Below are 57,671 nucleotides of genomic sequence, written 5' to 3' on the forward strand. Positions count from 1 at the left end.
TCTCTGGTGTTATCCATGATGCAATGACCGCCTGACCCTACCAGCCTGAAGGTGTCATAAACTTGCACAGTTTCACATCTGCAGCCCGTAACTTTTGGGGTTGTCAGTTTCGGTTCGCCTGTTGTGTTACTTAACCCGCATGTTCAACGTTGGACATGAAAAAGCTCCCCGCGCAGGGGAGCTTTTTTAATGGAGCTAGGACGCGGCGAAGGCGGGGCGCACAGTGGGCAGCGGGCGTTTCTCTTCCTTTAATGCCCAGGCCATCACGAACGCAGAGATTACGGTGATGATTGAGGCAAAGATCGGCACAGCCGGCCAGGGGGCGCCCGGTACGGAGTCGGTCACGTCCAGCAGATAGCTGAAGAGGAAGAGCGTGACCAGGGCCAGGCCAATGGTGATCGATCCTGCACGAGTGCCCTTCGCGCCGGCGACGGTGCCGACTGCGGTGCTCGCCACGGTAGCCATGAGGAAGCTCAAGAAGACGCACAGCGCGGTGAGCAGAACTGTGGTGTAGTTCTGCCCGGAATCCTCAATCATGTACAGCTCCCCGTTAGTGTCCGGAAACAGGGCCGGTCCGGAGGTGACAATGAAGCTATCGAATCCGCGGTAGTAACCGGACTTGTTCTGTTCGATGACCATCGCCGTGACGATGAAGGCGGTAGCCACCAACGATGTGCCCAAGATTGCGATGATTGCGGAGCGTACCCAGCGGGCGATGCTCACGCCGTAGTCACGCAGGGTGACCGAACGCCGGGCTGTGATGAGGAAGAGGATGCCCAGCGCGATAATGCCAAGCAAGGTGTTGCCGGTTCCGCTGCCTACGAGCATGCGCCCGAAGGCCGAGTACAGGATGGCCACGGCGGCAACACCGAGGAAGGTTTTCTTGTTGGTCGCGATGAAAGCTCCGGTGCTCATTTCTTGCTCCGTTCGATGTAGGAGGAGGTGCTTGCGAGGTCGATGAGGGCCGCGGGGTCGAGGTAGCTCACCTCAACGCCGAGGGCGCGGGCATGCGCAGCGGCAGACGAACTGAGCTCTGTAGACAGGATTGCCTCGCAGCGCTCGCCGAGGGTTTTCTTAGCGAGCACTGGGCCGGCCACCTGCGCCACGAGATCCGTAGGGCCGCGCAGCACCGGATGGCTAGCGCGCAGCTTATCGACGTCATAGGGCCCGTACGCATCCTGCTTGTGGATGACAATCAAGGTGTCGACTAGGCCGGCTAGATCCTGGGAGTGCTGCGAGGTGACCACAAGGTTGGCCGATTCGGCCGAGTCGATAAGCATGCCGCGCAATGTGGCGCGGTGCTCGACATCGAGGCCGTTGAAGGGCTCGTCGAAAAGCAATGCTTCCTTGCCCGATGCCAGGGTGGCAGCGGCGATAAGCAGCTGGCGCTGGCCCAGGCTGAGCTTTTTGATAGGGGTGTCAGCGGGGAAATCGAGGAGGGACTCCGCGTGGGGCACATCGAGCTGATCCCAGCCGGTGCGCAGGATCTGGAAATATTCGCGCGGGGTGGCACCGAAGACCTGGGTGTCGGGTGCAGCCTTCGCCAGGGCCGCCGTAGGCATCTGCGCGAGGGTACGCAGGTAGTAAGTCTTGCCGGCGCCGTTGGGGCCAATCACGCCGTAGATGCTCATTTCTCCTCCTCCAGCATGGCGATGATGTCGTGGAGCGTGAGGCCGAGAATGCCGGCCTCCACTTTTAATGGCTCGATGTAGGTGCGCTGGAACGCTTCACGACGCTCAGCGCGAATGCGCTCACGGGCGCCTGGGGTGACAAACATGCCGAGTCCTCTTTTCTTCTCCACGAGCCCCACCATCGACAGTTCCGTCATGGCCTTGGCAGCCGTGGTTGGGTTGACCTGATAGAACTCCGAGAGCTCCTTGGTTGAAGGGGCGCGATTTTCAGCCGCGAGCTCCCCGGACAGAATCATTGATTTCAGATCCTCGGCAATCTGGACGTAGATGGGCCGAGAATCCGCCTCCTTCGCCTGCATATCCACCTCCATGGTGTACGGGTATACCACCTATGTCATAAACCTAAAGCAGAAGAAAGGGGCCCGTCAAGGCCCCATCGAAGGAATCGGAAACGATTCCACCGGACTTTTCTCGATATGACATTATGTAAACCGTGAGTGATTCTCTGCAACGCAACGATCCGAACTCCCCTACTGCCAGTTCTCGGCACAACGGAGATGGCAGCACCAACCACCACGGATACATCAACCCGCTGCGCGACCCGCAGGATAAGCGCTTGCCGCGTATTGCGGGGCCGGGCGGCATGGTGATTTTCGGAGTGACGGGCGATCTGGCCCGAAAGAAGCTTCTGCCTGCCATTTACGATCTGGCCAACCGCGGTCTGCTGCCTGCCTCCTTCGCGTTAGTTGGCTACGGTCGTCGCGAATGGTCGAAACAGGACTTTGAGGATTATGTGCGCACCGCAGTGGAACAGGGCGCCCGCACAGACTTCCGTGAGAGTGTCTGGCAGCGCCTGGCTGAGGGCATTCACTTTGTCACCGGTACCTTCACCGATGACGAGGCCTTCGATCGCCTGGCCGCACAACTTGAGGAGCTCGATCGCTCCCGCGGCACCGCTGGCAACTGGGCCTACTACCTGTCCATTCCGCCAGCTAACTTCCCCGATGTCTGTCATCAGCTCGATCGTTCGGGGCTGGCGCAGTCGGGCGAGGATTATTGGCGTCGCGTGATTATTGAGAAGCCATTCGGACACGACCTAGCCTCCGCTCAGGAACTCAACCGGATTGTGAACTCGGTCTTCCCAGAAGACGCTGTGTTCCGCATCGACCACTACCTGGGCAAGGAAACCGTCCAGAACATTCTGGCCATGCGTTTTGCCAACCAGTTGTTCGATCCGATGTGGAATTCTCACTACATTGACCACGTCCAGATCACCATGGCCGAGGACATTGGTTTGGGCGGTCGCGCTGGCTACTACGACGGTATTGGTGCAGCTCGTGACGTGATTCAGAACCACCTACTCCAGCTCCTGGCGCTGGTGGCAATGGAAGAGCCCATCGCCTTTACCCCGGAAGAGCTGCAGGCGGAAAAGATTAAGGTTCTGCGTGCCGTCGAGCCAGTGCGTCCGTTTTCGAAATACACCGCTCGTGGCCAGTACACGGCGGATTGGCAGGGCAGCAACTTCGTGCCGGGATTGCGCGATGAGGAAGGCTTCGACCCCGAATCCACGACCGAGACCTACGCCGCCTGTACGCTGCAGATCAACTCCCGTCGCTGGGCCGGTGTCCCCTTCTACCTGCGCACCGGCAAGCGCCTCGGCCGCCGCGTCACTGAAATTGCGCTGGTCTTTAAGTCCGCACCTCACTTGCCTTTTGCGGAGACGATGACTGCCGCTCTCGGTCAGAACGCCATGGTGATTCGAGTCCAGCCAGACGAGGGCGTGCTCATGCGCTTCGGCTCGAAGGTTCCGGGCTCGGCCATGGAGGTGCGCGATGTCAACATGGACTTCTCCTACTCCGAGGTGTTTACCGAGCAGTCGCCAGAGGCCTACGAGCGCCTGATTCTGGATGCGCTTCTCGACGAGGCCAGCCTCTTCCCCACTAATGAGGAAGTCGAGCTGTCCTGGAAGATTCTTGACCCCATCATCGAGTACTGGGCCAAGCGCGGTCGTCCCGAGGGTTACCCCGCAGGTTCGTGGGGGCCGTCCTCCGCTGACCACATGCTTGAGCGCGACGGTCGCGCTTGGCGACGGCCATAGGTTGCCGACCTCTCAGTTCTTAAGAATTTTCTGACAGAAAGAACACTTTCATGATTGTCAATTTGCCAGACACTGACACCGCGAGCATTGCTCGTCAGTTGGTGCAGCTTCGAGAGCAGGGCGGCATCGTTACCACGGGCCGTGTCCTTACCCTGATCGTTTTGGCCAAAAGCGAAGACGACCTGGAAAACATTATTTCCACGGTCAACTCCGTTTCCCGCGAGCACCCATCCCGTGTGCTGGTATTGGTCTCTGATGATCCACGCCTGGACAATCGCCTCGACGCGGAACTCCGCGTCGGTGGAGATGCCGGTGCCGCTGAGATCGTCGTTATGCACATGTCCGGTGAGATTGGTCAGCACCACAGCTCTGTGGTGACTCCCCTGTTGCTGCCGGATACGCCGGTCGTGGCGTGGTGGCCGTCTGAGGCGCCTCAAGTCCCAGCGGCGACACCAATCGGCAGGATCGCCCAGCGCCGTATCACCGATTCGTTGTGTGACCCGAATAGTAACGCTATCTACACGCGCCGTACGGGCTACACGCCTGGCGATTCCGACCTGAGCTGGTCACGACTGACGAACTGGCGCGGTGTGTTGGCCTCGGCTTTCGACTTGCCGCCGCACTCGCCGGTGACCTCCGTGTCCATCTACGGTCCACAGGAGTCGCCATCGGTGGAGGTCGCCGCCGGCTGGTTGGCAGATCGCCTGGGGCTGCCGGTCAACCGTTACTCCACCGGGGAGAAGAAGATTCCGGTGGACGAAAAGGGCCGCGCCAAGCCACCGGTGACCTCCGTCGCGTTTGAGCGTGAAAATGGCCAGACCCTGCGCATCGATATTGAAAGCGCTACCACTGCATCGGTCACCAACGGAGAAAAGCCCCCGTTCAAGGTCGCATTGTCGCGTCCAACACGCTCCGAGTGCTTGGCAGAGGAACTGCGTCACCTCGATCACGACACTGCCTACGGACGTGCCCTGCGTGGTCTCAGCCAGATTCACACCGTAGGCATGCAGGCCCCAACGTCCACGATCACCAGCTTCGCGAACGAACCAGGAGTCTCTGACAAGTGACAACCGATAACGTCTCGAATACCGTCCCCGCCCCTCAGTTCCATCGCGCCGCAGACCAGGCCGGCATCGTCGAGGCTGCACGTCAACGCTTCATCGATGCGGTTGTCGCCGTCCAGAATGGCAACGTCTCTCCGGTCACCGATGACGGTTTTGTACGCGTCGTTCTCACCGGCGGCGGCGCGGGTACTGCCCTGCTCAGTGCGCTTGCCGACGATTCTGGAGACATCGACTGGAAGCGAGTCCTGGTGTTCTTCGGAGATGAACGCTTTGTCGCTGCCGACTCGGCAGACCGCAACGCGCTGGCGGCCCGTGAGCGTCTCTTGTCCCCCGTCGGCGTTCCTGAGCAGAACATCTTCGAGTTTGCTGCTGCCGATAGCGGCGTGACCACCACGGAGGCCGCCGAAAGCTACGAAGCTATCGTTCGTCAGAAGGCTCCAAACGGCTTTGACCTGCACCTTCTTGGTATGGGCGGAGAGGGACACATCAACTCGATTTTCCCACACACCGCAGCGCTCGCTGAGCAGGAACGCTTGGTTGTGGACGTGCATAACTGTCCGAAGCCACCACCGACCCGCATCACGCTGACTATGCCGGCCATCGCCAGCTCTCAGCGTGTGTGGCTACTAGTAGCCGGTGGTGAAAAGGCCGAGGCGATTGCGGCGATCGCTCAGCAGGGCGACCCGGCGCAGTGGCCGGCGGCCGGGGTCCGCGGTGCTCAAGAGACCGTTGTCTTTGTTGACGATGCTGCGGCTGCACAGCTGTAGGCTGTCCCTGTACTCCTAAGCTCAGAAACAGCAAAATTCCCGTCGATAAGCGAAATGCTATCGACGGGAATTTTTATTACTTAAAGGCCTTCGGTGGGGCGTGCTGCGTGCAGAACCTACCAGCCGAAAGTATTGAACAGCAGCAACAGGACAATGCAGAGCAACCAGATAATCACGGTCACAATAGTGACGCGGTCAAGGTTCTTCTCCACCACAGTCGAACCGGACAGATTCGACTGCATGCCGCCACCAAAGAGGCTGGACAGTCCGCCACCCTTACCCTTGTGGAGCAGGATGAACAGCGTCATCAGGATGGATGTGATGACCAGGACAATCTGAATGGCGAGGTACACGCGCACTTCCTTTTGAAACGTCGCTTCTTTAAGAACTCCAACTATACTAGCGCAATTGCTCCGCTGGCTAGGTATCCCTAGCCGGAGTTGCGCAGTGCAGTTGCCAGACCATTCATGGTCAGCTGAATGCCCCGACGCACCTTGTCGCGATTATCGCCGGCACGGTAACGACGCAGCATCTCCAGCTGGATGATGTTCAGCGGCATAAGGTACGGGAAGCGCATGTCCACCGAGCGCCTGAGCAGCGGGTTGTCCTCCAGCAGGTGCTTGTACCCGGTTACCTTCAGGAACATCTCCAAAGTCAGGTCGAACTCAGCCTTGATGATGCCGTAGATGCGCTCACCGTCGGCCTTATCTTGGCACAGGCTAGCGTAGGCGCGCGCCAGGTTCAGGTCAGCCTTGGACATGACCTGCGCCATGTTCGACAGCACCGAATTGAAGAACGGCCAAATCTCGTTGAGCTGACGGAGCTCAGCCAGGCGGGAACCGTCTTCGTCCTCGCCGATCCACTCCTGCAGTGCAGAGCCGACACCAAACCAGCCCGGCACCATAGAACGCTGCTGCGACCAGGACAGTACCCACGGAATTGCGCGCAGGTCAGAAATGGTCTGGGTCTGCTTGCGTGAGGTCGGACGCGAACCGATGTTCAGGCTGCCGATCTCATCGACCGGGGTCGACGACGTGAAGAAGTCAATAAAGCCCGGGTCCTCGTGCATGAGCTTCGAGTAGGCCTCGCGAGACAGGTCGGAAATCTCCGACATAATCTCGTGGGCGCGAGCTGGGTTCTTCAGGTCATCGACGTCGAGCAGAGTCGACTCAATCGTTGCCGAAACAAGTGCGGCGAGGTTCCTGCGTGCCGCTGCAGGGTGACCGTACTTGGCAGAGATAATCTCGCCCTGCTCGGTGATACGCACCGACCCCTGGACTGCACCCGACGGCTGCGCCAGAATTGCCTCGTAGGACGGACCGCCACCACGGCCAACGGTACCTCCGCGGCCGTGGAAGAGACGCAGGCGAATGTCGTTGTCCTTCGCAGCTGCCACGATGGCGACCTCCGCGTCGTAAAGCGCCCAGTTTGCAGCGAAGTACCCGCCATCCTTGTTGGAGTCAGAGTAGCCGAGCATGACTTCCTGCAGATCTCCGCGTGCGGACACGTATGCGCGGTAGACCGGAATGTCCCACGCAGCACGCAGCACGTCGGCACCAGCCTGCAGGTCTTCGATGGTTTCGAACAGCGGGATGACGTCAACAGAACCGGTCGGCTGGGAGCCATTCGGGCGAATCAGACCGACTTCCTTGAGCAGAATCATCGGCTCCAGCAGGTCGGAGACCGATGTACACATCGAAATGATGCAGTGCGGTACCGCGTCGTGACCGTACTTGCGCACCGCACGAGATGCCGCACGCATAATGCCTAGCTCGCGAGCCGTAGCTTCGGAAAGATCTGCGGAAGTCGAAACCAGCGGACGGGAGGACTGCAGTTCCTTGGTCAGCAGCTCGACCTTGTCAGCTTCCTTCAATCCCGCGTAGTTGTCCACCACACCGGCAGCGGAGAACAGCTCGGTGAGGATTTCCTCATGAGAGTCCGAATTCTGGCGGATATCAATCGAGTACAGGTGGAAACCAAATACTTCGACTGAATCAATCAGATCGCGCAGGCGGTGATCGGCGATGAGGTCATCGTGGCTGGACCGCAGTGAGTCGTCGATAATCGAGAGCTCTTCAAGTAGCTCCTCGGCGCTGTCATACGGAGTGAATTCCGACCAGTCGCCCTCGATGATGGACTCGTCGAAGAAGTTCACCGCTGTTGCCGCCACGCGACCGCGGATACCGTGAACCGCACGACGGTACGGCTCATCTTCGCGGTTAGGTACGTCATTGTGGCCGCGGCTGGCCAGAGCGACCAGATCCACGGTGACCTTGGTCAGGCGGTCGCTGAGACTGAGCTCGCGCTCCAGCAGGTGCAGCTGCGAGAAATAGTGACGCAGGATCGTACCCGCCGCCCTATCGGAGGCATAGCGCAGCGTTTCCTCTGTCACGTATGGGTTGCCGTCGTGGTCACCGCCAATCCACGAGCCCATGCGAATCGTTGGGTAAGCCGGCAACTTGTTTCCGCCGAGCTGACGCAAGTGCTTGACGACGTCTCGGTTAATCTGTGGCACAGCTTCCAGCAGAGAAAGCTGGTAGTAGCGAAGACCAACCTCGACCTCGTCGCGAATATCCGGGCGGTTCATGCGAATGAGGGCCGTTTGCCACAGCGTCAGGATACGGCGGCGGATATCGGCATCAATCTCAGCGAGTCGGTCCGCGGTGCGCGCATTCATCGGGGCCGCCTGAATCTCGTGGCGGCGCCGCATTGCGGCCGTGATGTGCTTCTGCACATCGAACACTGTGCGACGACGAGTTTCCGTTGGGTGTGCGGTCAGAACCGGGACGACCTCAATGTGGTCCATCATGTCCGCAATGGCGCTGCTGGAAACCTTGGCGTCGCGAAGCTTCTGCCATGTTGCCTCCAGAGTGGAGTCCTGCGGTGGATCGCCAGCATCGAGAGATGCCTCGATGCCCAGCTCCTCGTGCAAATCCTCAGCGAGGTTAGCCAAAAGTGCGAAGTGCGTGAAAGCACGGATGACAGGGCTTGCCTCGGCAGGGTCAATATCGCGGAAGAGGCCGGTGAGCTTCTCGATGTCGCCATCGCCACGATGGAGTTCGAAGGCTGCACGGCGAGCATTTTCGACCAGGTTAAAGACCTCGTCACCCTCTTGCTCGCGGATTACCTGCCCAAGAATTCGACCCAGGTGGCGAATATCCTCCCAGAGCAAGTCCTGCTGCTTCGCGGTAGCGGTCGATGAGGATTGCTCATTGCTTGCAGTGTGTCGGTCAGTGTCACCATGTACTTGTTCGTTCATTGAGCACGTCCTTTGAAAATTGCCGGGCATTCCAAGTGGAAAGCCTCGGGAAATGTATTGCGCTGAATTATTGCCAGTCGGTGTGCCTGGATTGAGTCCGCCTAAAGGCAATAACCCCGAATCGGTTTTATGAGAATCAATAAAACCAATCCGGGGTCGCGCATGGCGCCTATCTTATCAGTTGTTCTGAATTTATATGCACTTAGGCGTTCTGGGCGGCATCTGCAGCAAGTGCGCAGAGCTTCGCGAATGCTTCACCGTCGAGCGAAGCGCCACCGACGAGGCCGCCGTCGACGTCGGGCTTGCCGACGATCTCAGCGACGTTCTCGGCCTTGACGGAACCACCGTAGAGGATGCGCATTTCCTTTGCGATGTTCTCGTCCGCAATTTCAGCGATGGTCTCGCGGATAGCTGCACAGACTTCCTGAGCGTCTGCAGCCGATGCGACCTTACCGGTGCCGATAGCCCAGACCGGCTCGTAAGCGATGACAGTCTTGGCCAGCTCAGCGTTGGTCAGGTTAGCCAGGGAGCCCTTGACCTGAGAGACAACGTACTCGACGTGCTCTTCGACCTCTCGGACCTCCAGCGGCTCGCCGACACAGACGATTGGGTTCATGCCCTCGCGCAGTGCTGCCTTGGCCTTCTTTGCGACCAGCTCGTCGTCCTCTGCGTGCATATCGCGACGCTCGGAGTGACCAACGACGACCCAGGTGCAGCCGAGCTTTGCCAGCATCGATGCGGAAATCTCGCCGGTGTAAGCGCCGGACTCGTGGACTGAGACATCCTGCGCGCCGTAAGTGACGCCGAGCTTATCGCCCTCAACCAGAGTCTGGACCGAACGCAGGTCGGTAAACGGCGGGATGACAGCGACGTCAACCTTGTCGTAGTACTCCTTCGGCAGAGCGAACGCGAGTTTCTGCACCACACCGATAGCCTCGAGATGGTTCAGGTTCATCTTCCAGTTACCAGCAATAAATGGTGTACGTGCCATAGTGGTGGAATTCACTTCCCTATCAATTAGCGGATTTTTAAGCGATGAAAATCCGGTGGTGGAAAAATCTTAGTCTTCCAGGACGGAGACGCCCGGCAGAGTCTTACCCTCGAGGAACTCCAGCGAAGCGCCACCACCGGTGGAGATGTGGCTGAAGCCGTCCTCGTTCAACCCCAGAGTACGTACTGCCGCTGCGGAGTCGCCGCCACCGACGACGGAGAAGCAACCGTTGTTAGTGGTGGCATCGATGATGGCCTGTGCAACCTCGCGGGTGCCAGCTGCGAAAGCCTCCATCTCGAACACGCCCATCGGGCCGTTCCAGAACACAGTCTTGGACTCAGCGAGCACCTTGCCGAATGCCTCGGCGGAAGCCGGTCCGATGTCCAGGCCCATCCAGCCTTCCGGAATCTCGGTGGCGTCTACCACCTTGTTTTCAGCGTCTGCAGCGAACTTGTCAGCCACAACTACGTCGGTTGGCAGAACGATCTTATCGCCGTAGCGGTCCAGGAGATCCTTACAGGTGTCAATCATCTCTTCCTGCAGCAGGGATGCGCCAACGGCGTAGCCCTTGGCAGCCAGGAAGGTGAAGCACATGCCGCCGCCGATGACCAGGGAGTCAACCTTCGGCGCGAGAGCCTCAATAACGCCCAGCTTGTCGGAAACCTTGGAACCGCCGAGCACGACGGTGTACGGCTTCTCCGGGGTCTCTGCAACCTTGCGCAGAACCTCAAGCTCAGCCTGAACCAGATTGCCGGCGTAGTGCGGCAGCTTCTTAGCGATGTCGAAGACGGAAGCCTGGGCGCGGTGAACAACACCGAAACCGTCAGAAACAAATGCTCCGTCCGGAACAAGTGCAGCCAGCTCGGCTGCGAACTCGGCGCGCTCTGCCTCGTCCTTGGAGGTCTCGCGCGGATCGAAGCGGACGTTCTCCAACAAGAGTACATCGCCCTCGGTCAGGCCATTAGCGCGCTCGTGCGCGTCCTCACCGGAGACATCACCGGCGAGCGCGACGTACTGCTCCAGGCGCTCAGACAGCGCCTCAGCGACCGGGGCCAGGGAGAACTCGGACTTAACCTCGCCCTTCGGGCGACCCAGGTGAGCCATAACAACGACCTTGGCACCGGCCTCGACAAGCGCGGACAGGGTGGGCAGCGAAGCATCGATTCGACCCGGATCGGTGATAACGCCGTCCTTCAACGGAACGTTAAAGTCGGAGCGGACGAGGACGTAACGGCCTTCAATACCTTCGTTGATCAGGTCTTTGACAGTCTTAACAGTCATCTCAATGAAATCCTTGTGAAAGTGTGTAAAAAACGGGCCGTGGGTGGCGTGCCCTACTCAGGCACAACCACCCCGGCCCGTTCGGGGTCTGGGATTAACCAGGTGAGTTATTAGAGGCGCTCACCGACGTAGACAGCCAGGTCGACGAGGCGGTTGGAGTAGCCCCACTCGTTGTCGTACCAGGAGACAACCTTGACCTGATCGCCGATGACCTTGGTCAGCGGTGCGTCGAAGATAGAGGAACGCGGGTCGCCCTCGATGTCCTTGGAAACGATTGGGTCCTCGTTGTAGCCCAGAACACCCTTGAGCTCGCCCTCAGCAGCTTCCTTGATGGCAGCATTAACGGACTCGACGGTGACCTCGCTCTTCGCAGTGAAGGTCAGGTCGGTGACAGAGCCGGTCGGAGTCGGAACACGCAGTGCGTAGCCGTCCAGCAGACCCTTGAGCTGCGGCAGAACCAGAGCGACTGCCTTTGCAGCACCGGTGGAGGTCGGAACAATGTTCAGAGCAGCAGCGCGGGCGCGACGCAGGTCCTTGTGCGGAGCGTCGTGCAGACGCTGGTCACCGGTGTATGCGTGGATGGTGGTCATGAGACCGCGCTCGATGCCGAACTTGTCGTCCAGGACCTTAGCCATCGGAGCCAGGCAGTTGGTGGTGCAAGAAGCGTTCGAAATGATGTTGTGCTTCTCCGGGTCGTAGTCAGTGTGGTTGACACCGACAACGAAGGTTGCGTCTTCGTTCTTAGCCGGAGCGGAGATGATGACCTTCTTGGCGCCAGCCTCGATGTGAGCCTTGGCAGCGTTGGCATCGGTGAAGAAACCGGTGGACTCAATGACGATGTCGACCTCGTGCTTGCCCCACGGCAGGTCCTTCGGGTCACGCTCAGCGTATGCCGCGATGCGCTTGCCGTTGACGGTGAGGGACTCATCGTCGTAGGTGACCTCTGCGTCAAGCTTGCCCATGATGGAGTCGTACTTGAGCAGGTGAGCCAGGGTCTTGTTATCAGTGAGGTCGTTTACAGCAACGACTTCCAGGTCAGCGCCCGCAGCGAGCAGGGAGCGGAAGAAGTTGCGGCCAATGCGACCAAAACCGTTAATACCTACACGAACCGTCACAATAATCTCCTTAATGGATTGGCGAATCGATGCCACTTGTCAGGGCGCTGATTGCGCTCCAACAGGTTCACTACAGAAGTGTACGTTGGGTTTTTCATTCGCGCAGCGGTGGTTTGGTGCGAAAATCCCAAATAAACGGAGATTTATCAAAAATTACGCACCTGACTAGGCATAACAGGTGCTTTACTCGTCAACTTCTTTGTCAAAAAGTTCGTCTGTAACGACTGCAGTTGTGGGGGGAATTCCGAGTTCGTTTGCTCTTTTGTCTGCCATGGAGAGCAAACGGCGGATGCGTCCTGCGACGGCGTCCTTGGTCATTGGCGGATTGGCCAGCTGCCCAAGTTCTTCCAATGAAGCCTGCTTGTGCTCGATGCGCAGCTGTCCTGCAGACACCAAATGGTCTGGTACATCGTCACCGAGAATCTCTAAAGCACGCTCTACTCGCGCTGCTGCAATAACGGCCGCACGAGCCGAGCGCCGCAGGTTGGCATCGTCGAAGTTTGCCAAACGAGTGGCCGTCGCTCGCACTTCACGACGCATACGCTGTTCTTCCCACTGCAGGCGAGTAGTCTGGGCTCCCATTCGCGTCAGCAGCGCACCGATTGCATCGCCCTCCCGGATGATTACGCGATCGCCACCGCGGGATTTATTCTCCTTGCTCTTAGCCGTAATTCCGAGCCTACGAGCACATCCCACCAATGCGAGTGCCGCTTCAGCAGAAGGAGCAGTGACTTCCAAAGCTGAGGAACGCCCCGGCTCAGTCAGTGAACCATGTGCCAAAAAGGCACCCCGCCATGCAGCTTCTTGATCGATCTTCTGTCCCATGATCAGCTTGCGTGGTAGCCCACGTACGGGACGTCCTGCAGAGTCGATCAGGCCAGTTTGCCTAACGACGAGTTCCGCGCCATCGGTTACCCGCACGATGTACTTCGAGGTCTTTCGCAAGCCACCGGGAGACAAGACATTGAGGCTGGCTTTGACATCGTAGAGTTCGGCCAGCATGGAGCGCAGGCGGCGTGCGACAGCGCCGGAATCCAACTCAGCCTCCAGCACAATCGAACCTGCCACCAGGTGGAGTCCTCCTGCGAAGCGGAACAGGGTCGAAATCTCCGCTGCCTGAGCGCTTTCCTGCGAAACTGACACGCGGGCTAGTTCGTCTTTGACCTTCGCCGTCAATGCCACGATGCTGTCCATCCTCATTTCATGTGTGCGAGCTGGGTTTGGGCCTGGTTAATTTAGGTAAAATTAACCCCATTTGAGCTTTAGCAATAAACCTCAAGGATAGTATCCGGTACCAATCGAGTGGCAATTAGTTGATTGTCTATTGCATCCTCGCAGGAGAATGCATTAAAACCCTCGACTGGCCGGACGCTTTAGAGGAACTGACGAAGTGCGACAGCTAGTTTCTCCGGCGAATGCCGACCCGTCAGAGCTCCGTGGTCATCAACTTCTTGCACATCGGCGAAGACAACCTGCGCGTCTAGGCTATCCGCCGCTCGCTGCAGGTATTCTCGTTCGGTATCCGCGAGCGGCGTGTTGTCGTCGACAAGCACGTAATTGAGCTTCAAGTTAGGTGCATGCTGCGTGAGCATATGGATGTGCCGTTCGGAAGAAAAACCGGCGGTCTCCCCCGGCTCGGCGACAAGATTCAGCACCACGACGGTTGTGGCATTGGTTTCTTGCAGAGCATCCCGCAGCCCGGGCACCTGAAGATGTGGCAGAACCGAAGTAAACCACGAACCCGGACCCAGCGTCACCAAATCGGCATTGAGGATAGCTTCAATGGCCTCCTCGGATGCCGGCGGAGTCTCAGGAATCAGCCGGATTCGGCGCACCTGGCCAGGTGTCGTGGCCACTGCGACCTGGCCACGGACCTGGCGCACAACGCGAGCATCCTGCTCCAAGCCAACGACTTCGGCCTCAATCTCTAGCGGGATCGGCGACATGGGCACGACTCGACCCCGGATTTGCAGCAACCGGCCAATTTCGTCAAGCGCGTCGACTTCATTTCCCATCACACTGGTGAGGCCAGCGATAATCAGATTGCCAATCGCATGCCCTGCCAGTGCGCCAGTTCCGCCAAAGCGGTGCTGCAGTGTCTTTTCCCACAGATCGCCTTTTTCCGTATCTGCGGAAAGCGCGGCGAGTGCCATGCGAAGGTCTCCAGGGGGAATCTGCCCCAGCTCACGACGAAGGCGACCCGAGGATCCGCCGTCGTCGGCAACTGTGACCACCGCTGTGACATGGTCCGCAACCTGACGGTCAGCTCTCAGCGTGGCAAATAGACCATGACCGCCACCCAGACTGGTAATTGATGTCAATTTCTACACCTCCACTAAAACCGCTAGTTGCGGTCAATATCGCGGTGGACGACGTTGACGTTGATCCCGGAAACTCCCTCGAGCTTCTTAGCCAGCGCCTCCGACATGGCCACACTTCGGTGATGGCCTCCGGTGCATCCCACAGCGATAGTCATAAAACCCTTGCCCTCACGGCGGTACCCGGGCAAAACCAATTCAATCAAGTTTGTGACGTTGTCCAAAAACCCCTGAGACTCAGGTTGGGACAGCACGTAGTCGGCCACGGCTTTGTTGGTACCGCGGCCCGCACGCAGCTCAGGTACCCAATAGGGATTGGGGAGAAAACGGACGTCGAAAAGCATGTCGGCATCGCGCGGCGCACCGTGCTTAAACCCAAATGATTCGATGGTGATCTGCTGAATCTTGCTAGCGGTATCCGACAACTGATGCTCTAACTCACGGCGCAAATCGTGCACGCTCATGTCAGAGGTATCCACTACTAAATCCGACATGCCCTTTATTGGCAGCAACATCTGACGTTCAGCGGCAATACCCTGTGAAAGCGTGCCATTTTCCTGCAGCGGATGGGTGCGGCGGACAGAGTCGTAGCGGGCGATGAGGGTGTCGTCGTTGGCATCAAAGAAGATGACATAGGGCTGGCGCCCCTCATTGCGGAGTCCGTCGAGCACCTCCCCCAAACTGCCGGCGAACGCGCGCGAGCGCACGTCGGTGACGATAGCGAGGCGCTCTACTGGAGAGTCCGCTTCAAACGACAACTCGACCATGCGCATAATCAACTCCGGGGGCAGGTTGTCTGCGACATACCAGCCCATCTCCTCCAAGACGCTGGCGGCCGTATTGCGTCCGGAACCGGACATGCCGGTAATCAACACAAGTGACTTTTCAGCCTGAGGGGAATAACCCGAAGTAATCATGCCATCACTCTAATACAATTCCGCCCAACCGCTCTCGGTTTTACTAGCGGAAGTAAACCCCCTAGCACTGTTTCAAGTGCGGTTTTAGCCACTTGTTTACCTACTTCTACGCCTACTCTCCCGGACCGACATCCGAGTTTGGCTCTGACGACTTCTCGTCTGGATGGAGGTAATCGTAAACAGTTTTCGCGAGCATCGGCCCGAAACCAGCCACTTCTTCGATCTGCTCGACGCTGGCCTTCTTCAGCGCCGCAACGGAACCAAAGTGCTTGACCAACTCACTGCGGCGTGCTGGCCCCAGCCCCTTAATGCCATCAAGCACCGACGAGCGCATGCGTTTAGATCGCTGCTGACGGTGATAATTAATGGCAAAGCGGTGCGCCTCATCACGAATTCGCTGGATTAGGTACATCGCTTCCGAATTACGCGGCAGAATGAGCGGCTCATCATCGTCGGGAATCCACAGCTCTTCTAAGCGCTTGGCAATTCCCACCAACGTCACATCGGTGACCTCGAGTTCATCGAGGACCGCCTGTGCGGCTGCGACCTGCGGTGCACCACCGTCGACGATGAACAACTGTGGCGGGTAGGCAAACTTGCGGTTACTCCGCGACTGCTCATCGACGGCATCAGTCGTCTCTTCGACGAACATCTCGCTTGCATCATCGGGCATGGCGAGCTTGTCCTCGTTATGGCGCAGAAAACGACGGCGCACCACCTCAGCGATAGAACCGACGTCGTCCGAGCGACCGTCACCCGCTGCATCTTTGATTCGGTAGCGGCGGTAGTCGGACTTCTTGGGCAATCCATCCTCGAAGACCACCAACGAGGCCACCACATCGGTGCCCTGAATATGCGAGATGTCAGTGCACTCGATGCGCAGCGGCGCTTCATCCATAAATAGCGCGTCCTGGAGTTCGGAGAGAGCCTGCGATCGAGTAGTTAGATCTCCACTTCGCTTTAGCTTGTGCTGGCGTAGCGCTTCAGCTGCATTTTTCTGCACGGTCTCCATGAGCGTCCGCTTGTCACCGCGTTGTGGGACGCGAATATCTACATTGGTGCCACGAATATCGGCCAAAAATGCAGTAACCTCGTCAAGATCGTCGGGCGTGGCCTGAACGAGAATTTCGCGTGGCACAACCTGGGCGGCAGTGGTTGATTCATCGCCGTCGACATCCGCGTGCTTGGCGGCGTCGCCATAGAACTGTGTCAGGAACTGCGTTAGCAGCCCACCCAAGCTGGGGTCGGTCTCTCCCTCTCGAAACTCCGTAGTCGCGTATTCGCCGGACTTCTCCACTACCCAGCCGCGCTGACCGTAAATACGTCCCGCCCGAACATGGAAAATCTGCACGGCCGCTTCCAGTTCGTCGGTTGCTAGCGCAATAAAGTCGGCATCAGCGGCGTCGGAAAGCACGACTGACTGCCGCTCCATGACCTTGTCGATGGCAGCGAGGTTGTCGCGCAGACTAGCGGCGCGCTCGAAGTCTAACTCGCCGGCAGCTTCCTCCATTTCCTTCTTCAAGCGCCTGGTGACCGGGCCCGTATTTCCCGACATGAAGCTGGTAAAACCACGGACAATTTCGCGGTGTTCCTCGGCACTGACACGGCCGACACAAGGCGCCGAGCATTTGTCGATATAGCCGAGCAAACAGGGCCGCCCCAGGGCTTGCTGCCGGTTGAAGACTCCCTTTGAACAGGTGCGGGCTGGGAAAACTCGTGTAAGCAAGTCGAGCGTTTCTCGGATAGCCCACGCGTGTGAATAAGGCCCGAAATAACGCACGCCCTTCCGGCGCGGTCCTCGGTAGAGAAAGAGCCGCGGGTACAGCTCTCCAACGCTGACGGCCAACATCGGATACGACTTGTCATCGCGGTACATCACGTTGAACCGCGGATTAAAGCGCTTGATCCAGGTGTACTCCAACTGCAGCGCTTCGACTTCATTGTGGACGACAGTCCACGTCACCTTCGAAGCGGACTGCACCATCTGGCGGGTGCGGGGATGAAGCCGAGTTAAGTCCTGGAAATAGTTAGACAAACGCGCACGGAGATTCTTCGCCTTGCCGACGTAGAGAACGCGCCCGGTTGAATCGAGAAAACGGTACACCCCCGGCTCCGTGGGAATGGTGCCGGGGGCGGGACGGTACTGAGAAGGGTCAGTCACTTACGGTGTCCTTAAAACGTGTCCTTGGGTTAGTCCTCCGGCATGAACTTGTCTTCAAGTTCACGGAACCGGCGGATGTCTTCCACGACGCGGCTGCCGTCGGCCGACTGGATCGCGAGCATCGGCACAAACTCAAAGTCAGGCAGCTCCAAGCGAGCCCAGCGGGACTTCTTTGGAAAACTCAGGCCGTAAATATCGACCCACGGGTAAAACTTCGCATTGAGTAGATTGCGGACTTCCACACCCCTGGCATTTACGCGAACGCGAGCCCGAGTCAGCAGCAGGATTACCCCGGCGATGATCAAACCAATCATTGGGAAAGCCAGCTGGTCGATAGCGGTCACCGAAGCTCCGGTGTTACCAAAGTCCACCACGATACCCATGAAGATATGGATAGCGAAAACCACAACTGCAGCGATAATCGCCCACAGACGCAGCTTTTGCGAGGTGATTTCCAACAGCCATTTGTCTTCGCTACCGGTGTCGACGGCAGTCGAATTGCTGTGGCGTTCGGAGTTACCCATTCTTACTCAGCTCCACCTTCACGAAGGGACTTCAACACTGCGACGGTGTGCAGCGCTGCGGCCATGGCCTCGCGACCTTTATTCTCCGCGGCGCCCTTACCGCCGGCACGATCAATTGCCTGCTGTTCAGTGTTGCAGGTCAGCACACCATTGCCAACTGGCGTTTCACAGTCCAGTGCGATCCGCGTCAGGCCCTCAGTCACCGAGTCGCAGACATAGTCGAAGTGCGGCGTACCACCGCGGATAACGCACCCCAGCGCCACCACGGCGTCGTGAGTTCGGGCGAGCTGTTGCACCACAACCGGAATCTCCAGAGCACCGACGACAGTCACATCCGTAACTACAGCGCCGACCTCCTCGGCCTGGGCCAGCGCTTCACGACGAAGCTGTCCAGTAATCTCCTCGTTCCAGTGAGAGGTGACCAGACCGACGGTCACACCAGTGGAATCGGGAACGGAAATTTCAGGAAGACCTGCGCCACTCATCTACTGTGCTCCTTCTGTCGAAATGCCGTGGGTCTCCATGTACTCATCCAACCAAGGGAGCTCATGGCCCATGCGTTCGCGCTTTGTCAACAAGTATTTCAAGTTATCCTCGTTGACCTCAACTGGCACCGGTACCCGGCGGCTCATCTCCAGTCCATAACCACCTAGGCCGGCACGCTTGGTCGGATTGTTCGTCAGCAGCGCCATAGTGGTGACTCCAAGATCCTGCAGGATCTGTGCACCAGTGCCGTACTCACGGGCATCCGACGGCAAACCGAGCGCGAGATTGGCATCAACGGTGTCAGCGCCTTCATCTTGCAGATGGTAGGCCTGCAGCTTCGGCATCAAACCAATGCCTCGGCCTTCGTGACCGCGCATGTAGAGGATGACGCCACGCCCCGCTTCGTGAACCATGCGCATGGAGTTGTGCAGCTGCTGACCGCAGTCGCAGCGGCGAGATCCCAGTGCGTCGCCGGTGAGGCATTCGGAGTGCACACGCACGAGGACGTCCTGACCATCGTTGGAAGACACATCCCCCACAACGAGAGCGACATGCTCGACACCGTCGATAAGGCTCCGGTACCCAATGGCACGGAACTCGCCGTAGTCGGTCGGCAGCTTGGTTTCGACAACGCGTTCAATCAAGTGCTCGTTGTGGCGACGGTATTCGATCAGCTGCTCAATGGAGATCAGCGCTAAATCGTGCTTGTCGCAGAAGCGACGCAGTTCCTCCGCGCGCGCCATACCGGTCGGGTCTTCCTCGGAGACAACCTCACACAGCACGCCGGCAGGACGAAGCCCTGCCAGGCGGGCGAGATCGACCGCAGCCTCGGTGTGGCCGGCACGGACTAGGACGCCACCATCGCGAGCTCGCAACGGGACCACGTGTCCTGGTCGGGTGAAATCGTGCGGGCTCGACGTGGGGTCAGCGAGAGTACGAATGGTGTTCGCACGATCTGTGGCGGAAATACCGGTCGTACCGGTGTTGGCATCCACGGTCACTGTGTATGCGGTACCGCGGGCATCCTCATTCTCTGACACCATCGGTGGCAGATTCAGACGCTCGCAGTCCTCGGCGGTCAGCGGCGCGCAGATGTAACCAGAGGAATAGCGAACCATAAAGGCAACAAGTTCAGGCGTTGCCTTCTCGGCGGCGAAGATGATGTCGCCCTCGTTCTCACGATCTTCATCGTCGACGACGACCACGGCCTTACCGGCTGCGATGTCCGCAATGGCCCGCTCTACAGAATCGAACTTAATCACAGTCTTGTAGCTTATCTTTCCAACATTTTCTCGACGTACTTGGCTAGCACATCGACTTCCAAATTGACCTTGGCGCCTACCGCGGTCGAACCAATAACGGAGTCCGTCAGCGTCGTCGGTATCAGGCTGACCTCAAAGAACCCCTCGCCTACTGCAGAGACGGTCAACGAAGTACCATCCACGGCAATTGAGCCCTTTTCCACGACATACTTGGAGAGATGCTCCGGCAGCGAAATCCGCACTACTTCCCAGCGCTCCCCTGGCGTGCGCGAAATAACCTCGCCGGTGCCATCGACATGTCCCTGCACGATATGGCCGCCGAGGCGTTGACCGACTGCGGTTGCACGTTCGAGGTTGACCTTGGAGCCGACCTCAACCTGGCCGAGGCTCGACCTAACCAGAGTCTCTTGCATGAGATCAGCGGTAAAGAAATCATCGCCAAACTCCACGACGGTCAAACAAACGCCATTGACAGCAATGGAATCACCGTGGTGCACGTCGTCAAGCACGGTGGTCGCGCGAATGGTCAGAGTAATGGAATCGGCTTCGCGGTGGATTTCGCGAATTTCGCCGAGTTCCTCAACAATTCCCGTAAACATAGTGGTCAGGAAAATCCTTTACCGTTTGTTATAAATTGAAAGATTTTTACAAAATTAACTCTAGCCGGTCTACCCGCGATCTTTGCCACTGCGGAGAGCCGTAATCAAAATGTCATCTCCCAGAGTCTCGACCGCGACGGTACGAAAGCGCGAGATGTCAGTGATGGTGGTCTCATGGTTGGCCGATGTCACCGGCAGACCAGCTCCGAGAAACGCCGGGGCAATGTAAGACTCAATCGCGTCGACAGCATCGGCTTCTAAGAAAGCGCTGGCGAGCCGTGGGCCGCCTTCTACCAGCACGTCAATAAGTCCCATATCCGCCATTGTCTCCAGCGCCACTTCCACATCGTGAGTGCGAATGTGGCGGAAGTTATCGCCGCGGATATTCGCATCGGCGGCGACCTCCGAGGTGCCGATCGCGATGCGCAGGGGTTGCGTTGACAGCTCCTCGCCGTCTGGTGTGCGCGCGGTCAATCGCGGATTGTCAGCGAGCACTGTTCCCGTTCCGACGACAATCGCTTGCCGACGTGCACGATCGATATGTACCCGTGCCCGCGCCTGCTCCCCCGTAATCCACTGCGAGGTGCGGTCGGTAGCGGCGGCGAAACCATCCAGCGTGCCCGCCGTCTTCAGCGTGATGTGTGGGCGCCGAGTGCGCTGCCAGTGTAACCATGGACGCAGATAGCCATCCGCCACACGATTGCGTTGGAACTCCTCGACCACGTCGATTCCCTTGTATCGCAACCACTCGCTGCCGCCAGCGGCCACGGGATTAGGATCGGCGACCGCAAATATGACGCGGGAAACTCCGGCTGCCGCAAGTGCCTCGGTGCACGGTGGTGTACGGCCGATATGATTGCACGGCTCTAGTGTGACCACTGCAGTACCGCCCTGAGCTCGTGCCCCCGCCATTTCTAATGCTTGTGGCTCTGCGTGTCGGCCACCTACCGGCTCAGTTCCGGCCACTCCTACCGCAATCCCTGCGGTATCGAGGATGACGCAACCAATCGGTGGATTGGGATAGGTGGTGCCCCGAACTCGCTGGCCGGCTTCTATGGCCAATGCCATAGCTTGAGCGTCAGTCAGCGGCTGTGCGGAGACGAGATCCGGAAACTGTGCCACCGTGCTTCACCGCCGTCTACTTAGTTGCAGCAGTAGTGGCCAATGCGCGCAGCTCATCGACAGCCGCCGCACGATCATCAGCGCCGAAAACGGCCGACCCTGCAACGAAGGCGTCGCAACCGGCGGCGGCAGCGGATTCGATGGTCTTGGCGGAGATACCACCGTCAATCTCGATCAGAGTATCCAGACCTTCGGCATCAATGCGCTGACGCAGCTTCTCGACCTTGGTTAGCTGATCCGGCATAAAGGACTGGCCCCCGAAACCGGGTTCGACACTCATGACCAGCACCTCGTCGAATTCGGCGAGGTGATCCAGCCACGGCTCAATTGGGGTACCCGGGCGCAGCGAGAACCCGGCCTTCACGCCCTGGGAACGAATGTGGCGTGCCAGTGCGATGGCATCGTCGACGGCTTCCACATGGAAAATAACGGAGCTCGCCCCCGCCTTAATGTAGGTGTCGACCCACTTCTCCGGGTTCTCAATCATGAGATGGACATCCAAGTACTTGTCCGTCACCGCAGCTACGGCCTCCAGCACCGGAGCGCCGAAGGACAGGTTGGGAACGAAGTGGCCATCCATGACGTCGATATGCAGCCAATCTGCATTGGCTACAGCCTCAACCTCGCGGTCGAGGCGAGCGAAGTCAGCAGCGAGAATGGACGGGGCAATAATTGGTGCGCTCATAACCTCTGAGCCTAGTCGTTCTTGCGCAAAACTGAGAAGAACATCGCATCGGTACCGTGGCGGTGTGGCCACATCTGCACAGATGGATACGGTCCGACATCAGTCATCGGCGCTACCAACTCGTGTGCATTCAGCTCCGTCACCGGCAATTCCGTCACTGCCCTATCGACAATGCCCCTGGTTTCCCGCAGATGCGGAGAACACGTGGAATAGACGATGATGCCACCCGGCCGTGCCAGACGCACAGCTTCACTGAGCAGTTCAAACTGCAGCGCAGTCAAGGAGTTCAGATCGGACGGCGACTTCCGCCAGCGCGCTTCCGGGCGACGGCGAAGCGAGCCCAAACCAGAGCACGGCGCGTCTACCAAAATGCGGTCAAAGCCTGCCTCCAGCCCGGTATCGCGACCATCCGCAACGGTTACAGTCACTGGCAGCCCGGCCGTGGCCTTCTTCACCAGTTCTGCGCGAGTCGCAGATACCTCAACAGCGTCGAGCTTCGCGCCCTCAATAGCTGCGATGCCGCCGATGAAAGCTGACTTACCACCGGGGCCGGAACACAAATCTAACCAGCGGCCGCTGTCTTCACCGGCAACGGGTGCCATGGTGACGGCACGCGCAATGAGCTGAGAACCCTCGTCCTGCACCGCAGCCAAGCCCTGTCGGACCGGCTCCAATTCTCCTGGGGCACCGGAATCCAAGCGCACGCAGTACGGCGACCACGGTCCCTCTTCACCGCCGGTGATCAGTGCCAATTCCTCAGCAGTAATCTCGCCCGGACGAGCGACCAAGTGCACCAACGGGCGCGCATCGTCGGCAGCGAGTGCCTGCTGCAGCTCACCGGCTTGTGCACCGAGTGCGCGGGCAAACTCCATCGCAATCCAGCGCGGGTGGGCATGCTTCATCGCTACGTAGCTAATCGGATCGGTCGCAGGATCCGGCGCGACCTCAGCCACCCATTCGCCTTCGGTCTTCGAGGAAACTTTCCTCAAAATGGCATTGACAAAGCCGCGCGCACCAGGTCCCGCTACCTTCGCCACCGCCCGCACCGAGGTATCGACCGCCGCGTAGGCATCGACGCGCGTACGCAGCAGCTGGTACGTGCCCAGGCGCAACACATCCATCACCGGTCCAGCAATATCGTTTAACGGGCGTGACGACGATGCCTCAATCACGGCATCCAACAGGCCTTCCGCCCGCAGTGTGCCGTACGTCAGCTCAGTTGCAAAAGCAGCATCCCGACCCTTGAGCTTGTGTGCCTTCAGCAACCTGGGCAGCAGCAGGTTCGCGTAAGCATCATTCTCGCGAACGTCGGCTAGTACCTTCAGTGCGACCTTGCGCGGTTGGTCAATGCCACCGCGATTGTCCCCACCTCTGTTGTCACGGTTACGGTTGCGGTCATTGCGGTTCTGTCCGCTGCGGTTGCCGCGCTGCCGTCCGCCACCGGTGTGGCGGGGTTTGTCGTTGCCCATTTACTCGCAGACCTTTCCGCCGGGTTGGCTACCTCGCGCCCAGTCGGACGCATCCATCATCTTCTTACCCTGTGGCTGCACCTTCACCAGCTGCACATAGCCATCGGCACAACGCACAGATACTCGGTGCTTCTCCACTACCAACTCACCCGGTGTGGCGGCTGCCGCCTCCGGAGCAGCTGCCTTTCGCACCTCGTCGACCGCGGCGCTGTCCTCGTCGGAAAGCGGGGTGAGCTCTCCGACCTTCAAACGTGCGCCGTCGAGAGTTGTCCACGCACCTGGGGCAGGCGTGAATGCACGAGCGCGGCGGTCAAGAAGATGTCGCGGCTGAGTCCAAACGATTCGGGCATCCTCCGGCCCGAACTTAGCGGCGTAGCTGACATCCTGTTCTGGCTGAGCGGTCGGACGCAACGCACCGGCTTCGATGCCGTCCATGGTGGCGGCTAGAAGATCCGCGCCGGAGTATGCCAGGCGGGTCAAAAGGTCGTCGGCATTATCGGTCGGGCGAATCGCTTCGGTGACGGTACCGAAAACTGGTCCGGTATCCAGACCCTTTTCAATCCGGAAAGTACTGGCACCCGTGACTTCATCGCCGGCAGCGATAGCTGCCTGCACCGGCGCGGCACCTCGCCAAGCAGGAAGCAGTGAGAAATGCAGATTGACCCAGCCGTGCGTCGGTACATCGAGCAATTCCTCCGGCACGAGATTGCCGTAGGCGACCACCGGGATGCAGTCGGCGTTTAATTCGCGGATCTGCTGCTGGATCTCTTCATCGCGCAGGGTCGTCGGGGTGAGCACGGGAATGTCGTGTTCCAAGGCCAGAGCCTTCACCGGCGAGGGCGAAAGCGACTTACCGCGGCCACGGCGGGCATCGGGGCGAGTGAGAACAGCGACGATTTCATGACGGGAGTCTTCGAGCAACTTCTTCAGTGCAACGACAGCAGGTTCCGGGGTTCCGGCAAAAATCAGGCGCACAGTAAGTGGATTCCTTCCTGGTGGACCTAGTTGTTCTAGTTAATCTAGTGATGAAACTCGGGGCGCCACACCCAGGGGTCTAGGCGCAGGTGAGTTAACCGCGGTTGAGGAACCAGTCCTGCTCACGCAGAGAACGCATCGCGGTCTTGCGCTCGTCGCCCTCGAGACGCTTCAAAAACAGCACACCATCCAGGTGGTCGCTTTCATGCTGCACACAGCGAGCCAGCAAATCATCAGCTTCGAAGCTCACCGGTGTGCCGTGGCGATCCTGGCCAGTAACGCGCACACGTGCGTGTCGAGTCACGGGTCCATTAATACCCGGGATAGATAGGCATCCTTCGATTTCGTGGACAGTCTCGTCGCCGATGGCTTCCCATTCCGGATTGACGATGTGCCCGCGGGTGCCGTTGCAGTCGTAGACGAAAACGCGCTGCAGCACGCCGACCTGGTTTGCCGCGAGCCCGACGCCCTGTTGCTCGTCCATCGTGTCGAACATGTCATCAATCAGGTGCGACAGCGTCGCGTCGAAATCAGTGACGGTATCCGCCTTGGACAGCAACACCGGATCGCCGAAAAGACGTACCTCACGAACTGCCATGAACTTAGAGCCTCCAAGAAAACTGGTGTGAATCAAGCGATAACGCGCTCATTTTAGCAGCTAGCCGAAATTAATCGGATCGACGACAACGCGCACCGGCGTCGGGTCCTTCCTGGTCGCTCGAACGACCTGTGCTGCCTTCAACGCCGCTCCCACCGCCCGTGCTTGCCGACGGTCACAGCGCACCAACATCCGCTGAATAGGTGTACCCGGTTCCACGCCTGCTGGTGGTCTGGCGTTGCGGGGAAGGTCTACCGGCCCCAGGATTTCCGCGCCCGATGGAACCTCCAGGGACTCCATGAAGTTACGCAGGCCCTCTTCAGTCCCGTCCACCGCTGCCACGTGAAAGGCCGGAGGCAGAGCGGCGGCTGTACGGTCGGCCAATTCCCTGTTCGCAGCGCCTACCGCGTCCCATGCCAGAAGATCGGCCACAGTCGGGACTGCAGCATCCGCATCGATAACCACTGCCCCTCCTCGCTCCCGCGGGCGCGCAAGCGTGACAGCTCGAGACCAATGCGCATAGGCCTCTTCATGAGCGCGCAAGTCCTGCCGGCCGAGCATCGCCCAAGTGTCCAGCAGCATCACTGCTCCGTAGCCCTCCGGCGCATAAGGCTCGGCTCCCGGCGTGGCCACCACGACCCTCGGGCCTTCGGGAATGTCGTCAACAATCCGTTCGCCAGAGGAAGCGGCGACTGGGAATGGACTGAAAATACGACCAAACTCTTCCGCCGTACGTTCACTGCCGACCACGACTGGCCGAATCTTGGTGGAACCGCAGCTATGGCAACGGTGGTGGATGTCGATGCGGCCACACCACCGACAGGTCGGCGGCGCCGGATCGTCCGGGTTATCGGACGGTGGAATTCCCAGTGGACCGTTACACCAGCGACAGCGCGCAGGAGCACCACAGGAACGACACGACAATGTCGGTACATATCCCTTGCGGGGTACCTGGACCAGAATCGGAAGCTCTTCGCGCAGCGCGGCTTTTGCCCGTCGAAAAGCGATGGCAGGAAGGCGTCCCCTACTGACGTCATCCGGGTCTTCGGAAGTGTCCGTGGAGGCAATCATCTCCGGCATGGATTCAGCCAGGGCGTCGGCGCCTGCAACCAGATTGTGCGCCCAACCTGAGGAGACCAGCAGCTGCACCTCTGCTGTACGGCTATACGATGCAAAAATAAGAGCGCATCCCTCCTGCGCACTTCGCGTGACCAGCACCTCGCGAGAGTGGACGTAGGGTGCGCGGGGGTCTACGAGGTTGTCATCGCCATCATCGACAATCACTGCTAAACGCAGATTCTGCACTGGGGCGTACGCTGCCGAACGCGTGCCGACGACTATGCGCCCCTGGCCGTGCAGGATATCCAGGTACCGGCGATAGCGGGACTCGGGCCCGAGACCAGCCCCGAGAAGAGTGAGCTGACGGGCAGAAATGAGCTCGCGAAAAGCGCTCTCGAAGCGCGCCTGCATGCGTGCGTCCGGCACAATGATGAGAACACCGCCACCATCGCGGGCGACCGAAACGCTGAGCGCGGCGAGCATGGCTGCCACCTGTTCCCCTGGAACTGGCTGCCACGCTGCGCGTGCCGGGGCGCCCTTGCGGACGGAATCGACAAAGGATTCGCCGAAGACATAGTTGCCCCAAGCGGAAAGATCCGGATCCTCGGTGGCAAGCTTTCCCAATTCCTCCCACGTCGGGGGCATGTTCTCCTTGCGGGCACGTTCGGCCCGTGCATGGCGGGTTGGGATGGCGGAGCGAATGATGTTTGAGCGTGTTGCGCCGTAATACTCCGCCAGAGAATCCACCAACCGTCGAAGCTGTGGCGGATAGACAACCTCAGTGCTGATGACATCCTTGAGATAGGACAGTTTGCCGTCGTGAGTGGGCGTGGCACAGCGCTCCAGCACCAGCGCATTGACCAATTGGCCGTGGAATCGAATCCGCACCCGGCAACCGACAACCGCTTCCTCCGCTAGCGCGCGCGGAACCAGGTAATCGAAGGGGCGATCCAACTGCGGCAGCCCCAAAAGTGGAAGCACCCGCGCGACTGGCAGCTTCTCAGCTGCGGCGGCGGGTGCGAAGGGGGCGTCGGTCATAGAGTCTTACTCTACTTCCCCACCCCAGGGTCATGCTGGCGGGTGGTGTTTATCCCAGGCCAGCGGCTGCGCGGAGCTCTTCAACACGGTTGAGTTGCTCCCACGGCAGGTCCAAGTCAGTTCGGCCGAAGTGACCGTAGGTGGAGGTCTGCGCATAAATCGGGCGCAGCAAGTCCAGGTCACGAATAATAGCGGCCGGACGAAGGTCGAAGACCTTGTTGATAGCCTCGCGGATGGCGTCGTTTGAAACGTGACCGGTGCCGAAAGAGTCGACGTAAAGGCCTACCGGGCGAGCGCGGCCGATAGCGTAGGCGACCTGAATCTCCAGGCGGTCAGCCAGACCCGCAGCCACGGCATTCTTCGCAACCCAACGGGTGGCATAAGCGCCGGAGCGGTCCACCTTTGACGGGTCCTTACCCGAGAATGCGCCGCCACCGTGGCGAGCCATACCGCCGTAGGTGTCGACGATAATCTTGCGGCCGGTCAGGCCGGCATCGCCCATCGGCCCACCGATAATAAATTGGCCAGACGGGTTGACCAGCAGCTTCGATTCATCGGTAACAAAGCGCTCGCGCAAGTTAGCGTCGTCGAGCACCCAATCGACTACGTGAGTCTTAATCTGCTCGGTAATCCACTCCTGGGTCACATCCGGGTCGTGCTGCGTGGACACCACAACAGTGTCCAAGTACACCGGGTTATTGTCTTCGTCGTAAGCGAAGGTGACCTGAGTCTTACCATCCGGTCGAAGCGATGGGACGATGCCTTCCTTGCGTACCTGCGTCAAGCGGCGAGCCAGGCGGTGTGCCAGCGCAATCGGTAGCGGCATGTACTCCGGAGTTTCGTTGGTAGCGTAGCCGAACATCAGCCCCTGGTCGCCAGCGCCCTTGAGATCTTCTGCTTCGACTTCGCCATCAGAGCTGCGTGCTTCCAGAGAAGTGTGCACACCGTCGTGAATATCTGAGGACTGCTCACCGATCGAAACGGAGACGCCGCAGGTCTTGCCGTCAAAGCCCTTTTCAGAAGAATCGAAACCGATCTCCTTCAGTCGACTCCGGACAATACCGGGGATGTCAACGTAGCTCTTCGTGCGAACTTCGCCAACAACATGGACTAAACCGGTAGTCACCACAGTCTCAACGGCGACCATCGATGCAGAATCCTGCGCGAGCATAGCGTCAAGGATGGAGTCCGAAATCGAGTCGCAAATCTTATCTGGGTGCCCCTCGGTAACAGATTCACTGGAAAACAGCCGAAGATTAGAGGCCACGAGCAGTACAACTTTCTTCTAGATCATTTCCCCACGCCTGCGGTGTCGCTGCGGCGTGGGTTTTCGTTTGATTCGATAATTATAGACCAAGCGGTTCAGTCGCCGTAGTAGGCACCGGCTACTCCGCTGGCTGAGGTTCCTGTCGCAGCTCGGAGACTGCATCCAAAATCGAACCGGCTACCGAGAACTTTGAGCCTCGCGGCACGTCCCACTGCTCGCCATCGAGAGACAACAACCATCCGACATTGTCCGTCGCACCGAAAGTTTGCCCACCTGAGACGTCGTTACACATGAGCAAATCGCAGCCCTTGCGCACAATTTTCTGCTTCGCAAGCTCGAGTGGCGTCGTCGTCTCGTCGCCGGTCTCAGCCGCAAAGCCCACCATCGTCGTGGTTGCCGGAATCTCGCCCGCTTTACGACGCTCCACAGTGGTAGCCAGAATGTCAGGGTTTTCTACAAGCTGGATGTTGCTCAAAGCGTCGTCTGCGACGCCCTTCTTCATCTTGGCCCCAGCGGTCGATGCCGGACGGAAGTCGGCGACGGCAGCGGCAAAAATGCAGACATCGGCCAACTTGGAGTGTTCGTGGGCGGCCTTGGCCATCTCCAAAGTGGAATCAACCTTTACAACATTCGCGCCCAGCGGTATCGGCAACTGATCTGTATGTCCTGCCACCACAGTGACCTGAGCGCCACGCTGTGCTGCCATCTCAGCTAGCGCGAAGCCCTGACGCCCTGAGGAGTGGTTGCCGATAAAACGTACCGGGTCGATAGCCTCACGGGTGCCACCGGCAGTAATCATGAAGCGCACGCCCTCGAAGTCGCGGCGGAAGTGGCGCGGATTCTCGACTGCCGCTAATGCCAGCGAAACTATCTGCTCTGGCTCCGGCAGACGACCTGGACCAGTGTCCTTACCAGTCAAACGGCCATGGGCCGGATCGAGGACAATAGTGCCATGGCGACGAAGAATCGCGACATTATCCCGCGTAGCTGGATGGTTCCACATCTCGGTGTGCATGGCAGGGGCCAGAACCACCGGGCAGGTCGCCACAAGCAAAGTTGCGGTGAGAAGGTCGTCGGCACGCCCGTGTGCGGCACGCGCCATAAAGTCGGCAGTCGCGGGAACCACGACGACGAGGTCGGCCTCCTGCCCCACGCGGACATGCTGAACTTCATCGACTGCGTCAAAAACCGTAGTCGACACCGGGTTCCCCGACAGCGCCTCGAAAGTAGCCGCACCTACAAAATTCAATGCGGACTCGGTGGGAACGACGCGAACATCGTGACCGAGTTCCTTGAAGCCACGAACAACGTGTGCGGCCTTATATGCAGCGATGCCGCCGGCAACCCCGACGACAACCTTTAAACATTCGGATACGTCAGCATTACCGGCGGCATGCATACAGATATCTCCCCTTAAGGAAATGCTCTAGCCCTCAGTGTGGTCCAGCAGACCAGCGTTAATTTCACGAAGAGCGATGGACAGAGGCTTCTCAGCGACCCCCGGAGTAACCAGCGGGCCAACGTACTCCAGCATGCCTTCGTCAATCTGCTGGTAGTAGTCATTAATCTGGCGTGCACGCTTGGCAGCGAAGATAGCCAGAGCGTACTTCGAAGAAGCCTTACCAAGCAGCTCATCGATCGGCGGATTGGTAATACCAATTGGCGGGTCGAACACTGCCTCGGTGGCGGTATTTTCCTGGGTCACGAGAAATCTTTCCTCAATAGAACGTGAGTTACTGGGGTGACAATAGAAACCGTCGGAGCAATAGAAACACCATTGCTTGGAAACGATTTCTACTATCGATGATGTGGAGTCGCCCTGTTACTTGCCAGTAGTCAGCGCCCGAGCGATGGCCGCCACAGCATCATCGACATTGTCGTTGACAACAACCTCATCGAATTCGTGCTGAGCATCCATTTCCACTCGCGCGGTTTCCAGGCGACGCTTGACTTGCGCCTCGGTTTCCGTGCCACGACCAGTGAGCCTGCTGACGAGAATCTCCCAGCTTGGCGGAGCCAAGAACAGCAGGTGAGCATTCGGCGCTACCTTACGGATGGAGCGGGCTCCCGCCAGATCCACCTCAACGAGTACCGGACGTCCCTCGGCGAGAGCTTTATCCACCGGGCCACGCGGCGTACCAGAACGCTGCAGACCACCGTGGATTTCAGCCCACTCGAGCATCTCTCCTGCATCAATATGCTGTTGGAACTTCTCCGGGGTCACGAAGAAATAGTCGCGGCCATCGACCTCACCCGGCCGTGCGGCGCGGGTGGTCATGGAAACGCTGAAGTACAGTCCGGGAACCTCGGCACGGAGCCGACTGACAACAGTGGATTTTCCCACACCGGCAGGGCCGGCAAGGACTACCAGCTGACCGTTTTCATTCCCGGCCACTGCGACTAGTCCTCCACTGCGTAGCCGAAGCGCTCCAGCAGAGCGCGACGCTGACGGTCACCCAGGCCACGCAGGCGGCGGGTCTGAGCAATCTCCAGGTCATTCATGATGTCCTGTGCCTTGACCTTGCCGACCTTCGGCAGAGCCTCGAGCAGAGCGGAGACTTTCATCTTGCCGATGATCTCGTTCTCGTCAGCCTGCTTGAGAACCTCTGGCAGGTCGATAGCGCCACGCTTCAGCTTGTCCTTGAGCTCTGCGCGTACCTTGCGGGCCTGAGCTGCCTTCTCGAGTGCTGCTGCACGCTGCTCCGGGGTCAACTGCGGAAGGGCCACGTGTTCCTCCGTAAAAATAGATTGGTTAGCTTCTTATTTACTTGCACGAGCCTCGCGTCCACCAAGGGCAGGCAACGACACCGTGCTTAACGATTGGAGACCGTACCGCACTTACCGGTTGTTGAGGCAAATGCTGACGGGGTGTCGATAAAAATGATACCAGGGCTTTATCCGCCCCACCTTTCGGTCGTGGTCAACCAACTCCGGCGATTGTAGCACCGTTTGCCCAGGAGAATGGAAATTGACCACGGTTTTTGTACGAAATCTCCCAGGAATCGTCACAGTAACTTGCCCATACCTACTCCGCCGCCACCTGAGGCTCATTAGGAAAATCTCGGCAGCTAGGTACGGAAGAAGCCCGCAGGGGCACCTGTTCTATGAGGTGCGCCCTGCGGGCCTCTGCCAAATCGTCGATTCGCTGCTAACTCTCGGATAGGAACGGAGCCGCAGCTTCAATAGTTGCGCGCCGCAGCGCAGCAGGATCAGGCCCAGCGGAGAGAATTGCACGCGAAATATTTGGCAGTGCAAGCCCCTTGGATTCCCCTGCCAGACGATCTACATCGGCCGGGGTTCCACCCTGAGCTCCCACACCGGGCATGAGAATGGGACCGCGCAGGTCACTGAGCACCGGGGCGTCGTCAAGCGTTGCGCCAACAACAACGCCGATGCTGCCCGCCTTTGCACCAGCGTCAATCTGGCGGGCATTAATAGCGGCTGCCTGGTTGACCATGGTCTGAGCCAGACTCTCACCCGAAACGGTCGCCTTTTGTACGGACGCACCTTCCGGATTGGACGTTGCGGCCAACACGAACAGGCCGCGTCCGTTCTCCAACGCCAACGAAACCGCCGGATCAAGAGCACCGAACCCGAGGTACGGAGAAACCGTCAGAGCGTCGGCTGCCAGCGGCGAGCCATCCGATAGCCAGGCATCAGCGTATGCAGCCATCGTCGAACCGATATCGCCACGCTTGGCATCTGCAATCGACAGCGCACCGGCGTCCTTCAGATCCGCCAACGTCCGCTCCAGGACGGCAAAGCCCTTGGAACCGTAGGCTTCGAAGAACGCCACCTGGGGCTTGACGACGGCAACGATGTCACCGAACGCCTCGACGCATGTGGCGGCAAAACGCTCTAGACCGTCAGCCGAATGCGGCAACTGCCAGGCATCCAGCAGCCCCGGGTGCGGGTCGATGCCCACGCAGAGCCGACCGCGCTCGGCGACAACCTCGCTGAGGCGATCGCCGAAACCTTTGACTGTCCGCACTGCGGAACCTTCAGCTTTCGCGGTCATGTTATGCCTGCTCCTGAGCAGCCAACTCTGCCGGGTGGAGTTCCTGCAGAGCCTTAACGCTCATCTCACCGTTGCGCAGTGCCAGAATGCCCTGCAGTGCGGCGACGGCCCCCTGAGCGGTGGTCACACAAGTTACGCCCTGGCTCACAGCAGCAGCGCGAATCTCATATCCGTCAGAGCGTGCGCCAGCAGAACCGGACGGGGTGTTGATAATGATGTCAACCTCACCGTCGCGAATCATGTCGACGATGTCGCGCTCGTCCGTCGGCGCATCGGAATCAGTCGTACGCTTTGCGACGACCTCACACTCAACACCGTTGCGGCGCAGCATACCGGCCGTACCCTCCGTTGCCAGGATGCGGAAGCCCATATCCGCCAGCGTGAGGATCGGGAAGACCAGAGTGCGCTTATCGCGGTTGGCCAGCGAAACGAAGATCGTGCCCTCGGTCGGCAGCTCACCGAAACCGGCCAGCTCGCCCTTGGCGAAAGCGGCACCAAAGTTGTCGGCCAGGCCCATGACTTCACCGGTGGACTTCATCTCCGGGCTCAGCAGACTGTCGAGAGCGCGGCCCTCGAAGTCGCGGAAGCGGTTGAACGGCAGGACCGCTTCCTTAACCGCAATCGGAGCGTCAGCAGGCAGGGAGCCACCGTCGAAGTTGGACGGGATCATGCCCTCTTCGCGCAGTTCCGCGATAGTAGCGCCCATCATGACGCGGGACGCGGCCTTAGCCAGCGGAACCGAGGTTGCCTTGGAGACAAACGGTACGGTGCGAGATGCACGCGGGTTGGCCTCGATGACGTAGAGGGTCTCGTCCTTGAGTGCGTACTGAACGTTCATCAGGCCCTTGACACCGATGCCATGTGCCAGTGCCTTGGTGGATTCACGCACCTTGTCGATGATGCCTGCCGACAGAGTCATCGGAGGCAGCGCACACGCGGAGTCACCGGAGTGAATACCGGCTTCCTCGATGTGCTCCATAACGCCGCCGAGGTAGACCTCTTCCCCATCACACAGTGCATCAACATCAATCTCGATGGCGCTGTCCAGGAAGCGGTCAACCAGTACCGGGTGCTCATTGGACAGCTCGGTAGCGCGGTTGATGTAGTCCTCCAGAGTGGCCTCATCGTAGACGATTTCCATGCCACGGCCGCCGAGGACGTAGGACGGACGGACCAGCACCGGGTAACCGATACCAGCGGCAACCTGGCGAGCTTCTGCGAAGGAGGTGGCGGTACCGAACTCCGGCGCCGGCAGCTTGGCCTCAGCCAGCACCTTGCCGAACTCACCGCGGTCCTCAGCCAGGTCGATTGCCTCTGGGCTAGTGCCGACAATCGGAACGCCTGCGGCCTGCAGACGCTCCGCCAGGCCCAGCGGGGTCTGGCCACCGAGCTGAACAATGACGCCTGCGACCTTTCCGGACTGGCTCTCAGCGTGGTAGACCTCGAGGACATCCTCGAAAGTCAACGGCTCGAAGTAGAGGCGATCTGCGGTGTCGTAGTCGGTGGAAACCGTTTCCGGGTTGCAGTTGACCATGACGGTCTCGTAGCCAACGCGGGAAAGCTCGAGGGCCGCGTGGACACAGGAGTAGTCGAACTCAATGCCCTGGCCGATACGGTTCGGACCAGAACCGAGGATGATGACCTTTTCCTTTTCGGTCTGCGGGGCGACCTCGGACTCAGCAGCCGGGTCCAGCTCGTATGCCGAGTAGTGGTACGGAGTCTGTGCTTCGAACTCGGCGGAGCAGGTATCGACAGTCTTGAATACGGGGTGGATGTTCAGGCGCCAGCGCAGCTCGCGCACGCCGTCTTCCCCGGCCAATTCCGGACGCAGCGCAGCAATCTGGGCGTCGGACAGTCCCCAGTACTTAGCCTCACGCAGCAGGTCGGAGGTCAGCACCGGAGCGTCGATAAGCTCCTTGCGGATATCCTGCAGGTTTTCCATCTCGGCGATAAACCACGGATCCAGGCCGGAAGCTTCGTGGATCTGCTCGATGGAAGCACCCAGACGCTGAGCCAGCTCAACGTCGTAGATGCGGCCTTCAGTCGGACGCTTCAGATCTTCAAGGACAGCGTTGACATCGTTTGCGCGCTCACCTGCGAAGTCCTCATCCGGAACAGTCCAGAAACCAGCTGGCTTGTTCTCCAGCGAGCGCATGACCTTACCGAGCGCGCCGATGTAGTTACGGCCGATAGCCATGGCCTCACCGACGGACTTCATGGTGGTGGTCAGCGTATCGTCAGCACCTGGGAACTTCTCGAAAGCAAAGCGTGGAGCCTTGACAATCACGTAGTCCTGCACCGGCTCAAACGCTGCCGGGGTTTCACCGGTGATGTCGTTGGTGATCTCATCAAGGGTGTAGCCGATAGCCAGCTTGGCAGCAATCTTTGCAATCGGGAAACCAGTTGCCTTGGAAGCAAGCGCCGACGAGCGGGAGACGCGCGGGTTCATCTCAATGGTGATGATGCGGCCGTCATTCGGGTTGATGGCGAACTGGATGTTACAGCCACCGGTGTCAACGCCGACCTCACGCAGAATTGCGATGCCTTGGTCACGCATGGTCTGGAACTCGCGGTCGGTCAGAGTCATCGACGGGGCGACAGTCACCGAGTCACCAGTGTGGACACCGAGGGCATCAACGTTTTCAATGGAGCAGACCACGACGACGTTGTCGTCGCCATCGCGCATGAGCTCGAGCTCAAATTCCTTCCAGCCGAGGATGGACTCCTCGATCAGAACATTGGCCTCGGGCGATGCGGCCAGGCCGCCACCTGCAATACGGTCGAGGTCTTCCTGGTTGAAGGCCAGACCGGAACCCAGACCGCCCATGGTGAACGAAGGGCGAACAACGACCGGAAGACCGAGCTCTGCAACAGTCTCATGGACTTCTTCCATGTTGTGGCAGACGCGGGAACGAGCGGATTCGCCACCAATCTTGGCGACGATGTCCTTGAACATCTGGCGATCCTCACCGCGCTGAATGGCCGGAATATCAGCACCAATCAGCTCGACATTGTACTTCTCCAGAATGCCCTCGCGGTCCAGCTGAATAGCTGCGTTCAGTGCAGTCTGGCCACCGAGAGTTGCCAGGACAGCGTCAATCGGGTTGCCCTCTGCAGCTTCCTTGGCCAGGATCTTTTCGATGTACTTGGTTTCAATCGGCTCGATATAAGTGGAGTCTGCGAACTCCGGGTCAGTCATAATCGTTGCCGGGTTGGAGTTGACCAGCGTGACTCTCAGGCCCTCTTCGCGCAGCACGCGGCAAGCCTGGGTGCCGGAGTAGTCGAACTCGCAGGCCTGACCGATAACAATCGGGCCGGAGCCGATAACCAGTACGTGGTTGATGTCTGTACGACGTGGCATGGTGTTAGGTCCCTTAGCCCTTTCCTACTTGTTCGAGTTTCCGGTTGCGGACTTGTTGAAATCGACCTTCTGGATCAGCGCCAGGAAGTCATCAAAGAGAGAGTGCGCATCGTGCGGGCCGGCTGCGGACTCCGGGTGGTACTGCACAGAAAAGGCCATGCCGTTCTTCAGTGCGACACCTTCCACGACGTCGTCGTTAAGGCAGGTGTGCGTAACCTCTGCCTCGCCCCACGGGGTATCGAAACTCTCGCCGGCCTTGCCTTCAAGTGCGAAACCGTGGTTCTGAGCGGTGATAAAAATACGGCCAGTGCGGTGGTCTTTCACCGGAACATTGACGCCGCGGTGACCGAAGACCAGCTTGTAGGTATTCAGGCCGAGTGCGCGACCAAGAATCTGGTTACCGAAGCAGATACCGAATAGCGGCATGCCGTCATCGAGGGCAGCCTTGGCGACCGCAACCATCTCATCAGCAGTTGCCGGGTCACCCGGGCCGTTGGACAAGAAGACACCGTCCGGCTGGTATTCCTTCTTAATATCTTCGTACGGAGTGTTAGCCGGAACAACTACGACTTCCAGGCCACGCTTAGCCAGCTCACGCGGGGTGTTGGACTTGATGCCCAGGTCGTAGGCCACAACACGTGCCTTCTTCTCCCCCTGTGGTTCCACGACATAGGCCTCATCGGTGCTGACCTCGCGAGCCAGATCCGCGCCCTTCATCGCAGGCTGAGCGCGAACGATTTCCACCAGCTTATCGACGGGCTGCTGTGCGTCCTCACCGGAGAAAATACCAGCGGCAATCGAGCCATTGTCGCGCAAATGGCGAACCAGCGCGCGGGTATCAATCTGGCGGATACCGATGATGCCCTGTGCCTTCAGTTCATCTTCCAAGCTGCGCTCCGAGCGCCAGTTGGAGGGAATGCGCGACAAATCGCGGATAATAAAGCCAGCTGCCCAAATCTTGTTTCCGCGGGACTCGTAGTCCTCATCGTTCCAACCGGTGTTGCCGATCTGTGGTGCGGTAGCCACAATCAGCTGGCGGTGGTAGGACGGGTCCGTCAGGGTTTCCTGGTAGCCCGTCATAGCGGTGGTAAAAACTGCCTCACCCAGGGTTGTACCGGTGGCGCCGAAACCGCGTCCGCGGAACACTCGGCCATCTGCCAATACCAGGACTGCCGCTGTAGCGGCCGCGGCCTGCGACTCGTTGCTCACGTTATTGCCTTTCAGTTGGGTAGCGTGCGAGGAATTTACATTAATCATACGGGACGCATGTGAATTTTTATGCGTTGACATGAATATTATCCAGCGACCTCTCCGTTAAGAGCGGTCACCTTACCGCGCAGCACGGTAGCTGCCACGGACACGGCCATCTCCATTTCCTCATAAGGAGTGTTCTCGGACTTCGACGCCAGGTCTTCGCCGCGGACCGTCCACTTTTTGCCCGGGTCAACAACGGTCAGGTTGGCAGGCTCACCGACAGCAATCGGACGGCCGTGCCCCGGTAGCTTCACGATTTGAGCGGGACGCTCACTCATGACCTTGGCCAGCCAGCGCCAATCACAATCGCCCTTCAAAACGAACTCTTCGGCGATGATTGGCATCGAGGTCTCCAGACCAAGCATGCCGGGCTTAGCGTGCTCGAACTCGCAGCACTTTTCTTCAGAGCCGTGCGGAGCGTGGTCGGTAGCGACACAGTCAATGATCCCGTCAATCAGAGCCTGACGCAGAGCCAGGGTGTCGCGCTGCTCACGCAGCGGCGGATTGACGCGGTAGACGCCGTCGTAGGTCTCCAACTTCTCATCGGTGAGAATCAGGTGATGCGGGGTAACCTCGGCGGTCAGCGGAATATCATGCTCCTTTGCCCACTTGACCAGCTCAACCGTACCTTCGGTGGAAGCGTGGCAGATGTGCATGCGTCCGCCGTAGTCGCGAGCCATAATGGCATCTCGGGCCACGATGGACTCCTCAGCTACGCGCGGCCACCCGGTCAGGCCGAGTCGTGCGGCGGTCGGACCTTCGTGAGCCGATGCATCTGCGGTCAGACGCGGATCTTCGCAGTGCTGCGCCAGCAATACGTCTTCGCCGCGGGCGTATTCAATCGCGCGGCGCATAATCAGCGGATTATCAACGCACTTACCGTCATCGGAGAACATGCGTACCTTCGCCTGCGAGTCTGCCATCATGCCGAACTCAGTCAGCGTCTCGCCCTTCAGCCCCTTAGTAATGGATCCGACCGGGTGAACGTCGCAGAGGTTCAGCGCCTGGCCCTTGAGCCACACCGACTCAGCAATCGAGGGGTCATCGGTTACCGGCGCGGTATTGGCCATAGTGAACACTGCGGTGAAACCACCGCGTGCTGCGGCGGCGGAACCAGTGGCCAGGGTTTCCGTATCTTCACGGCCCGGCTCGCGCAGGTGCACATGGATGTCAACCAGGCCTGGCAAGAGAACGAGGGAGTCGAACTCCAGGACCTCTACCCCGTCCTCGGCCGTGAGATTTTCACCAATCTCAGCGATAACGCCATCTTCGATCAGAACGTCGACATCTTCGCCTTCACCGTAGGGACGCACACCCTTCAGCAGCAGCTGTCCCCTCGCGGACGCTGCCAGCGGTCCTACCTCGGGGTACGAGGCTTCGTCATACTCATTGCGATTCGACATTTATGCCTGTCCTTCCAAGTTGGCGGAAACACCTGAGGTCAGCAGTGTGAAAAGAACTGCCATACGGACGTGGACACCGTTGGCTACCTGCTGCAGCACGGCAGTGCGCGGCAGATCAGCGACGGCATCGTTAATTTCCATGCCACGAAGCATCGGGCCTGGGTGCATCACAATGCAGTCGTCGCGAAGCATCTTCTCGCGAGCCTTCGACAGCCCGTAGCGAGTGGCGTATTCGCGATGGGATGGGAAGAAGCCTCCGTTCATGCGCTCCTGCTGAACGCGGAGCATCATCACGGCATCAGCATCTCGGATCTCGTCTTCCATGCGGTAGGCAACACGCACCGGCCAGGTCTCGATGCCAAACGGCAGCAACGTCGGTGGCGCGACGAAGACGACCTCGGCGCCGAGCTTGCTTAGCAGATCGGCGTTAGAGCGAGCGACGCGAGAGTGCAAAATATCGCCAACGATGACGACCTTGCGCCCCTCAATTCCACCGAGGCGCTGACGCAACGTCACCGCGTCCAGGAGAGCCTGCGTCGGGTGCTGGTGCTTTCCGTCACCCGCGTTGATGATCGATGGACCGTTGCCAAATTCCTCAGTCCACTTGGCGATCAGCTGTGCCGCGCCCGACGATGGGTGCCTAACGACGATGGCATCGCCGCCGATAGCATCCAAAGTCAGCGCGGTGTCTTTCAGACTTTCGCCTTTCTTCACAGAGGAAGAGGAAGCCGAGATATTAATAACATCGGCGCTCATCCACTTACCCGCAGTCTCAAAAGAAGAGCGGGTACGCGTGGAGTTCTCGTAAAAGAGGTTGTAAATAGTGCGGCCGCGCAGGGTCGGCAGCTTCTTAATTTCCCGACCGCGGATGACCTCCTTGAAACGATCGGCCTCATCCATCAGGCCGACAATTTCATCCTTGGTCAAATCCGCAATGCTAATCAGGTGTTTCACTGTTCCTCCGCCCGGGTGAGAATAACCGCGTCACGGCCGTCAAGTGCCTCTACCAGCACATCGACGTCTTCGTCGCGGGAAGTTGGCAGATTCTTACCGACGTAATCGGCGCGAATTGGTAGTTGACGATGACCACGATCAACCAGCACTGCAAGCTGAATTACTCGCGGGCGACCCATGTCAGCAATAGCGTCGAGTGCGGCACGAATTGTGCGACCTGAGAAGAGGACATCGTCTACGAGAACAACGGTGGTGCCGTCGATTCCGGAGTTTGGAATGTTCGTGGGCTGCAGGGCGCGGTGCGGGCCCTTGCGCAAGTCATCCCTGTACAGGGTGATATCAAGCGATCCAGTTTCCGGGCGAATGCCGGAGAACTGTTCAATCAAATCGGCTAGCTTCTCCGCCAGCGGTACGCCACCAGACGGAATACCGAGGAGAACTACGCGCCCAGCATTTGGGCTATCCAGCGCAGTTTTTTCAATAATTTGGTGCGCGATGCGCGCGATGGTACGTGCAACTTCGTCTGCATTGAGCAGCTCGGTTGTTTGCGGCGTTCCTTCGCTCATCGTGACCTCCTTCCCCGCCTCTCAGTGCGGTCCGTTAAAGGATGTCTTGATTGTGGATATTTGATTATCAGTTTGCGTGACCCGCAACTACGGTCGCGGTGCAAACTTCCGCTGACCAGAATAGCACTCACACTTAAATTGCCTCTAAATGCAACAAAACTCCAAGCCCCCAAAAAAGGGACTTGGAGTTTCAGACAATCCGCGAGAACCGACTGTGATCGGCTCGCAGTGAGCCCGGCCGCTTTGATTGGCTAGGACCCGTTCTCGCTCTTAGCCACGTCTTCAGCCACCAGCTTGGCAATATCGCTCATGTCCAGGCCGGTAATCTTAGCCATCTCATCGGAGTCAGCCAGTGCCTTGTCAGCTTCCTCATTTGCAGCAGCCTGTGCCTGAATAGCCTCGTCGAACTGGGACTCGCCCACCGAAGTGCTAACAGCTGCTGCTGCCAGGCGTGCCTGGTCGGCAATCTTGGCCTCGGCATCGAGAACTGCGTTGATGTACGGTGCCGCCACATCAGTGGAGTATTCCGATGCCAGCTCAACGCCTTCCACCACGGCCACACGCGGAGGCACGTCGGAGTTGTAGAACAGCTCCCAGGTGGAAAGACGCAAAATAGCACGGTCGACTGCCGGTAGGCGACGCAGCGGCCACTCCTCCGTCAGGTACGAAGAAATCGTCGAGTCGATACCGATAATTTCCGCAGCTACACCGCGCACGATCTGCTCGGTGTACTCCGCAATTGGATTCACATCCAGATCGGGATTACGGACCATTTCCAGCCGCTCTTCAAGAAGCTTGACGACGTCGACGCCTCGCTGCTCGGCCTCAAATAGCAGATCTACCGCACGACGGCGCGCACGGTAGCGCGCGCCGTGGCGCTTGTAGTTAGGTTCGCGAACTTTCGCGGACTCCTGCGCATCCGGGGTCTCGACGGACTTGTGATCCTTTTCAGTCATGGATGTGTATGTATCGCTCTCAACAAAAGGGTGAACTAGATGAGGGAATTAGTGGTTGACGCGGGACAGGTAGGAGCCGTCACGGGTGTCGACCTTCAGTACGTCGCCGGTTTCGATGAACAGCGGCACCTGAATCTCAGCGCCAGTCTCCAAAGTTGCCGGCTTGGTGCCACCGGTGGAGCGGTCGCCCTGCAGACCCGGGTCGGTCTGCTCAACCTTCAGTTCAACCGAAACAGGCATTTCAGCGAAAAGAACGTTGCCCTCATGGAAGGACACCTGGCAGGTGGTTTCCGGAAGCAGGAACTTAGCACCCTCCGGCATCTGAGCGTCCAGGATGGAAATCTGGTCGTAGGTCTTGTCGTCCATGAAGACGTATCCTTCACCGTCGTGGTACAGGTACGTCATGTCGCGACGGTCGACGGTAGCAGTCTCAATCTTGACGCCAGCGTTGAAAGTCTTGTCAACAACCTTGCCGGTCAGAACGTCCTTCAGCTTGGTGCGGACGAATGCCGGACCCTTACCTGGCTTGACGTGCTGGAACTCCACGATCTGCTGAAGCTTATTGTCGTGCTTGATAACTAGACCGTTTTTAAAATCTGCGGTGGTAGCCAACTAAACTCTCCTGAAATTGTTAAAAAGCTCTCTGACGAAACCACGATACTCCGTATCTCATCGAGAGAAAAATAAAACGCCGTGATGTTAGGCCCGCGGTTTCGGCAGCTGCGTAATAATTTCCGGCTCGGTGTCGGTGATAATCAACGTATCTTCGATGCGCACACCGCCGAACCCCGGCACATAAATACCAGGCTCGATGGTCAACGTCATGCCAGCTGCCAACTTCCCCTTGCCGGTGCGAGCAGCAAATGGAGCCTCATGCACCTCAATACCGATTCCGTGGCCGGTGGAATGAACGAAGTGCTCCCCATAACCAGCCTTTTCAATAATGTCCCGGCATGCTGCGTCTACAGCCACAACATCAGCCCCTGGCACGGCCGCTTTTACGCCAGCCAGCTGGGCTTCCAGCACGACATTGTAAATCTCTCGGGCCTTCTCGTCTGCGAACTCCACCCCGGCAACAATCGCGCCGTCCAAATCTGACGACGTATTGTTCGGACCGTTTTCGCTTGACGACGTTCCCGCCTCACCGGCAAAGAGGGTACGTGTCATATCTGAGTTGTAGCCCCCGGCAAAGGCGCCAAAGTCAATAGTGACCAGGTCACCTGCCTCGATTACGCGATCTTCCGCTCCGTGGTGTGGCTTGGCGGAATTCGGGCCGCTCGCGACAATCGTGTCGAAGCTTGGCCGATCGGCGCCATGCATGCGCATGCGGTACTCCAACTCTGCGGCGACTTCGCGCTCCGTGCGGCCGGCGACCACGATGCCGTCGTGAAGCAAGTCCTCGAATGCGCGGACCGCGATGTCGGCGACCTGGCGCAGAGCGACGAGTTCTGTATCGGACTTGACCTCCCGCAGTTTAGAGACGACGCCCGTAGTCGATACCAGCTCGAGTGCCTGTGGCCGGGCATCCTCTAGCTCTTGATAAGCGGCCATAGTGAGGAACTCAGATTCAACACCAAGACGCGAGATATCCAGCTTTCGGCATTGACCGACGAGTGCCACGCCGGTGTTGCGGGCGGTGAGTAACTCCACGTCCGGTGCCTGTTTGCCAGCCTGAACCGTATAGCGGCCGTCGGTGGAAAGCAGCGCTTCCCCACTGGCCGCAACAATCAAACCAGCATTCGAGCCGTGGAAACCTGTAAGCCAACCAACATGCGTCGGATCGACTGTGAGGAAACCGTCGCAGTCGTTGTCGGACAATGCGTCGATAAGAGCGGCTCTGCGGGCGGCGTAGTTCGTGGAGATATCTGTCATAGTTTCGTACTCACCCTTCTCAGTGCCATGGAATACCCATCAGTTCCGCATCCGACGATAACGCCCGCGGCAAGCGCCGACAGGTACGAGTGGTGCCGAAACTCCTCCCGGGCGTGAATGTTTGAAATATGGACCTCGTGGAAGCCCGCGCCGTCGGCAATTTCGGCAAGCGCGTCACGTAGGGCGACGGAGGTGTGTGTCAACCCCCCTGGATTGATAATGACTGGCCAACCGTAGTCGGCAGCTTCGTGAACCCACTCGATGAGTTGACCTTCATAGTTGGATTGGCGGCAATCCACTACGACGCCAAGCTCCTTGGCTAGGGTACGAAGTTCAGATTCGACATCAGCCAAAGTAGTGGCACCGTAAATTTCTGGCTGACGCTTGCCCAGACGATCGAGGTTCGGGCCGTTCAGAACAAGCACGGTCGGAATCGCCGTTGTGGCATCAGTTGCTGCGCGAAGAGAGGTCATGAGCGGGCTGACTCCTCCGATGCGGCGTGCCCATTGTTGCAGAGCAGTTCGTATGCACGCTCGAGGTCATCCATTCCCGGGCCTTCAAGACGGGCTGTTTCACCGGGGTTTTCTAGAATAACGAATCGGATCGCACCGTCGCGGTTCTTCTTATCCCTGGTCATCGCATCGTAGAGCTCGGTAAAACGACCTGTCTGGTAGGTCGTTGGCAGACCAATGGACTCTAGGATGCGACGGTGGCGGTCGACGAGTTCCTGATCAATATGTCCGGTGATCTTGGCCAGCTCGGCAACATAAACCATGCCTACAGCTACGGCATGGCCATGGCGCCAGCGGTAGTTTTCAAAGTGCTCAACGGCATGACCGAAAGTGTGGCCATAGTTCAGGATCTCACGGAGGCCAGATTCCTTCAGATCCTCAGCGACAACGCGTGCCTTGACAGCAATCGCGCGCTCGACCAGTTCTGGCAGGTCACCGTCAACATCGAGGCAGGCCTGCGGGTTTGCCTCGTAAAGATCGAGAATCTTCGTGTCCGCGATAAATCCAGCCTTGATAATCTCTGCCGAGCCCGCGATCAGCTCGGCCTTCGGCAAGGTGCGCAGGACATCAAGGTCACAGAACACCGCGGCAGGCTCGTGGAAAGCGCCGACCAGGTTCTTGCCGGCTGCAGTGTTGATACCGGTCTTACCGCCGACAGCTGCGTCGACCATGCCGAGCAGCGTCGTCGGGACCTGGATAACCTTCACTCCACGCATCCACGCGGCGGCGACGAATCCACCGAAGTCTGTAGCTGCACCGCCGCCAATCGCGATTACCGCGTCACGCCGGCCCAGACCGCGTTCACCAAAAGTGTCCCAAACTGTTTCAGCAACTGCGAGCGTCTTGCCCTCCTCCGCATCCGGAACCTGGATGCTGAAGGAGTCGACTCCTTTGTCCGCCAGAGCCTTGATGACGCCGAAGCTCAGCTCTTGAACGCTCCCCTGGTGAATTACCGCAACCTGGGAAGCAAAGGTAGCGGCCTCCGCAATCTGCTCGGTGAGTCCATGCCCCATGGTCACCGTGTACGGCGATGGGCCTTCAACACGGATTGTGCGGGTTGAGTTCATTGTCAGTCCCTAGTCGTTAGCGTAAGAAATGTATGGAGTTGCTGGTTATACGGCAGTGATTAGCTGCCGCCTTTTAAGAGTCGCCAGTTAAGCCTCGTCGCAGGTTTCATCGAGGTAGCTGAGGATCTCGGCCACAACGCGCTGCGGGGAACGTTCGTCGGAACGCACCTTGAAAGTGGCTGCATCTTCGTAAAAAGCTCGGCGAGCCTCATAGAGCGCGCGGTAATGAGCCTCAGGATCATCCGCCTGGAGCACCGGGCGCGAATTGTTACCCGCTGTACGACGGACACCCTCTGCAATGCTGATCTCGAGGTAGACGACGTTATGGTCTGCCAGCAGGTCACGGGTCGCCTGCGAAATCACGGCACCACCGCCAAGTGAGACGATTCCGTCGTGGGTCAGAGCCTCCGCCACGATTTGTTCCTCGATACGGCGGAATTCCGGCTCTCCCAGCTCGGAAAAGACTTCCCCACAAGTCTTGCCCATGCGCTGTTCAATCATCTCATCGGTATCGGTGAGTCTTGTGCTCAATGCACGAGACAGTCGACGACCGATGGTGGACTTTCCCGATCCGGGCGGTCCGACAAGGACAATAGTAGGAACGGACATTCCCCTCGTTTTACCCTTCTTCGTGTGCGCGACTGTGGCGCTATTTCCAATCAAGGCGACGTCGAGTCTGCTCCAAGTAGCCCTCAACGTTACGCTTGGTTTCCTCCAGGCTATCGCCGCCGAACTTTTCCATCACTGCACGCGCCAGTACCAGCGCGACCATTGCCTCTGCGACAACACCGCCGGCCGGGACCGCGCAGACATCAGAGCGCTGGTGGATTGCGGTAGCTGCATCGCCGCTGGCCATATCGACGGTCTTCAGCGCACGCGGAACGGTCGAAATTGGTTTCATCGCAGCACGCACAACGAGAGGTTGAGCATTAGTCATGCCACCCTCCAGGCCACCGGCGCGGTTAGTTTCCCGATCCACGCCGTCGTCGGTACGCACCATTTCATCGTGAGCCTCGGTGCCACGGCGACGGGCTTCCTCAAAACCGTCGCCGATCTCCACGCCCTTGACGGACTGAATTCCCATCAAGGCAGCCGCAAGCTGCGAATCCAGACGGGCATCACCGGAAATGTGCGATCCCAGACCCACCGGCAGACCGTGGACAACGACCTCGACGATGCCACCGAGGGTGTCGCCCTGCTTCTTGGCGGCCTTGATTTCGTCAATCATCGACTCCTCCGCAGCTGCGGAGAATGCACGCACTGGCGACTCGTCAATCTTGTCCTGATCAGCGAAGGTCGGCAGTGGCCCCTCGTAGGGCTCCGAACGACCGATGGAAATAACGTGGCTGACAACTTCCACACCGAGAGTCTCACGCAGAATTGAGCGTGCCACAACCGATGCCGCCACACGTGCTGCAGTCTCGCGAGCCGATGAACGCTCCAGGATGTTTCGAGCATCGGTGTGGTTGTACTTCAGCATGCCGTTGAAATCGGCATGCCCCGGGCGCGGGCGGGTTAAGGTGGCGCCACGAGCTGTATCCAAAACAACTGGGTCAACTGGATCCGGGCTCATGACCTCAGTCCACTTGGGCCATTCGGAGTTGCCGACCATAATGCCAATCGGCGATCCCAGCGTCTCACCATGTCGAATGCCAGTCAGCAGGGTGACCTCATCAGCCTCAAACTTCATTCGCGCCCCGCGACCATAGCCGAGGCGGCGGCGTGCGAGGTGGCGTGATACGTCATCTGTAGTCAGGGGAAGTCCGGCTGGCGCGCCTTCTACGAGAGCGATAAGCGCTTTGCCGTGAGATTCACCCGCGGTAGTCCAACGAAGCATAGGTATCATAATGTCACGTTTGCCGTAGTTCTTGTGCATTTGGGGGCATACAAGTTTCAAATATGCCCCAATTCATCGCCCCTGGTCTACCGCTTCAGGGGACTTGCAGGTACCCTCCGCTTATCCCCCACACAATGGCGGTTGCTGCAAGCATCGCAGGCCCATGAGGCACGCTCGCCGGCACAGGCGTTGTTTTCACTTTACGATCGTCACCCCAGCCCCGCTTTCCCGCGGTGACTCCTGCCATGAGGAGAGTGAGTCCGGCAGCCAACAGAATTGCCACTGCAATCCAAATTGCTGTCGCCACTGGCTCGCCCGATACCAGACCGACACCGCCCCCGAGAATTGCTGCGAGCTTCACATCTCCAGCCCCCATAGAGCGTGGGTTGAAGATGAAGACTGCTACATAGAGGCCAAACCAGAGGCCTATTCCTGTTCCTATGGCTGCGACTGCACTGGCGAGATTGTCAGCCAAGGTGCTCTTTTGCTGGAGCACCATTCCAGTGGTTGCTATCAGACCCACTGCCCCTAGCACTAACCACCAGTTCGGTAGTCTTCGCCGAGTCACATCCAACCAGCAGCCAATACCGCCCCAGCCGAGTACAAGCATCACGACTAGGAAATAGAAAACCCGGTCAAGGTAGACCGGGTCAATCCTGTGCTGTCCAATCGGAGACAGCCCTATCTCAGTTATTCCCCACCCCATAACTTTGGGATTGTAACGGTTGTGAGCTAGTTCGGCAGCGCTGCACGCATCGCCTCGACATCGGGAGTGCGTCCAGTAAACTGCTCAAACTGTCCCACCGCTTGATGTAGCAACATGGACAATCCACCGACCGCCTGTGTCCCTCCGCGTTCCGCTGCTTTCACAAGTGGGGTTGGCCAGGGATTGTAAATGACGTCGAGAATCTTCGGTGCTCGAGCGAGGTAGCCAGCAACCGACTCAATTGCGGCTGACGGCACCGTAGAGACCAGCACGTCGGCATTACCAGCAATATCTGCCAGGTTTGGAACATCAAAAGTCACCCAAACAAATTCCATCCCCAGCGCGGCAGCTAATGGTTCAATGTCATATGCGCGCTCGGAGCGCGCTACTACGGTCACATGATTGACACCCAGCTGCGACAGCGCCCAAAGTGCCGGTCGTGCCGTGCCACCGGCACCAACAACAACGGCGCGGCCACGTGGTGCGTTCGTGCAGTCTATCTCGCGCAGTGCTCCCAGTACGCCGTCGCCATCGGTGTTGTCGGCAAACCAGTCCGAATCGCGACGGACCAGAGTGTTCGCTGAACCTATGAGCCGTGCGCGCTCACTGACTTCATCCGCGAAGTCCAGCGCGGCAAACTTGCCAGGCATCGTGACGGAAAATCCCTGGAAACTGGGGTCTGCTCCACCAACGACGTCGGCAAGTTCTTCGGCGTTGCAGCGAATGCGGTCATAGTGCCAGTCATTCATTCCCGCAGCGCGGTAACCGGCGTTGTGAATAGCCGGCGAGTACGAGTGATCAATCGGATCTCCCAGCACGGCTGCGCGATGAGTTATAGGCATAGGAGTTCTACCTCTTAGCGGCTGGAATCCAGCACGCCATTGTTGCGTGACTCGTCGATAGCGGCCTCGTGCTCTTCGAAGGTCGTGCTAAAGACAGTATTTCCTTCCTTGTCCACCGTGACAAAGTACAGCCAGGTGCCGTCAGCCGGATTTTCCATGGCACGAATCGCCTCGATGGAGGGCGAAGCAATGGGGGTTTCCGGCAGCCCCTCCTTGGCGTAGGTGTTCCACGCGGTCTTTCGCGCGCGGTCCTCATCCGTGGTTGCGATTTCCTGATCTGGCAGGTCGTAGTTGACTGTCGAGTCGAACTGCAGCTGCATCGGTTCGTCGAGACGGTTGAGAATAACGCGAGCGACCTTATCGAAGTCGCCATCTGGCGCCTCCATCTGGATCAAAGAAGCTGCGGTAATCAGCTCGTATGGAGTAAGACCAACCATGTCCGCTGAAGCCATGAGACCCGTGTCCTCATAATTCTTCACCGATTCCTTGACCAATTTTGCAAGCATCTGTTCGGGCGTCTGCTGCGGGTCAAGGTGATGAATACCCGGCGTAATGAGTCCCTCAAGACGACGAGGGTCGTTGCCACGCGCAGCTACCGCGTCTCGTGCCCATTCTGGAACACCCAGCGCGGCCAAATCGGCCTCACCAGCAGCACGTTCGAGATCGGCCTTGGATACGCAGTCATTGTCTTCAACACAAGTGGCCTCAGAAATAAGCGAGAAAATTCCCTTACGTACATCCGATGAGGACACAATGCGGGTATCGGCGAAACGGGCGCCAGTCGGAATGTCAACGGTACCGACCTGATTTTCGACATCCAGAAGAGCCTCGACGGTCTCGTCGGCCTTCATCCGCTGATGGAGTCGGTAGAAACCAGGCTGCAATTCACTTGAATGAGAGTTCTCATTCGCGGCCTGGATGAACGCACGGGAAGACTTGACGACGCCGCTTTCCACCAATTGGTTGGACAAATCAGTAAGTGACGTGCCTTCACTGACCTCAACAATCGTCAATGGACCCTCAGCTTTGCCATCGTAATCGTCAACAATGCCGCCACGATTCCAGACGAGGCCAATCACTCCGAGGACCAACACGCATAACAGGACAGAAGTCACATTGATTGCCACTGCCGTTTGGCGGTGACGAACTCGAGGCTTTGCCCCACCGCTGCGAGCACCAGCGCGGTCCCGGTCGGCACCGCCGCTATCAGTGCGGCGCGCAGTCTGCGCGTCTTTACTCATCAATAATCTCCTCGAATGCAGCTCACTCTCCCATCGGTATCAGCAAGGAGTCTTCCCATTCGGGTACGACACGCGACTGATAACGACTGGTGCGACATAGCTTTACGACGAAGTCGTAGCACTAGGTTGCATTGTAGGTGTGAATCGCCACTTCAACTTTTCAAATCCTATGCACGCGACAAACGTGCTTAGGTATTACACACTTAATAATTGCGCAAAGGTGGGTGAATTGTCACCTTTCGGTAACTTTTGTGTGCCCCTACTCGGTATTTTCGTCCAAAGCTTTTGCCCGTCTGTCCAACCAGGACTGCAGAATTTCTACTGCCGCAGCCTGGTCAATAATCTTCCGACCGGACTTAACATCAATACCTGCTGCGTGCAGTCGTGATTGGGCCATTACCGTCGTCATCCGCTCGTCGGCGTAATGCACTACGACTCGATCACCGAGTCGGCGCTGCAGCCGGAATCCAACGTCAGTAGCTTTCCGCGCAGAAGTCCCGAACGAGCCGTCAAGCATAAGGGGCATGCCGACAACAATCTCGACGACCTCAAGTTCAGTGGCAAGTTCCACGAGCCGGTCAATATCCGGCCCGTCAGGATCTTTTCGCCCCGTTGCTCGAGTGACTGTTTCAACCGGGGTCGCCAGGATGCAGTCGGGGTCAGAGACCGCGACGCCAACGCGGACATCGCCGACGTCGATTCCGAGCCGTCGACCCCGACCGGGATCATCCTGACCGGGGGTATCAATACGGGGCTTAGCCATTGTTTACTGCTCTTCCGATAGCACAGCCGTTAATTGGCTACTTGCACAGTTCGGCCTCAACCGCGGCCAATGCTGCGTCGATACCGGAAGCATCAGAGCCGGAGCCCTGTGCCATTGCCGGTTTACCGCCGCCCTTGCCGCCGACCTCAGCGCCCATCAGCTTCACCAAATCGCCGGCCTTAATACCGCGATTGACGGCTTCATCCGAAACCGAGGCCACAAACGGAACCTTGCCGCCGGCGTTGGAGATCAACGCAATGACGCTTGGGCGATCCGCAAGGCGCTTCGCCAAGTCATTAGCCAGCGAACGGATGTCCTTCATCTCCGTACCGTCGGGAAGCTTAAGTCCGAGGTAGGTGACATCGCCGATGGTGCGAGCGGACTCCAGGTGAGACGCGGCATTGGCCAGCAGCTGTCCGGCCTTGAAATCAGCGAGCTGCTTCTCTGCAGCCTTGAGCTTCTCAGCCAGTGCTGCAATGCGGTCTGGCAGCTCAGCAGACGGAGCCTTGAATTCAGTGGCCAGTCGCTCAGCCAGGAGACGCTCGGTGGACAGGTAGCGGAAGGAATCGATACCCGAGTAGGCCTCAATACGGCGCACGCCCGATCCGACAGAGGACTCGCCCAGCACAGCTACCGGACCAATCTGCGAAGAATGCGAAACGTGGGTACCGCCACACAGCTCAATTGAGAACGGGCCACCGACCTCAACAACGCGGACGATGTCGCCGTAGTTTTCGTTGAACAATGCCATGGCACCAGCGGCCTTGGCCTCTTCCAACGGCATCTCGGCAGTATTGACAGCCCAGTCGTTGTCGACAGCCTCATTGGTAATCTGCTCAATCTCACGGAGCTGTTCCGGTGTGAGCTGCTCACCGTACTTGAAGTCGAAACGGAGGTAGCCCGGCTTATTCATGGAACCAGCCTGAGTTGCAGTATCCCCCAGTACCTGACGCAGAGCACCGTGAATCAGGTGAGTTGCAGTGTGCGCCTGACGAGCACCGTGACGCCACTGCTCGTCTACCAAAGCTTCAGCGGAGACGCCCGGGGTAAACTCACCGGCTGTGACGATGCCCTTGTGCAGCCACAGCTTCTTGCCCACCTTTTGGACATCGTTGATGTGGACCACAGCGCCGGAATCAGTCACGATTCGACCACGGTCAGCCAGCTGACCTCCGGCCTCGGCATAGAGCGGAGTGCGGTCGAGGATAACCTCAATCTCATCGCCCTCTGCGGCAAACGCCTGCTTCTGGCCATCAGCAATGATGCCGAGAATCGTGGATTCGTCGGCAAGCCGATCGTAACCAGTGAAGGACGTCGGGTGTTCATCGATGAACTCGCGGTAGACGTGCAGGTCGGTGTGCGACTGCTTCTTTGCCTGGCTGTCGGCCTTTGCACGCGCACGCTGCTCAGCCATCTCGCGATCGAATTCCTCGCGGTCGATGGTCAGGCCAGCTTCTTCGGCCATCTCGATGGTCAGGTCGATTGGGAAGCCGTGGGTGTCATGCAGGGTGAAGGCGTCGTGACCGGATAGAACGGTTTTACCCTCTGCCTTGGCCTTGGTGGCAGCACGTTCGAACAGCTCCTCACCGGCGGACAGAGTCTTGGTGAAGGTCTTTTCCTCGGCGACGGCGACGCGGCGAATACGGTTCCAGTTCTCCGCGATCTCTGGGTACGACGGGGTCATGGTCTCGGCCGCAATACCAATCAGCTTCTCCAGCACTGGACCGTTAGCGCCGAGCAGACGCGCAGAGCGGATGATGCGGCGCAGCAGGCGACGCAGGATATAGCCACGATCGGAGTTCGAGGGGGTGACACCGTCGAGCATCAGCATCAAGCCGGTGCGGCTGTGGTCAGCGATGACGCGGAAACGGATGTTGTCCTGGTGGTTGGAGCTGTACTTCGAACCGGTGAGCCGCTCAGCTTCGTCGATAACCGGACGCAGCAGATCGGTTTCATAGACGTTGTCGACACCCTGCAGCAGAAAAGCAACGCGCTCGATGCCCATACCGGTATCGATGTTCTTCTTCGGCAGCGGGCCAAGAATCTCGAAAGAGTCCTTGCCTGTTCCTTCGCCACGCTCGTTTTCCATGAAGACGAGGTTCCAAATCTCGATGTAGCGATCCTCGTCCGCCTCTGGGCCACCGTCAGCGCCGTACTCCGGGCCGCGGTCGTAGAAAATCTCTGAACACGGGCCACACGGGCCAGGCACACCCATGGACCAGTAGTTGTCCGCCATGCCTCGGCGCTGAATGCGCTCTTCCGGCACACCAACCTTCTCGTGCCAGATGTCATGAGCCTCATCGTCATCGAGGAAAACCGTCACCCACAGCTTCTCAGCCGGGATGCCAAAGCCGCCGTCCTCAACAGCACCAGTCAGAAGGCTCCATGCATGAGTGATGGCACCTTCCTTGAAGTAATTTCCGAAGGAGAAGTTACCCGCCATCTGGAAGAAGGTGTTGTGGCGGGTGGTGATACCCACCTCTTCAATGTCCAGTGTGCGCACGCACTTCTGAATTGAGGTCGCGGTGGAGAAGTCCGGAGTCTCATTGCCGAGGAAGTAGGGCTTGAACGGCACCATGCCGGCATTAACGAACAGCAGGTTCGGGTCATCCAAAACCAGGGAGGCACTGGGGACCTCGGTGTGTCCCGCCTTTACGAAATGCTGGATGAAGCGATTTCGAATTTCATGAGTCTGCACGGTGTTCTACTTCCTCGTTTCACGTCGAGCGTCCGAGATGTTTAATACAAAACTAGCAGTCTACCCGCTCGGTTCGAGCAACTTTAAAACCACCCCACCGGCACCCCGTAGATTCCGACCGATCTCGCCTACTTCGATTTCCGGCGGCTCCCCCGGATAATTCGGCGAATGCGTCCGAGGTATTCAGCCATGCCGTTTTCACGACCGTGATTGGATGGGACGAAATAATCAGTGCCCACCAACTGATCTGGTGGATACTGTTGGGCGACGACACCCATGGGGTCATTGTGCGGGTAGATATAGTCCACCGCGTGACCAAGGTCCTTAGCCCCGCTGTAATGTCCGTCGCGCAAATGTGGTGGCACCGGTCCGGTCTTCCCGGAACGAACATCCTTCAATGCCCCGTCGATTGCGCTTATGACCGAATTCGACTTCGGTGCTGTTGCCAAGTGAATCGTGGCCTGCGCCAGCGTCAGCCGGGCTTCCGGCATCCCTATCAAGGCAACTGCCTGCGCCGCGGCGACGGCGGTTTGCAGAGCTGTCGGGTCGGCCATACCGATGTCTTCGCTGGCCAGAATTACGATTCGTCGGGCAATAAACCGAGGGTCTTCCCCACCCTCAATCATCCGCGCCAGGTAATGCAGGGCAGCATCGACATCAGATCCGCGGACGGACTTAATAAACGCGCTGGTGACGTCGTAATGCTGGTCGCCGTCGCGGTCATAGCGAACCACGGCTCTGTTGATCGAATTGGCAAGCGACTCAGCGGTAATCTGCTCACCATCGGCGACGGCTTCTGCGGCTGCCTCGAGGTACGTGAGGGAACGACGAGCATCACCAGCTGCCAGCGCAATGAGCTGTTTACGTGCATCGTCTGTCATACTGACGCGACCATTCAGGCCGCGCTCATCGGTAAGTGCTCGATCAATGAGCGTGCCGACGGCTTCGTCGTCCAGTGACTGCAACTGCAACAGCAGTGACCGACTGAGCAGCGGGGACACCACTGAGAAGGATGGGTTTTCCGTCGTTGCCGCGACGAGAAGGACAATCCGGTTTTCCACGGCACCCAACAGGGCATCCTGCTGGGTCTTGGAAAAACGGTGCACCTCGTCGATGAAGAGCACCGTTTGAATGCCCTGGTTAACGAGTGTGCGACGAGCAGTATCGATAACCGCACGCACTTCCTTCACTCCTGCATTAAGCGCGGAAAGCGCTTCAAAGTGTCGTCCGGTCGCCGCGGAAATCAAACTGGCGAGAGTGGTTTTGCCAGTTCCAGGAGGGCCGAACAGAATAACGGAAGTGTCGCCGCCACCTTCGACCAGACGGCGCAACGGTGCTCCGGGGGCTAACAGGTGGTCTTGACCAACGACTTCATCGAGGTTTCGCGGTCGCATCCGAACCGCCAACGGCGCGTGTGCACCTGGGTGAAAATAGGCGCTCGCATCGGAGTTCAGGCCAGTGCTTGCTGGCCCCGCACTCCGACCTTGGCTCTTGGCCGCTGTAGGTCCGGCGACCGAAGGCTCGTCGAAAAGCCCTGGAGCGTCATCGGCGGAGCCGTTTGCACCGCCTGACGGCAGCTTATTCGGATCCGCCACGTGTGCCCTAGCCTTCCTCTTGCTCTAAGAAATCGATGACTGCATGCGCGAACTGTTCCAGCTCGTCGGCACGATCGTCCTCACACTTATGGGCGAACTGTGCAATCGCGCGAGCCGTGTTAGCCATGTCGCGCCGCTCCAGTGCTGAGCCGCCAACTTCCGGCTTCAGGTCCGTGCGTCCTTCATGCCCCACCCACAGCGCTTGTTTTGGAGAACCGAAGAAGGAAACCGTTGCGGAGATGAAAAACCAACCGAGCAACGCCGCAGCGATGAACGCCATCAAACGGCGGTCGCTCGTGCCGCGATACCAATGGTCACGAATCTCTTCCATCCAGGCACGGACAAACACGTCGACCTCTGCCTCCGATGGACGCTCCACGAAAACGTGCAGCGGGAAGCCTGCGACGACGCTGGCCACGTCGAAGATGACATCGCGGTAACCAGCCCACTCATAGTCGAGGAACTGGACCTTATCCGCCAGCAGAATGTTGTCCGGGGCGAGGTCAAACGGAGTAAACGCCCTATGCGTGCCCTTCTCAATTCGACGAGCAGCATCCTCACCGAAAGAGCGCACAGCGTCGGGAACAGGAATGCCGGACCCCTCGACAGCTCGCATACCAAAGCGAATCCCCGACACAATGCCGTGGTCACGCGCCTCGAGAGCCTCGCGATCGACCTTGTTCTTCACCCACATACGACGACGCAGGGTCTCAAATCCCTCTTCACGAGTATGCGTGTGAATATGCATCCGACCCAGCGAAGCGCCGAGGCTGCGGAATGCGCGCAATCGTCGCTCTTCATCGCCACGAAAGAGTACGTCCGCAAGAGTGTCCACGACACCGACGTCGCTGAGAACCAATAGCTGCTTTGAAACATCGTAAGCAAGAAGCTGAGGCCCCGGGCGGACGTCGTCAGGCAGTGTATTGATGAACTGGTACGCCACGACTTCCCGTAAAACGGCGGGATCGACGCCTTCAGTCGTCGTAGGAATTTGCTTTACGACGACCGTGCGTTCCTGCATAAAGGGATTTGTGGCGACCCGTACGCGGACAACAAGAGCGTTTGACTGACCTGTAAGTACTTCTGGATCCGACAACACTGGAGTGCCGCCGAATCGTGCGGAAAGCAGTGTCTCTGCATCTTTAACTACGCTGTCAACTTCTGCTGCAGCGTCGTCCGAGTACTCCATTGAATGCCCTTTCAATGAGCCAGTTTCAGTCAGGCGATACGGATGTTGCGTTGTGGCCAGTAACGCCTTGGTTAGGAGGAATTGGCGCCACTCGCGCTGTTCACGCTGGAGTGACAGATCACATTCCTCGCAATGTGATTTCTTTGTTTACTTGCTGTCGCCTGCGTCGGCTGCTGCCTTAACGCCGTCTGCCTTCTGCTTTGGCTTCGGCTTGAAGTCGATACCGGTCTCCTTGCGCTGCTGAGCGGTAATCGGAGTCGGGGCGTCAGTCAACGGATCAACGCCGCCACCGGACTTCGGGAAGGCGATAACTTCGCGAATGGAGTCAACGCCGGCCAGCAGGGAAACGATACGGTCCCAACCGAATGCGATACCACCGTGCGGCGGAGCGCCGTACTGGAAGGCATCCAGCAGGAAGCCGAACTGCTCCTGTGCCTCTTCCTCGCCGATGCCCATAACATCGAAGACGCGCTTCTGGACATCTGGGCGGTGAATACGAATGGAGCCGCCACCAATTTCGTTACCGTTGCAGACGATGTCGTAGGCGTAAGCCAGTGCGTTGCCAGGATCCTTGTCGAAGGTATCCATGTGCTCTGGCTTCGGCGAGGTGAAGGCGTGGTGCACAGCAGTCCACTGCGAGTGGCCCAGGGCAACGTCACCGGAAGCGGTAGCGTCGGCAGCCGGCTCGAACAACGGTGCGTCGACGACCCAGGTGAATGCCCAGTCGCCTTCCTTGATAAGGCCGAGCTTCTTGGCAATCTCTCCACGAGCAGCACCCAGCAGTGCACGGGAGCTCTTAGCGTCACCTGCAGCGAAGAAGATGCAGTCACCCGGCTTCGCGCCTACGTGCGCCGCGATGCCTTCACGCTCTGCGTCAGTAATGTTCTTGGCAACCGGGCCGCCCAGAGTGCCGTCCTCCCCAACAAGGATGTAGGCCAAGCCCTTTGCGCCGCGCTGGCGGGCCCAATCCTGCCAAGCGTCGAGCTGACGACGAGGCTGCGATGCGCCACCGTCCATAACAACTGCACCGACGTAATCGTTCTGGAAGACACGGAAAGTGGTGTCCTTGAAGAACTCGGTGCACTCCACCAGCGGAATGTCGAAGCGCAGGTCCGGCTTGTCAGAACCGTACTTCTCCATGGCCTCCTTGAAGGTCATGCGTGGAATCGGGGTCTGAACAGTGACACCGGCCTCGGCGAAGATAGCAACCAGAATCTCTTCTGCCAGCGCAATGACATCGTCCTGCTCGGCGAAGCTCATCTCAACGTCGAGCTGAGTGAACTCCGGCTGGCGGTCAGCGCGGAAGTCCTCATCTCGGTAGCAGCGGGCGATCTGGTAGTAGCGCTCCATGCCAGCGACCATAAGCAGCTGCTTGAACAACTGAGGGGACTGCGGCAGTGCGTAGAAAGTGCCCGGCTTCAAACGAGCCGGCACCACGAAGTCACGAGCACCTTCCGGCGTAGAGCGAGTCAACGTCGGGGTCTCGATTTCGGTGAAGTCGTGGCTGTCCAGCACCTTACGGGCTGCGCGGTTGACAGCCGCACGGAGACGCATAATCTTGGCCGGGCCTTCACGGCGTAGGTCTAGGTAGCGGTACTTCAGGCGGGCTTCCTCGCCGACAGTGCCAGAAGTTCCAACATCCTCGAGCTGGAACGGCAATGCCGCCGACTCGTTGAGGATGGTCAGCTCCGTAACATTGACCTCAATTTCACCCGATGCCAGGTTCGGGTTTTCGGAGCCCTCCGGGCGCTTCTCAACGACACCGGTGACCTGAATGCAGTATTCGCTGCGCAGGTGGTGTGCACGCTCAGCAACTTCGCTGTTGCGGAACACAACCTGGGCGTAACCGGAGCGGTCACGCATGTCGATGAAGATCACGCCACCATGGTCACGGCGGCGTCCTACCCAACCGGTCAGGGTTACTGTGCTGCCGGCGAGGTCAGCGCGGAGGTCTCCGGCAAGATGCGTACGAAGCACTGCGAATTGGTCCTTCCAAAATTGGTGCTATAGGGATTAACGCTGTGGATAGCGGTTTCGTCCGTGTAGTCTACCTTGAAGCCAGAAAGGTGAGAAGAAGACCCCGGCTATTTTGCTTATTACCGGTCATCGCCTTGGGCCTACCTCGGGCTTCATGTACTCACTTAGACAAAG

At 58.7% G+C, this 57,671-nt stretch carries 50 protein-coding genes and 1 pseudogene; 3 read left to right on the forward strand and 48 right to left on the reverse strand.

Annotated elements, in window-relative coordinates; genetic code table 11:
* Positions 1 to 195 precede the first annotated feature (195 nt).
* Genes ADM64_RS07140 through ADM64_RS07150 form a run of 3 tightly spaced genes read right to left on the reverse strand, consistent with a single transcriptional unit; the run spans position 196 to position 1,990 of the window.
* Entirely contained in the window at positions 196 to 915 is a 720-nt protein-coding gene (locus ADM64_RS07140) for a hypothetical protein (protein ID WP_049193708.1), read from the reverse strand.
* Positions 912 to 1,631, reverse strand: a complete 720-nt coding sequence (locus tag ADM64_RS07145) for an ATP-binding cassette domain-containing protein (RefSeq protein ID WP_049193710.1) — start codon at positions 1,629 to 1,631, stop codon at positions 912 to 914. The genes ADM64_RS07140 and ADM64_RS07145 overlap by 4 nt, the downstream gene beginning before the upstream one ends.
* On the reverse strand, positions 1,628 to 1,990 hold the full coding sequence (locus ADM64_RS07150; RefSeq protein WP_049193741.1) for a GntR family transcriptional regulator: 363 nt from the start codon (positions 1,988 to 1,990) through the stop codon (positions 1,628 to 1,630). Before ADM64_RS07150 ends, ADM64_RS07145 begins: the two co-directional genes overlap by 4 nt.
* A gap of 134 nt (positions 1,991 to 2,124) precedes the next feature.
* Here ADM64_RS07150 and zwf point away from each other — a divergent pair, with 134 nt between their 5' ends.
* From zwf to pgl, 3 genes are read left to right on the forward strand one after another with little or no spacing between them, the layout of a single operon-like run.
* On the forward strand, positions 2,125 to 3,729 hold the full coding sequence (gene zwf / locus ADM64_RS07155) for a glucose-6-phosphate dehydrogenase (protein WP_049193711.1): 1,605 nt from the start codon (positions 2,125 to 2,127) through the stop codon (positions 3,727 to 3,729).
* 50 nt (positions 3,730 to 3,779) lie between these two features.
* The gene (locus ADM64_RS07160; RefSeq protein ID WP_049193712.1) at positions 3,780 to 4,796 is read left to right on the forward strand and encodes a glucose-6-phosphate dehydrogenase assembly protein OpcA; all 1,017 of its coding nucleotides are present in this window, start codon (positions 3,780 to 3,782) and stop codon (positions 4,794 to 4,796) included.
* Positions 4,793 to 5,560, forward strand: coding sequence for a 6-phosphogluconolactonase (pgl, locus tag ADM64_RS07165; RefSeq protein ID WP_049193714.1), 768 nt, complete (start codon positions 4,793 to 4,795; stop codon positions 5,558 to 5,560). The genes ADM64_RS07160 and pgl overlap by 4 nt, the downstream gene beginning before the upstream one ends.
* Before the next feature lie 116 nt (positions 5,561 to 5,676).
* Here pgl and secG read toward each other — a convergent pair whose 3' ends face one another.
* The 45 genes and pseudogenes from secG to aspS all read right to left on the reverse strand — a co-directional run bounded on the left by secG (position 5,677) and on the right by aspS (position 57,497).
* Entirely contained in the window at positions 5,677 to 5,913 is a 237-nt protein-coding gene (secG, locus tag ADM64_RS07170) for a preprotein translocase subunit SecG (protein WP_005510775.1), read from the reverse strand.
* A 77-nt stretch (positions 5,914 to 5,990) separates the two neighbouring features.
* Positions 5,991 to 8,819 (reverse strand): phosphoenolpyruvate carboxylase, encoded by a 2,829-nt coding sequence (ppc, locus tag ADM64_RS07175; RefSeq protein WP_049193716.1) that lies wholly within the window; start codon positions 8,817 to 8,819, stop codon positions 5,991 to 5,993.
* 202 nt (positions 8,820 to 9,021) lie between these two features.
* The gene (gene tpiA, locus ADM64_RS07180; RefSeq protein ID WP_049193719.1) at positions 9,022 to 9,810 is read right to left on the reverse strand and encodes a triose-phosphate isomerase; all 789 of its coding nucleotides are present in this window, start codon (positions 9,808 to 9,810) and stop codon (positions 9,022 to 9,024) included.
* Positions 9,811 to 9,879: 69 nt separating this feature from the next.
* Positions 9,880 to 11,091, reverse strand: coding sequence for a phosphoglycerate kinase (locus ADM64_RS07185; RefSeq protein ID WP_016422732.1), 1,212 nt, complete (start codon positions 11,089 to 11,091; stop codon positions 9,880 to 9,882).
* 110 nt (positions 11,092 to 11,201) lie between these two features.
* A complete protein-coding gene (gene gap, locus ADM64_RS07190) occupies positions 11,202 to 12,206 on the reverse strand; it encodes a type I glyceraldehyde-3-phosphate dehydrogenase (protein ID WP_048731894.1) in 1,005 nt (334 codons plus the stop codon).
* Between the two features lie 183 nt (positions 12,207 to 12,389).
* A complete protein-coding gene (whiA, locus tag ADM64_RS07195) occupies positions 12,390 to 13,388 on the reverse strand; it encodes a DNA-binding protein WhiA (protein ID WP_048731892.1) in 999 nt (332 codons plus the stop codon).
* Positions 13,389 to 13,579: 191 nt separating this feature from the next.
* Positions 13,580 to 14,527 carry a gluconeogenesis factor YvcK family protein gene (locus tag ADM64_RS07200; RefSeq protein ID WP_048731879.1) on the reverse strand — a complete coding sequence of 316 codons (948 nt, stop codon included), beginning with the start codon at positions 14,525 to 14,527 and terminating at the stop codon, positions 13,580 to 13,582.
* A 23-nt stretch (positions 14,528 to 14,550) separates the two neighbouring features.
* The gene (gene rapZ / locus ADM64_RS07205) at positions 14,551 to 15,441 is read right to left on the reverse strand and encodes an RNase adapter RapZ (RefSeq protein ID WP_005510809.1); all 891 of its coding nucleotides are present in this window, start codon (positions 15,439 to 15,441) and stop codon (positions 14,551 to 14,553) included.
* Between the two features lie 112 nt (positions 15,442 to 15,553).
* Entirely contained in the window at positions 15,554 to 17,602 is a 2,049-nt protein-coding gene (uvrC, locus tag ADM64_RS07210; RefSeq protein WP_049193720.1) for an excinuclease ABC subunit UvrC, read from the reverse strand.
* Between the two features lie 29 nt (positions 17,603 to 17,631).
* Entirely contained in the window at positions 17,632 to 18,126 is a 495-nt protein-coding gene (locus ADM64_RS07215) for a PH domain-containing protein (protein WP_048731875.1), read from the reverse strand.
* Positions 18,127 to 18,128: 2 nt separating this feature from the next.
* On the reverse strand, positions 18,129 to 18,611 hold the full coding sequence (gene ribH, locus ADM64_RS07220) for a 6,7-dimethyl-8-ribityllumazine synthase (protein ID WP_049193721.1): 483 nt from the start codon (positions 18,609 to 18,611) through the stop codon (positions 18,129 to 18,131).
* Positions 18,612 to 19,874, reverse strand: a complete 1,263-nt coding sequence (locus tag ADM64_RS07225) for a bifunctional 3,4-dihydroxy-2-butanone-4-phosphate synthase/GTP cyclohydrolase II (protein WP_016422725.1) — start codon at positions 19,872 to 19,874, stop codon at positions 18,612 to 18,614. It lies immediately after the preceding gene.
* An 11-nt stretch (positions 19,875 to 19,885) separates the two neighbouring features.
* Positions 19,886 to 20,473, reverse strand: a complete 588-nt coding sequence (locus ADM64_RS07230; RefSeq protein WP_049193722.1) for a riboflavin synthase — start codon at positions 20,471 to 20,473, stop codon at positions 19,886 to 19,888.
* Positions 20,474 to 20,542: 69 nt separating this feature from the next.
* Entirely contained in the window at positions 20,543 to 21,595 is a 1,053-nt protein-coding gene (gene ribD, locus ADM64_RS07235; protein ID WP_016422723.1) for a bifunctional diaminohydroxyphosphoribosylaminopyrimidine deaminase/5-amino-6-(5-phosphoribosylamino)uracil reductase RibD, read from the reverse strand.
* Positions 21,596 to 21,611: 16 nt separating this feature from the next.
* Entirely contained in the window at positions 21,612 to 22,280 is a 669-nt protein-coding gene (gene rpe / locus ADM64_RS07240; RefSeq protein WP_016422722.1) for a ribulose-phosphate 3-epimerase, read from the reverse strand.
* Positions 22,281 to 22,291: 11 nt separating this feature from the next.
* On the reverse strand, positions 22,292 to 23,749 hold the full coding sequence (locus ADM64_RS07245) for an RsmB/NOP family class I SAM-dependent RNA methyltransferase (protein ID WP_016422721.1): 1,458 nt from the start codon (positions 23,747 to 23,749) through the stop codon (positions 22,292 to 22,294).
* Positions 23,750 to 24,724 carry a methionyl-tRNA formyltransferase gene (fmt, locus tag ADM64_RS07250; protein ID WP_016422720.1) on the reverse strand — a complete coding sequence of 325 codons (975 nt, stop codon included), beginning with the start codon at positions 24,722 to 24,724 and terminating at the stop codon, positions 23,750 to 23,752.
* A gap of 94 nt (positions 24,725 to 24,818) precedes the next feature.
* The gene (def, locus tag ADM64_RS07255) at positions 24,819 to 25,322 is read right to left on the reverse strand and encodes a peptide deformylase (protein ID WP_016422719.1); all 504 of its coding nucleotides are present in this window, start codon (positions 25,320 to 25,322) and stop codon (positions 24,819 to 24,821) included.
* A 60-nt stretch (positions 25,323 to 25,382) separates the two neighbouring features.
* The gene (locus ADM64_RS07260; protein WP_049193723.1) at positions 25,383 to 27,419 is read right to left on the reverse strand and encodes a primosomal protein N'; all 2,037 of its coding nucleotides are present in this window, start codon (positions 27,417 to 27,419) and stop codon (positions 25,383 to 25,385) included.
* A 49-nt stretch (positions 27,420 to 27,468) separates the two neighbouring features.
* Positions 27,469 to 28,686 (reverse strand): methionine adenosyltransferase, encoded by a 1,218-nt coding sequence (gene metK / locus ADM64_RS07265; protein WP_049193724.1) that lies wholly within the window; start codon positions 28,684 to 28,686, stop codon positions 27,469 to 27,471.
* A 118-nt stretch (positions 28,687 to 28,804) separates the two neighbouring features.
* Positions 28,805 to 30,085: a bifunctional phosphopantothenoylcysteine decarboxylase/phosphopantothenate--cysteine ligase CoaBC gene (gene coaBC, locus ADM64_RS07270; protein WP_016422716.1), complete on the reverse strand. Its 1,281-nt coding sequence runs from the start codon at positions 30,083 to 30,085 to the stop codon at positions 28,805 to 28,807.
* A 27-nt stretch (positions 30,086 to 30,112) separates the two neighbouring features.
* On the reverse strand, positions 30,113 to 30,391 hold the full coding sequence (gene rpoZ / locus ADM64_RS07275) for a DNA-directed RNA polymerase subunit omega (protein ID WP_005510796.1): 279 nt from the start codon (positions 30,389 to 30,391) through the stop codon (positions 30,113 to 30,115).
* A gap of 117 nt (positions 30,392 to 30,508) precedes the next feature.
* Positions 30,509 to 31,081: a guanylate kinase gene (gene gmk / locus ADM64_RS07280; RefSeq protein ID WP_016422715.1), complete on the reverse strand. Its 573-nt coding sequence runs from the start codon at positions 31,079 to 31,081 to the stop codon at positions 30,509 to 30,511.
* A 5-nt stretch (positions 31,082 to 31,086) separates the two neighbouring features.
* A complete protein-coding gene (gene mihF, locus ADM64_RS07285; RefSeq protein WP_016422714.1) occupies positions 31,087 to 31,413 on the reverse strand; it encodes an integration host factor, actinobacterial type in 327 nt (108 codons plus the stop codon).
* Between the two features lie 421 nt (positions 31,414 to 31,834).
* A complete protein-coding gene (pyrF, locus tag ADM64_RS07290) occupies positions 31,835 to 32,704 on the reverse strand; it encodes an orotidine-5'-phosphate decarboxylase (protein ID WP_049193725.1) in 870 nt (289 codons plus the stop codon).
* 1 nt (position 32,705) lies between these two features.
* Positions 32,706 to 36,065: a carbamoyl-phosphate synthase large subunit gene (gene carB, locus ADM64_RS07295; RefSeq protein ID WP_049193726.1), complete on the reverse strand. Its 3,360-nt coding sequence runs from the start codon at positions 36,063 to 36,065 to the stop codon at positions 32,706 to 32,708.
* 24 nt (positions 36,066 to 36,089) lie between these two features.
* On the reverse strand, positions 36,090 to 37,322 hold the full coding sequence (gene carA / locus ADM64_RS07300; protein WP_255465687.1) for a glutamine-hydrolyzing carbamoyl-phosphate synthase small subunit: 1,233 nt from the start codon (positions 37,320 to 37,322) through the stop codon (positions 36,090 to 36,092).
* Between the two features lie 38 nt (positions 37,323 to 37,360).
* On the reverse strand, positions 37,361 to 38,722 hold the full coding sequence (locus ADM64_RS07305) for a dihydroorotase (RefSeq protein ID WP_049193729.1): 1,362 nt from the start codon (positions 38,720 to 38,722) through the stop codon (positions 37,361 to 37,363).
* The gene (locus tag ADM64_RS07310) at positions 38,723 to 39,676 is read right to left on the reverse strand and encodes an aspartate carbamoyltransferase catalytic subunit (RefSeq protein ID WP_016422709.1); all 954 of its coding nucleotides are present in this window, start codon (positions 39,674 to 39,676) and stop codon (positions 38,723 to 38,725) included.
* Complete coding sequence (gene pyrR / locus ADM64_RS07315; protein ID WP_049193730.1) at positions 39,673 to 40,242, reverse strand: bifunctional pyr operon transcriptional regulator/uracil phosphoribosyltransferase PyrR; 570 nt, start codon at positions 40,240 to 40,242, stop codon at positions 39,673 to 39,675. Before pyrR ends, ADM64_RS07310 begins: the two co-directional genes overlap by 4 nt.
* 434 nt (positions 40,243 to 40,676) lie before the next feature.
* Positions 40,677 to 41,198 (reverse strand): annotated as a pseudogene (gene nusB, locus ADM64_RS07320) (transcription antitermination factor NusB); the annotation flags it as partial.
* Between the two features lie 48 nt (positions 41,199 to 41,246).
* Positions 41,247 to 41,810 (reverse strand): elongation factor P, encoded by a 564-nt coding sequence (gene efp, locus ADM64_RS07325; protein ID WP_016422706.1) that lies wholly within the window; start codon positions 41,808 to 41,810, stop codon positions 41,247 to 41,249.
* An 87-nt stretch (positions 41,811 to 41,897) separates the two neighbouring features.
* Positions 41,898 to 43,070 carry a M24 family metallopeptidase gene (locus ADM64_RS07330; protein WP_049193732.1) on the reverse strand — a complete coding sequence of 391 codons (1,173 nt, stop codon included), beginning with the start codon at positions 43,068 to 43,070 and terminating at the stop codon, positions 41,898 to 41,900.
* Complete coding sequence (gene aroQ, locus ADM64_RS07335) at positions 43,067 to 43,543, reverse strand: type II 3-dehydroquinate dehydratase (protein WP_016422704.1); 477 nt, start codon at positions 43,541 to 43,543, stop codon at positions 43,067 to 43,069. The genes ADM64_RS07330 and aroQ overlap by 4 nt, the downstream gene beginning before the upstream one ends.
* Positions 43,540 to 44,649 (reverse strand): 3-dehydroquinate synthase, encoded by a 1,110-nt coding sequence (aroB, locus tag ADM64_RS07340; RefSeq protein ID WP_048731847.1) that lies wholly within the window; start codon positions 44,647 to 44,649, stop codon positions 43,540 to 43,542. The genes aroQ and aroB overlap by 4 nt, the downstream gene beginning before the upstream one ends.
* An 87-nt stretch (positions 44,650 to 44,736) precedes the next feature.
* The gene (locus tag ADM64_RS07345) at positions 44,737 to 45,258 is read right to left on the reverse strand and encodes a shikimate kinase (protein WP_048731844.1); all 522 of its coding nucleotides are present in this window, start codon (positions 45,256 to 45,258) and stop codon (positions 44,737 to 44,739) included.
* Between the two features lie 40 nt (positions 45,259 to 45,298).
* A complete protein-coding gene (aroC, locus tag ADM64_RS07350) occupies positions 45,299 to 46,486 on the reverse strand; it encodes a chorismate synthase (RefSeq protein WP_187400145.1) in 1,188 nt (395 codons plus the stop codon).
* 94 nt (positions 46,487 to 46,580) lie between these two features.
* Positions 46,581 to 47,192: a prepilin peptidase gene (locus tag ADM64_RS07355; protein WP_049193733.1), complete on the reverse strand. Its 612-nt coding sequence runs from the start codon at positions 47,190 to 47,192 to the stop codon at positions 46,581 to 46,583.
* Positions 47,193 to 47,218: 26 nt separating this feature from the next.
* Complete coding sequence (locus tag ADM64_RS07360) at positions 47,219 to 48,034, reverse strand: shikimate dehydrogenase (RefSeq protein WP_016422699.1); 816 nt, start codon at positions 48,032 to 48,034, stop codon at positions 47,219 to 47,221.
* A 14-nt stretch (positions 48,035 to 48,048) separates the two neighbouring features.
* Positions 48,049 to 49,275, reverse strand: a complete 1,227-nt coding sequence (mltG, locus tag ADM64_RS07365; protein ID WP_049193734.1) for an endolytic transglycosylase MltG — start codon at positions 49,273 to 49,275, stop codon at positions 48,049 to 48,051.
* Between the two features lie 259 nt (positions 49,276 to 49,534).
* Positions 49,535 to 50,038 carry a Holliday junction resolvase RuvX gene (gene ruvX, locus ADM64_RS07370; protein WP_049193736.1) on the reverse strand — a complete coding sequence of 168 codons (504 nt, stop codon included), beginning with the start codon at positions 50,036 to 50,038 and terminating at the stop codon, positions 49,535 to 49,537.
* A gap of 37 nt (positions 50,039 to 50,075) precedes the next feature.
* Positions 50,076 to 52,736 (reverse strand): alanine--tRNA ligase, encoded by a 2,661-nt coding sequence (gene alaS / locus ADM64_RS07375; protein ID WP_049193737.1) that lies wholly within the window; start codon positions 52,734 to 52,736, stop codon positions 50,076 to 50,078.
* 128 nt (positions 52,737 to 52,864) lie between these two features.
* Positions 52,865 to 54,190, reverse strand: a complete 1,326-nt coding sequence (locus tag ADM64_RS07380) for a replication-associated recombination protein A (protein WP_224433708.1) — start codon at positions 54,188 to 54,190, stop codon at positions 52,865 to 52,867.
* A 148-nt stretch (positions 54,191 to 54,338) separates the two neighbouring features.
* Complete coding sequence (locus tag ADM64_RS07385) at positions 54,339 to 55,520, reverse strand: phosphotransferase family protein (RefSeq protein ID WP_016422694.1); 1,182 nt, start codon at positions 55,518 to 55,520, stop codon at positions 54,339 to 54,341.
* Positions 55,521 to 55,667: 147 nt separating this feature from the next.
* Entirely contained in the window at positions 55,668 to 57,497 is a 1,830-nt protein-coding gene (gene aspS / locus ADM64_RS07390; RefSeq protein WP_016422693.1) for an aspartate--tRNA ligase, read from the reverse strand.
* Positions 57,498 to 57,671 lie beyond the last annotated feature (174 nt).

It is taken from the genome of Corynebacterium sp. 401_CJEI, assembly GCF_001076435.1.
GTDB lineage: Bacteria > Actinomycetota > Actinomycetes > Mycobacteriales > Mycobacteriaceae > Corynebacterium > Corynebacterium jeikeium_D.

Bases quoted from the DNA above. Each gene is read 5' to 3' on its own strand.
- ADM64_RS07345 (WP_048731844.1), bottom strand. From the start codon at position 45,258: ATGTCCGTTCCTACTATTGTCCTTGTCGGACCGCCCGGATCGGGAAAG.
- rpe (WP_016422722.1), bottom strand. From the start codon at position 22,280: ATGAGCGCACCAATTATTGCCCCGTCCATTCTCGCTGCTGACTTCGCT.
- ADM64_RS07185 (WP_016422732.1), bottom strand. From the start codon at position 11,091: ATGACTGTTAAGACTGTCAAAGACCTGATCAACGAAGGTATTGAAGGC.
- ADM64_RS07145 (WP_049193710.1), bottom strand. From the start codon at position 1,631: ATGAGCATCTACGGCGTGATTGGCCCCAACGGCGCCGGCAAGACTTAC.
- ADM64_RS07150 (WP_049193741.1), bottom strand. From the start codon at position 1,990: ATGCAGGCGAAGGAGGCGGATTCTCGGCCCATCTACGTCCAGATTGCC.
- ADM64_RS07230 (WP_049193722.1), bottom strand. From the start codon at position 20,473: ATGTTTACGGGAATTGTTGAGGAACTCGGCGAAATTCGCGAAATCCAC.
- ADM64_RS07215 (WP_048731875.1), bottom strand. From the start codon at position 18,126: ATGGGTAACTCCGAACGCCACAGCAATTCGACTGCCGTCGACACCGGT.
- ADM64_RS07330 (WP_049193732.1), bottom strand. From the start codon at position 43,070: ATGACAGATATCTCCACGAACTACGCCGCCCGCAGAGCCGCTCTTATC.
- carB (WP_049193726.1), bottom strand. From the start codon at position 36,065: ATGCCACGTCGTACAGACATCAACCACGTACTGGTTATCGGCTCCGGC.
- def (WP_016422719.1), bottom strand. From the start codon at position 25,322: ATGGCAGTTCGTGAGGTACGTCTTTTCGGCGATCCGGTGTTGCTGTCC.
- pyrF (WP_049193725.1), bottom strand. From the start codon at position 32,704: ATGACCGCGAAAGCTGAAGGTTCCGCAGTGCGGACAGTCAAAGGTTTC.
- carA (WP_255465687.1), bottom strand. From the start codon at position 37,322: ATGATTAATGTAAATTCCTCGCACGCTACCCAACTGAAAGGCAATAAC.
- tpiA (WP_049193719.1), bottom strand. From the start codon at position 9,810: ATGGCACGTACACCATTTATTGCTGGTAACTGGAAGATGAACCTGAAC.
- aroC (WP_187400145.1), bottom strand. From the start codon at position 46,486: ATGCTTCGTTGGACTACCGCGGGTGAATCTCACGGCAAAGCGCTTATC.
- coaBC (WP_016422716.1), bottom strand. From the start codon at position 30,085: ATGCATGCCGCCGGTAATGCTGACGTATCCGAATGTTTAAAGGTTGTC.
- aroB (WP_048731847.1), bottom strand. From the start codon at position 44,649: ATGAACTCAACCCGCACAATCCGTGTTGAAGGCCCATCGCCGTACACG.
- ADM64_RS07160 (WP_049193712.1), top strand. From the start codon at position 3,780: ATGATTGTCAATTTGCCAGACACTGACACCGCGAGCATTGCTCGTCAG.
- ADM64_RS07355 (WP_049193733.1), bottom strand. From the start codon at position 47,192: ATGGGGTGGGGAATAACTGAGATAGGGCTGTCTCCGATTGGACAGCAC.
- ADM64_RS07385 (WP_016422694.1), bottom strand. From the start codon at position 55,520: ATGGAGTACTCGGACGACGCTGCAGCAGAAGTTGACAGCGTAGTTAAA.
- ribH (WP_049193721.1), bottom strand. From the start codon at position 18,611: ATGAGTGGCGCAGGTCTTCCTGAAATTTCCGTTCCCGATTCCACTGGT.
- ADM64_RS07260 (WP_049193723.1), bottom strand. From the start codon at position 27,419: ATGACCGACGCCCCCTTCGCACCCGCCGCCGCAGCTGAGAAGCTGCCA.
- ppc (WP_049193716.1), bottom strand. From the start codon at position 8,819: ATGAACGAACAAGTACATGGTGACACTGACCGACACACTGCAAGCAAT.
- pyrR (WP_049193730.1), bottom strand. From the start codon at position 40,242: ATGAGCGAAGGAACGCCGCAAACAACCGAGCTGCTCAATGCAGACGAA.
- ruvX (WP_049193736.1), bottom strand. From the start codon at position 50,038: ATGGCTAAGCCCCGTATTGATACCCCCGGTCAGGATGATCCCGGTCGG.
- ADM64_RS07245 (WP_016422721.1), bottom strand. From the start codon at position 23,749: ATGGGCAACGACAAACCCCGCCACACCGGTGGCGGACGGCAGCGCGGC.
- aroQ (WP_016422704.1), bottom strand. From the start codon at position 43,543: ATGACCTCTCTTCGCGCAGCAACTGATGCCACAACGGCGATTCCGACC.
- ADM64_RS07140 (WP_049193708.1), bottom strand. From the start codon at position 915: ATGAGCACCGGAGCTTTCATCGCGACCAACAAGAAAACCTTCCTCGGT.
- mltG (WP_049193734.1), bottom strand. From the start codon at position 49,275: ATGAGTAAAGACGCGCAGACTGCGCGCCGCACTGATAGCGGCGGTGCC.
- ADM64_RS07305 (WP_049193729.1), bottom strand. From the start codon at position 38,722: ATGTCGAATCGCAATGAGTATGACGAAGCCTCGTACCCCGAGGTAGGA.
- rapZ (WP_005510809.1), bottom strand. From the start codon at position 15,441: ATGATTACTTCGGGTTATTCCCCTCAGGCTGAAAAGTCACTTGTGTTG.
- ADM64_RS07360 (WP_016422699.1), bottom strand. From the start codon at position 48,034: ATGCCTATAACTCATCGCGCAGCCGTGCTGGGAGATCCGATTGATCAC.